The following is a 54,390-nucleotide window of genomic DNA, read 5'->3' on the forward strand; positions in this document are numbered from 1 at the left end:
TCCCGCACGACGAACTCCTCGACGCCGACCCCGCCGGGCACGCGATGGCCGTCGTCTGCACGCCCAACAATCCGACCGGTGAGGCGGCCGACCCCGACGCGCTGCGGGAGTTCGCGGCACGCTGCCGCGCGGCCGACGCCGAACTGCTCGTCGACGAGGCGTTCCTCGGCTTCACCGACGTCGACTCGCTGGCCGGCGCCGACGGCGTCGTCGTCGTGCGGTCGCTCACCAAGCTGTTCGGGCTCCCCGGGCTCCGCGCCGGATTCCTCGTCGCCGCCGGCGACCGACTCGCAGACCTCCAGACCGCGCGGCGCGCCTGGAACCTCGGCGCCCCGGCCGCCGCGGTCGGCGCGCACGCGATGCGGCAGACCGAGTTCGTCGCGGAGACCCGGCGCCGCGTCGCCGCCGAACGCCGCCGCCTCCGAACCGCGCTCACCGAGCGGCACGGCTTCGACGTGGCGCCGTCGGACGCCCCGTTCCTCCTCGTCGACGTCGGCGACCGCGACGTCGACGCGCTCACCGCCGCCGTCAGCGCCCGCGGCGTCGCCGTCCGCGACGCCACGACGTTCCGCGGCCTCGACTCGCACGTCCGCGTCGCCGTCCGGACGCCAGACGACAACGACCGGCTTCTGGAGGTGCTCGCCGATGTCGACGCCGATGTTTGAGGCGACGACGCGCGACGGCGTCCTCCGGCTGCGGCGGCCCGGCACGCGGTGGCTGTCGACCGGCTGGGACGGCGGCTTCGCCGACGCCGACGCGGCGTACAACGTCACGGTCCCGGACGGCTGGCACCGCGACGACCTCGCGGCGTACGTCGACGAACGCCTCGCCGCCGCCGGATTCGACGCCGCGCCCGCGTCCGGGCCGGTGCTGCTCACCGGCGTCGACCAGCGACACGCCCGCGGCGCCCGCTGCGGCCCGGTCGAAGCGGTCGTCACCGCCGGCGTCTCCAACCCCGCCGCGCTCCCGATGACGCCCGCCGGCGGCGACCTCCCGGCCGACCCCGCTGCCGACGCCGACGCCGACGCCGACGACGTCGATGCCGATTCCGATGCTGACGCCGACGCCGGCACCGTCAACGTCGTCGTCGGCACGACCCGGGCGCTCGGCGACGCCGCGCTCGCGAACCTCGTCGCGGTCGCCGCCGAAGCCAAGACCGCGACGCTGCTTCACGAAACCGGCTTCCCGGGGACGACGACCGACGCCGTCGTCGCCGCCACCGACCCCGACGGCGAGCCGTCGCGGTACTCCGGAAGCGCCACGCGAGTCGGCGCCGCCGCACGCGCCTGCGTCCGCGACGCGCTGCAGGCCACTCTCGACTCGCGATACCGGGACGCGGAGCCGCCCCGGTCGGTCGAGGACGCGGAGTACGGCGTCGAAACAGCCGTTCGGAGCGACGTGTTCGTCCCCGGGGAGTGAGGTCGGCTCCTACTCGACGAGGCTCGGAGAGGAATCAGCAGTCGGCGGTACTCGTCACTCTGTGACTGCCGTGTAGACGCCGGGGAGCTCCGTTTCCTCGACTGGCACCGCGATCTGGTCGCCTTCCGCTGCCGGCTCGTCGGTGACGATCGTCGTCGCTTCGATCGGGTCGCGACGAATGGTTGCCCAAAGGAGGCCGAGCCAGGACGGTTGCCCACCCGCCCGGCAGACCAGTACGTACCGGGATTCGGCGAGCGCTTGCAGCTCTGCGGTTCGGTCGTGCTCGCCGAGTTCGCCCGGTGGAATCACGTGCAGTACGTCGCCGCTGAACGTCTCCGACACACTCGGAGCTGACTCCGCGCCGGCAAGCCGGTGTCGATGCCGAGCCGTCCGGATTTGCCTCCAACCGGCGGTACTGCTGTCCGTTGTTTGGCCGGAGTTCGCTGCGAGAAGACAGCGGTCGCGGACGCGGAAGAACGAATCCGTCTGTCTGCCGGGAGTCTGTTCTACAGTAGTTCGAGGTCCGACGCAGCGAGGTCCGCGATCTGTTCGCGGAACGCCGGGTCCACCTCGGCATGCTCCTCGCCGTCGTGAACCCGATCGTTGTGGGTGGCGATGGCGTCGGCGATGTCGTCGACCGGCAGTCGTGACTCCGTTCCGCACCTCGAACAGATAATCGGAACCGTCGGGTCGCCGTCGCGCTCTTCGGACATATCGAGTACTGCCTTTGCACCGGCTAAAACCTCGTTGGTGCCGCACCGGCTGTGGGAGGTGTCCTTCGAGGCGACGGCGACGGGCAGCGTGAATCCGAACGCCCATCGGGGTTGCTCACCGCTGCTCGTCGGGGCGATACAGGGCCTCTTCGAGTGGCTTCCCATCTCCAGTGTGGGGAACGTCATGCCCGCGCCGTCGCTGCTGGGGCGCTGGTCGTCGTGCAGATTGAGGTGGGGGTGTGCAGGAGCACACCTGCGTGACTCACCGTGCACACGAACGTTAGTCGCCGCAAAAGCTGCTGGATTAGCTCCCCATCAGTTGGTTTCGAACTCCGCTTCTCCGGCCGCCTCGTCGACGGGCTCTTCCTCGAAGTCGAAGCCGTAGCCGTCCGCGGACTCCCCACCTGACCCGTCTGTTCGGGCGGCGAGTGCCCGCTGCTGAAGGTCGTCGATCCGTGGGACATCGGTGACGTTCGCCAGCAGCACGGTCGCCGTGATTGTCGACGCGTCAGGTCTTGGCTCGTCTCCGGCCAGCACTTCGACGGTGTCTGTCTCCTGTTCGAGGAGGTAGCGGCCGGTTTCGAATCCTTTTCGGGAGATCTTCTCGGGCGGCCCGGACAGCAGCAGCAGGACGCGGTCGGCCGAGGCGATCTCGCACGGAAGCGTGAGCCTGGATTCGAGCGCCTGGCGGACGAGCCGTTTAATCGTGGCTGCGTCAGTCGGCCCATCAGACGGTGTGCCGGCCGCCAGCCCGAGTTGCCGAAGCAGTCGGGTCAGCCACCCCGTTGTGTCGACGTCGATTTCGATCGTGGCCTGGCCGATGGTGGCGAGGCCGCCGACGTCGAGGGTCCGCTGGACGTCCGCCGGGTCGATCCGGATCTCCGAGGCCGTGGCGGGGCCGGACTCGCCGATGGCGAACAGCGACACGATTCGGGTCGCGATTTCGTCGTTAATCTCGCGGTACCGATCTGAAACGTCGTCGGCGCCTGCCCGCCAGGCTTCGTTGTCGACCGGAAACACGGTGTCTGCGAGCGGCACCATCGTTCGGACTGCGCGGGCGGCAGTGAGCGCGCGGCGGTCCGGCTCCGTTTCGGCCGGAAGCGCCCCGAGGACGTACACCGGGCACTCGTACACGGCCTGCATCTCCTCGAGCAGGACGCTTCCGACGCCGCTCCCGGTGCCGCCGCCGAGCCCGGCGACCAGCATCGCCGCGTCCACCTCCGTCTCGTCGACCAGGTCCAGCGCTCGCCGAATCTCCGGGAGTTCGTCGGTCGCGACGGCGGCGCCGGCGTCCGGGTCGCCACCGACACCTGCATCAGTAACTGCTCCACCGGCGGCACCGTCAGCGTCGCCGTCTGCCGCCGGTTCTGCGTCGTCGCGCTCAGCGTCGTCGTCGGCTGCGGGCTGCGTTACTGCTGGATGGGTGTCGCCGAGCAGGATCTGGCGCTCGTCGGGCAGCGCCGTCGCCTCGGCGAACGCCGCCGTCGTCGTGTCGAACGCGAGGACGTTGCCGGCGGTGAAATCGACGCCGGTGTCGGCTTCGGCCGTCACGAGCCGGTCGACGATGCGGGTGCCCGCGTTGCCGGCGCCGAGCAGCGCGAGCTTCATCCGCTCGCCTCAGCCGCTCCGCGGAGCGGCTCAAACGATCGGGTCCAGGTCATTGTCATCGTCGGTGATCAGCGACTCGATCTCCTCGTCGCGGACGGCGTCCTGCTCTTGGATCTTGTTCTGCGCGTCGACAGCCTGGTTCTGAATCTCCTTGATCCGCGGCGTTTCCGTGACGTTCGACAGCAGCACCACGGCGGCGAGCGTCGCCGACTCCGGCCGCGGGTCGTCGCCGGCAAGCACGTCGACGGTGTCGGCTTCGTTCTCCAGCCACTCCCGGGCGGACTCGACGCCTTTCCGCGAGATTGCCGCCGGCGGCCCGGCGAAAACGATGAGGGCGCGGTCGGCGCTCGACACTTCACAGGGGAGCGTGAGCCGAGAGTTCACGGCGCGCCGGACGAGCCCCTTGATTTTGGCGGCGTCCGTCGACTCCATCTCCGCCTCCTCGGCGCCGTCGAACCGGGAGAGCAGCCCCTCTTCGGCGGTTTCGAGCGTCGTGGACGCGTAGCCGATGGAGGAGACGCCGCCGGTGTCGAGCGTCCGCATGATGTCGCTGGAGTCCATCGCGTTCTCCCCGACGTCGGACTCGTCGACCTCGCCGGCGGCCAGCAGCGTGACGATGCGCGCCGCGAGCTCCTCGTTCATCTCCTCGTACCCCTGCTCGATGGTCTGCCCGCGGGCGCGCCAGGCGTCGTTGTCGAACGCGATGAAGTTGTCCACCTTGTTGACGAACGACTGCAGCGACCGCGCGGCGTTGAGCGCCGGCCGACCGCCCTCGTACTTCCCGGGGAGGACGCCGAGCCCGTACACCGGCTCGTCGTACATCTTCTGCAGCTCGTCGATGACGACCGGCGCGGCGCCGCTCCCGGTGCCGCCGCCGAGCCCGGCGGCCACCAGAATCGCGTCGACCTCGTGGATTTCGACGTCGTCGAACACGCGCCGAATCTCGTCGATGTCGGTCTTCGCGACCTCCGCGCCGACTTCCGCGTCGCCGCCGACGCCGTGGCCACGTGCCTTCTTGTGGGTTTCGCCGATCAGGACGCGGCGGCTCTCCGGGATGTGTTCCGGCTTCGCCAGGTCGGTGCGAGCCGTGTTGATGACCAGCGCGTGCCGGCAGAGGTTCCGGCCGGTGTCCTGTTCGAACTCGATCATCCGGTCGATGAGTTTGCTGCCGGCGTTTCCGACGCCGATGGTTGCCAGTTTCATCGGTGTTCCAGGTCGGCGGCCCGAATCTGGGACTGTCGGACGCGGCTCGGTTCCGTCGTTCGGCGGGGGATCACTGAGACCATGTAGTGCCGACCTTTCGGTACGGACGCTTATTAACGTGTGTCAGACAGGGCTCGACGAGGCGCTACACCTGTCAGCGCGCGTGCCCGCTGGACAACGCGGAGCCGAACTCGGAACGGGCCGTTCGGCGGCCGCTCCATCTGGAAACGCCCCGCTGGGTCGACCAGCACGGTTCTCGGCGCTTCTCCGCCCGAGACGTCCGCACACGCGAGAACGATTACACGTGTTCGCGGCTGTGTCCGTCTCCGACGCACCCGGGGCGGGCGTCGTGCTCCGAGCACCGCCGTTCCGGCCGGAGCGACCGGCGCCGGCGTCGGCTCCACAAAGTATTTACCGCGGATTCGACGAGTAGCCGTCTACCCCCGGATTTCGGGTGTGTCAAGCGTTGACGCGACACGGCGCTCACCACAAGACATTTATAACGAGCGGTGTTTCGTTCGCCCGTACCCCTACCCATGGTGACAGCAACTAGTATCCCTCGCCAAGTCCGCTCCGCGGGCGGTCTGGAGCAGGCGTGGGCGAACGGTGATGTCGCCGATGCAGTGCAGATCCGATCCAAACTATGACAGACTATAACGACAAAATCCGCGCGCTGTTCCTGACGGCGCTCATGGTATTCAGCGTCTTCGCTGGTACTGTGGCGTTCTCGGGTGCGGCTGCCGCGAATGCGTCCACATGGACTGCCGTGACGTCGGAAGACGTCGAAATCGGCCAGTCCTCGTATAGCCAGGACCTTGTGGTCAAAGCAGGGTTCAATAGTAACGGCACAGAGAACGTGACTCTCGACCTTAGCGGGTTCCAGAGCGCGATCAGCGTCACTGGCGCTAGTGCTTCCTCTGCGGATCCGGCTAACCTCACGGTGTCTAACGAGAACCTGGATACCGCGAATAGTGAGTTCACGTTCGACCTCAACAGCACCAACACGAACGGTGTCACCGCTAACGTCACGGTCACGCTGACGCTCGACACCACTGGTGCATCTACCAACCAGGGCACGTCGCTGACGATCTCTGCGACCGACGCAGGGACCGACGCACAGTTCCAGTTCGACGTCGTTGACCCGACGGGTGGCGACGACACGAACTTCGACCCGAATGGTCTAGTCTACAAGGGCCAGGAGCTGAAGTGGGACTACATCGCGCAGGATAACGACAACACTGGCTCCGGGAAGTACTACCTGTACAAGGGTGGCGAGACCCCGACGCAGCTGCGGCCGCTGGTGAAGAACCAGACGGCTGGCTACGTCACGGTCAGTACGGCGAACCTCGCTGACGACACGCAGTACTTCATCTCGAACGACGGCGCGAGCAGTCCTGACGTGAACTTCACGGTCACGACGCAGGACCTCACCGCCGAGTTCGCTGAGGACACCGTCGGGAACGCGGCTCCCGGGACGGTCGACCTCGAAGTGACGTCCAACCAGCGCCCCGGCGCGTACGACATGTACGTGACCTCCGCGGGTCTCGAGGACGACGAGCTGTTCAGCGTCTTCGCTCGGAACAACGCCAGCCAGCCCGGTACGTACACCGTCAAGGACGTCGACGTTGACGACGACGGCGACGTCGCTGACGACGACGGTATCCTCATCGGGACCGACAAGGTCGCGACGACGAAGACGTTCACCGCGAACTTCACCGACATCGACGCCGGCACGTACAACTTCACGTTCGACGTGACGGACACGACGGCCGAGGACAACGCGTCCATCACCGTCGAGAACGTCGGCGAAGGCACGTCCGGCTTCGTCTCGAACACGGTGACCGCAAACCAGGGCGACGTTGCGAAGTTCAACGTCTCGGTCTCCGGTGCGTCCGACTACGCGTCGGTCAGCATTGGTGACTACACCTCGATCGGTTACGAGGCGAACTTCACGGTCTACGACGAGAACAACGACGGTCGCGTGACCGTCTACTTCAACACGTACGCCGCTGGCAACCCGAATGCGACTGACCAGGAGACGGTTTACCTGGCCAGCGACAGTGACGACTCGATCACGAACATCTCCCAGCACCCGAGCAACGGACTGACCGAGGTTCTTGCGACGGGTAACTACGAGCTCGCAACGGCTGCGGGCCAGCAGGTCTACTCGACGCTCGACGAGTCGCCCGACGACGTCGGGACGCTGGTGCTGAACCAGCGGTCGACCACGTCCGCGCAGATCTGGACGGCGCCCGGCTCGCTGTCGGACCTCGACACGAAGGACGACGGTTCGAGCGTGACGGCGTCGGACATCACGACGCACGTCGAGAACAACGTCGTGACGCAGGACAACCAGATCGCGAACGGTGACTACGTCATCGTGCAGGTCTCGGCGTCCGGTCTCGGCGGGATGTCCGAGGTCTTCGGTGCGCACTTCTACAACAGCTCCGACGTCGGTGGTCAGCTGACCGTCAACCAGTCGGGCAGCACTGGGAACTTCGCGCCGAAGGTCATCGACATCGCGAACTCCAGCATCTCTGTCGTCGCCGACCGGGACACCGATAACTACTACTTCGTTATCGACACCGGCTCGGCGGACTTCGACCGTACGACCGGTGAGGCCTCCGTGTCGCCGTCTGACGGCGAGACGTACAAGGCCACCTACACGGTCTCGGACGACTTCCTGCTGAAGAGCACGGACTCCGACGACCACCAGGCGGTCAACGGCACGTACGAGGCCGCTGAGCGGTCGCTCTCGATCAGCAGTGACCCGGTTCAGGTGAACGCTGCGATGAACCAGACCATCTCTGGTGACACCAGCCTGGCGCCTGGCACTGAGGTCACGGTCCGTGCGCAGTCCGACCAGGGCGTCCAGCCGGCGTTCTTCAAGTCGAAGACGGTCAAGGTCAAGCCGGACGGGACCTGGTCCGCTGACTTCGACTTCACGACGCCGGACGGCATCAACGCCGGTGACACCTTCGGTGTGACCGCCACCGCGAACAACGGCCAGTCCGTCAAGGACACCGCGGACGGTGAAGTCATCGAGGGTACGCCGAAGCCGACGACGTCGGCCGGCACGACCTCGACGACGTCGACGACGGAGCCGCCGACGACGACGTCGACGACGTCGACGACGGAGCCGCCGCAGACCTCGACGACGACTGAGCCGCCGGCGACGACGACGACGACCACGACGCCCGGCTTCACGGCCGTGCTCGGGATCGTCGCGCTGCTCGGCGCCGCGCTGCTCGCGATCCGTCGCGACTAACGTGAACCACGACTGACCGGCGTTACCGGTCACTCAACTCCGCTTCACGCGGACCTTTTCTTTCGGACGCTCCCGCCCGACAGCCGCAGCACTCTCCGACCAGAATACTGCTCGGGACAACGCCGCCGAGGTCGGGTGAGACGACAAGGGCTTTACTGTGCGGACGCCTGGTTTCAGGACATGCCGAGCGTACTCACCGACCTGTTCGCGTGGCTCGTCATCGCCGCGTTCCTCGTCGGTGCGTCGTTCGAGTGGCTGCAGCGTCGGTCCGCCGCGGGGCTCCGGCAGTCCGGGCGGGGCTGGCTGGCCGCGCTCTCAGACCGGCTCAGTTCCGCCGGCGTCGACCCGGCGCGGGCGACGACGGCCGCGGCGTGGGCGCTGTTCGCCGCGTTCTGGCTGGTGCTGTTCCCGCACTTCGCGTTCACGCAGAAGAGCTACGTCGAGGGCGTCCTGGCGCTGGCGGCCGTACCGGCGTGTCTGTACGCCGGCTGGCTGCTGTGGAACGGCCGCGACTCGCTGTTCGTGCTGTCGCGCGCCGTCGCCGCGATGGGGCTGGTGTACCTGCCGTTCGAGACGATTCCGTCGTTCACGGTCGCCGGCGTCCACGTCCCGGCGCCGAAGCGCGTCCTGATTCTGACGGTGACCGAGCAGACCGGGTTCGTGATTCGGCTGCTCGGCTACCACCCCGAGCGCGTCGAGGGGCCGGTGCTCGGCTACATGAACGCCTACCAGTTCACGACCGCCGGCGGCCACAAGCTCCTGTTCGAAATCCTGCTTGCCTGCACCGGGCTCGGCAGCATGGCGATCTTCGTCGGGCTCATCGCCGCGGTCCGCGCGCCGCTCGCCCGGAAGCTCCGCGCGCTCGCCGTGTCGATTCCGGTCATCTGGGCGCTCAACCTCGTCCGCACCACGTTCATCGGCGTCACGTTCGGCAACCAGTACCTCCAGGTGTTCGTCGACGAGGTGCTGTTCCTGTTCGGCTCGGACAACGTCTACAAGGTGTCGTACTTCGTCGCCGACCGCATCCTCAGTCAGGTGCTCGCGGTCGTCGCGCTCGTCGGCATCACCTACCTCGTCGTCCGCGAACTCCCCGAACTGCTCACGGTCGTCGAGGACGTGCTGTACCTCCTCACGAACGAGGAGTATGACCTCCGGAGCCAGGTCGACCCGGCGCACGACGCGGCGGCCGACTCCGGCTCACAGCGCCTCTGACGGTCCGGCTGACCCAGCCTCGCCCTCGCGCCCCACCGGACGCCGTTTTTTCGCCGTCGACTCAGAACTCCGGGAGCGCCTCGGCCGGGCAGCCGGCGAGCGTTTCGAGCGCTTCGGCTTCGAGGTGGTGGAGGTCGCCGGGGACGACGAGCATGTGCAGCGGGTCGCCGAAGTCGCGGTCGGCGAGCGCGCCGAGCCGGTCCGCGGCGACGACCGGGTCGGGGCTGCCGGCGCGGCCGACGACGACGCCGAGCGCGGAAGCGTCCCAGTCGTCCGCGAGCATCTCGGCTGCCGTCGACGCCGACATGTACTCGTCCGGTTCGCCTGGCTGCGGGCCGGCCGGCGACGACCCGGCGACCTTGATGTCGAGGTAGACGAGCGTGTGCAGCCCGCGGTCGCGGTTCGCGTCGATGCCGTCGCGGACGCTCTGCGGGACGCCGTCGGCGCCGTGCGCGTACGGGAACGGCAGCGTCACCGCCTTCCCGAACCGGTAGTTCTGCAGCCCGGTCAGCGACGACGCGGCGGACTGGGCGGTGACGCCGTGAATCACGCGGGTGTCGACGCCGCGCTCTGCGGCGCGCACCCGGAGGTCGACGTGCGTCGTCGAAATCATGGTGTCGCCGGCGGTGAGAAACGCGACGTCGCCGTCTTCGGCGGCGTCGAGAATCGGCTCCGGGCGCTGCTCGACGCCCTCGCGGTCGCGGACCTCGACGTCGACGCCGTGGTGCGCCGCGAGGTCGTCGACCGTGGTGCCGACGAGCCGGCTCGTGTAGAACTCCGCGAACACGCGGTCGGCGGCGCGGAGCGCCTCCCGGCCCTCGACGGTGACGGAGCGTTCGTCGTACAGGCCGAGGCCGATGAACGTGAGCATAGCCGCAGGTGCGGCGCCGCGACGCTTCCCGGTTTCGCTTGCCGTACAGGCGCTCGCGGCCGCCCCCGGATTCGCGGCGTCCCGCCCGACCTATTCGTCGTCGTCGCCGCGGAGCGACGCCGGAAGGAACCGCCGCCAGCCGTCGTCGTCCGGCGAGTGCCGCGGCGTCGGCGCAATCCACTGGCCGCGTGCGTCGATTTCCTCCTCCTGGTTGTCGCCGACGAGCGGCGGCACGACCGGAATCGCGGCGGCGAGCGCCAGCATCCCGAGCAGCAGCACCGGAATCGGCGAGACGCTCGTCGCACCGCCGCCCGGCGTCGTCGTCGCCGGCGGCTTCCCGCCCTGCTTCGTCGCCGTCGCGGTGTCACCGCCGACCCCGGCTCCCGCTGCCGTCGTCGTCACCGCGGTCACCGTCGGAGTCGCCGTCAGCGTCGCTGACCGCGTCGCGGTCGCAGTCGGCGTCGGCGTGGCCGTCGGCGTCGCAGTCGGTGTGGGCGTCGCGGTGGAGACCGCACCGCCACCGCCGCCACTGAGTCCGCCGCCGCTGCCTCCGCCACCCGACGAAGGCGTCGGTGTTGCGGTCGCGGTCTGGGTGTCGGTCGGTGTTGCGGTCGCGGTGTCGGTCGGCGTCGCGGTCGACGCGGATTCGACCGTCACGGTCGCGGTGTCGGACGCGGTGTTCCCGGCGGCGTCGGCGACCGTGAGCCGGACCGTGTACGTCCCGGTCGCGTCGAACGTGTACGAGACGGTCCGCCCGGTTTTCATCGTGTCATCGGGGAACCGCCACGTGTACGAGACGATGCGGGTGGTGGCGTCCGAGTCCTGACTCGGCGCGTACGTCGCGGATTCGTCGACGGTCACGGTGCGGTTCGCGACGGCGACCTGCGGCGCGGTCGTGTCGAGCACCACCTCGTCGGTCGTCGCCTGGTCGGTGTTCCCCTGGCCGTCGTCCGCGGTGACGGTGACGGCGTGTGCGCCGTCGCTGCCGCCGTCGACGTCGACGGTCGCCCGGTACGCGCCGTCCTGCCGGGTCAACACGACGGTGCCGGCGCCGAACGCTGAGAGGTCGGCAGTCACCTCGTCGACGTCGCCGGAGACGTTCGCGGTGACGGTGAGCCGGTCGGTCTCGTTGACGACGCCGTTCCCGTCGGTCGCGTCCGTCAGGTTCGCCGAGACGACCGTCGGCACGGCCACGTCGCGCGTCTCGTTCACCGTCAGCGTCTCGGTGACCGTCTGGCCGTCGTCGTCGGTCGCGCCACCGAGCGTCAGCGTGTAGTTCCCGTCGGTCGTGGCGTTCAGGCTCGCCCGGTACCGGTAGTCGTCGCCGGCGCTGACCTCGTCGAAGTCGCCGAACGACACCGCGGGAGCGTCCGGGCCGTCGAGCGTCAGGTCGGCGTCGGAGACGTCGTCGGTGGCGTTGAAGCCGGCGGTCAGATTCCCGTCGGCCGCGGTTTCGAGCGTGAGGTTGTACACCGAAAAGTCCGGTACTGAGACGTCGTCGGTGAGGTTCTCGTCGTCGACCTGGCCGTCCTGCGACTCCGCCCGGTCCACCGTCACGGTGTAGTTCCCGCTGGCGGCGTCCTCGTAGACGCCGGTGTAGCGGTACGGCGCCGCCGCGTCGTCGGTCGAGAAGTTCGACAGGTCGAGCATCGCGTCCTCCGGCCCGGTCACGGCGACGTCGACGCCGCCCAGCGGTTCGGAGGCGTTGAAGCCGATGGCGATGTCGGTCCCGCTCTGCGTCGTCGCGTCCAGGTCGGAGACGTTGAATCTGGCGTCCACGACGCCGGAGTCGGTGAGCCCCGGCGACGCAGCGTCGCCGTCAGTCGACGCTGCGGATTCGAGCGTCCCGTCGTAGGTGCCGTCGGCGTCCGGCGTGTACGTCGCGTTGTAGACGTAGTCGCCGCCGTCGCTGGTCTCGGTGAAGTTCGACAGGTGGAGCGTCGTCCCGTCCGGCCCGGCGACGTCGACGGTGACGGCGCTCAGCGGCTCGGTCGCCGTGAACGAGACGTTCAGCGTCCCGGGCTCGCCGACCTCCGAGCGGTTCGAGACCGTGAAGTTCGACAGCGAGAGCGGCTCGTCCTGCCCGTTCACCAGCGCGATACCGGCGCTGGTCGCCGCGCTGACGCCGTCGACGGTCCCGGTGGTGCCGGAGTAGGTGACGTAGCCGACGTTGCTCGGCGGCGACGAGGTGAGATACAGCACCTCCGGGGTGCCGTCGCCGGTCCAGTTGACGGCGGCGACCGGAACTTTCTGGGCGCCGCTGGTCAGGGTTTTGACTCCGTCAACACCGACAAGCTCCACGTTACCCGACCCGTCAACGACCGGGACACGAGCGATGCCGTCGCCGTCGAAGTCACGTGGATCACCGACCGTGCCGCTACCGGACGGCGCCTGGTCCAGTTCTCTCTCCTGTCTGGCGCTCCTGTTGTAGTAGTACAGTGTACCCTGAGCATTGTAGACGACTTCTCGGGCGCCGTCTCCGGTGACGTCGCCGACGCCCGCGACGCCAGACAACGAGGATCCGGCCTCAACGACGGTCTGTGCGGTCCCGTTGTACCACACCTGCTTCACCTGTTTCTCTCCATCTTCCACGAAGAAGACGCTCTTGTTGCCTGTGCCATCGAGGTCGCCGACGGCAATCTTGCTTTTTGAGCTCGGGGCACCCGACGCGAGGAACTTCTTCTCACCCGTCCGGTCGACCACGTACAGCTCGCCGTTGCTGTTGACGTACGGTATCTCGGCGTACCAGTCGCCGTCCATATCTGCGCCCTTCCCGATGATTTCGGCTGAGACGCCCGTCCCGATGCGGTCGCCGTCGGTGGTGACCAGCGTCAGTTCGCTGGTGCTGCTGTTGACGTACGCGAACTGTACGGTCCCGCCGGAAACGCTGTTCTCCGTCGCCGCGAGCGGCGCGCTGAGCGCCGCCGCGCCGTCGCTCGCCCGGTCGCCCGTCAGGTGTGCCGCGGCGCCGCTGACCGTCTGCCCTGCCGTGGGCGCCGCCCCCGCGGCGACCACAGCGACGACCAGCGTGCCGACCACCGCGGCCCGCGCGACGACCCGGTATCGCCCGGTGTCTGACACGTGTTCGAGAAAATACACTGGAAACACGGAAAACGCTTGTCGCCGTCGCAGGCGCGCTGACTCGGTGCATCCGGCGAATACTCTCCCGACGCGACGATTCTCACCGCAGATGTATGAGTTAATCCATCAACACATAGAAGCAGAAATTTGTGCTGCCGAGGCCGGTGCGGCGTGATTCGTCAGCGGCCGCGGGACGATGACTCAGAAGCATCCGCGGGCGGTGCGGCGGCCCGCCCCGTCTCCGGTGCGACCAGCGCCGCGGCCCGGTAGCACGCGACGTCGACGACGCCGAACGCGGTGCCGACGACGCTGCCGACGACGGCGCCGCCGGCGGTGCCGAGCAGCAACAGGTACGCCAGCACGACGACGTCGCCGGTCCCCTCCAGCAGTTCGAGGCCGGCGAGGACGACGGCGCCGGCGACGGCGAACCCCATGCCGACGACGGCGCCGCCGACCGCGCCGCGGCCGAGGAGGTGCAGCGTCTCGCCGTCGGTGCTCCGCCGGAGCCCGCCGAGCGCGAACACCCACCGCGTCGTCGCGACGACGAGCAGCCACAGGTAGCCGAACGCCGCGAACCCGGGGAGCGTCCCGAGCCCCGAGAGCGCCCCGGTGAGCGCGCCGGCCGCGTGCCCGGCGAGCACCGCGAGCAGCGCGAAGCCGACGACGTTGAACGTCGCCACCGACCACGTCTCCGCGTCCGGCAACTCAGCCATGTGCGAGCACCTCCGCGAGCACGACGACCACGAGCAGCGCACCCGTCGTCGCACCGTAGGACGCGGTGATGCGCCGGCACACGGCGTCGTCCGGGTCGTCGACGTCGCGGAGGCGGAACACGGCCAGCGACCGGACGCCCGAGCCGGCGACGAACAGCGCGACCACGGCGAGTTTCAGGGTGAACACGGCGCCCCAGCGCGTCCCGGGGCCGGGCGCGCCGAGCGCCCCGAGGTTCCCGACGCCGGTGACGACCATCACGCCCATCGCCGCCCAGAACACGCACTCGAACTGCCTGAGCAGCGGGCCGGCCGCGCGGTCGCCGACCCGGAGCCCCGCCCACACCGCCGCGGAGCCGGCGAGCAGCACGACCATGCCGAGCACGTGGACTGTCCGGACTGCGAGGTGGAGGGCACCTGCCATACGCCCGCGATTCCTCTGTCAACACAAAAACACCGGGGAGTCTACAGGTACTCGGGCGCTACTCCCCCGCTCGCGGTCCAGCCTGCCCCTTCCCGATAGCGTTCACACCTGAAGAGGCGTCCTTGGCACACCCAAACATGACCTTGTAGTCTCTGTGTGCAATTAACAGATAATATCGCTATATAGGTGAATACAGAGAAGACTTATTCGAGATTAGTGTATGAGTAGTCACTGAAGGCGCAGAACGATGAAGGGAACACAAATCCTTTGCCGAGTGGTCGGCCACGACTGGGAAGCCACCGACCTCAGAGTCACGCACGGCCGGGTCGAGTGCGGCCGCTGCGGCGACGCCGAGTGGCGGCAGAACTGAGCCGGCGCTGCGCGCTGCCACAATTCGGCGCTTCGAAAACGGCTCGTCGGCGACGGTACGGTCGTCAGAAGGCAAGCCGGTGGAGGGATTTGAACCCTCGGCCTATTCCTTACGAAGGAATCGCTCTGCCAGCTGAGCTACACCGGCGCGTGTATCAGTTCGTCGGGGGGAGACGGAAATAAGGATTCCGGAACCGCGGCGCCGTGTCCCGCTCTCACATCCGGCGGAGGCGGGCGTCGACGCAGACGTTCAGTTCGTGCGGCGCGTACGACCGGACGTCGTGTTCCGTGAGGACGTCGACGCGGTAGTCGTCGCCGGCGGCGTCGCGGATGGCGCGCTCTGCGGGGCCGTACGGGTCGGATTCGTGCTGGATGTCGTAGACGTGGAGGACGCAGTCGTCGCCGGCGAACGCGACGGCGGTGTCGAGGAACTCGGTGGCGGTGTGCGGGAGGTTCATGACGACGCGGTCGGCCCAGTCGGGGTAGTCGGCGGCGACGTCGCGGACGTCGCCCTCGACGGCGGTGACGCGGTCGGTGACGTCGTTGCGGCGGGCGTTCTCGCGGAGGTACTCGACGGCGCGCGGATTCAGGTCGCAGGCGACGACGTCGGCGCCGCGGGCGGCCATCGGCACCGCGAACGGCCCGACGCCGGCGAACATGTCGACGACCTGCTCGTCGGCGTCGACCTGCGTGACGACGCGGTGGCGCTCGGTGGCGAGCCGCGGCGAGAAGTAGACGTCGGCGATGTCGAGGAGGAACTCGTGGCCGTACTCGCGGTGGACGGTCTCGGTGCCGTCGCCGGCGAGCACCTCCCAGTCGCGGACGCGGTACTCGCCGCGGACCTTCGACGCCCGGTTCACGACGGTTTTGCAGGGGACGTCGGAGGCCATGACGGCGTCGGCGACCGCCTGCGCCGTCTCCGGGTCGTCCTCGTCGACGATGACGACGTCGCCGAGCCGCTCGTACGTCGGCTCGTACCCCAGAATCTCGGCGGGCGTCCGCGGCCGGTCGCGCTCGGCGGCGTCGCGCGCCACGACGTCGTAGTCGTCGGCGACGGCGTCGGCGTCGGTGACCGGGATGTAGATGTCGCCGTCCTCCACCTCGATTTCGCGGTCGCCGTCGAGGACGCCGCGCTCGGCGAGCCGCTCGCGGGTGGCTTCGCCGTCCTCGACGGGGACGCGGACGCACGGCACGCTCATGCCGCGAAATCGGCCGGCGGCGGCGAAAGGGCTACCGGTTCGAATCGTCGCCGGCGTCGTCGCCGTCGCCGTCGTCGTGGCCGGCGTGGTCGACGTCACCGTCGGCGTCCCGGCTGCCGGCGTCGGGCCGCTGTTCGCCGAGCGCGGTGAGCAGCGGCGTGTCGACGGCGGGGTCGCGGTTGAGCGCGGTGTCGACGCCGAACGACTCCGCGAGCGCGTCGTCCGCGAGGACGGCTTCGGGGTCGCCGGCGGCGCGGATTCGGCCGCCGGCGAGCAGGACGAGCCGGTCGCAGAACCGCGCCGCGAGGTTCAGGTCGTGGATGGCGGCGAGGGCGGCCTTCCCGTCGGCGACGGCGTCGGCGACGAGCCGGAACGTCCGGAGCTGGTGGTTGATGTCGAGGCTCGCCGTCGGCTCGTCGAGCAGCAGCGCCGGCGTGTCCTGCGCGAGCGCCCGTGCGAGCAGGAGCCGCTGACGTTCGCCGCCCGACAGCGTCGTGACGGCCCGGTCGGCGAACGCGGCGACTTCGGCGCGCTCCATCGCCCGCTCGACCGCGGCGTCGTCGTCGTCGCCGGCCTGCCCGAACCGGGAGACGTACGGCGTCCGGCCCATCTCGACGGCCTCCCGAACCGTGAACTCGAAGCTGAACGTCGCGTCCTGCGGCACCGTCGCGACGCGGCGCGCCGTCGCCCGGCGGCTCAGCCCCGCGACGTCGTCGCCGGCGAGCGCCACGCGGCCGGCGTCGGGCGTCAGCGTCCCGTTGAGCACCCGGATGAGCGTCGTCTTCCCGGCGCCGTTCGGGCCGACGAGCCCCACCAGTTCGCCCGCGTCGACGTCGAGTGACACGCCGTCGAGCACCGTGTCGCCGCCGAGCGCGACGGAGACGTCGGTGGCGCGGATGCGCGGCTGCTCCGCGTCGCCGGCGCCGTCGTCAGCGCCGCCGGCAGCGTCGCCGGCGCGGCTCGTCGCGGGGGTATCGCGACTCGCGTCGGCGTCGCCGCGGCTCACAGTTCGTACACCTCGCGCTTGCGGAGCAGGTAGAGGAAGAAGGGGGCGCCGGCGGCGGCGGTGACGATGCCGACGGGGAGTTCGGCGGCGCCCGAGCGGGCGACGGTGTCGGCGGCGACGAGGAAGGCGCCGCCGGCGAGCGCGCTGGTCGGCAGCAGGACGCGGTGGTCCGGGCCGACGACGAGCCGGAGCGCGTGCGGGACGATGAGGCCGACGAAGCCGATGACGCCGGAGACGGCGACGGCGGCCGCCGTGAGAACCGAGGAGACGGCGAGCAGCGCGCGTTTGCTGCGCTCGACGTTCACGCCGAGCGCGCCGGCGTCGGACTCGCCGAGCAGCAGCACGTTCAGGTCGCGGCTGTACGCGAACAGCACCGCGACGAGCGGCGGGACGACGAGCGCGACGGCGCCGACGTCGCCCCACGAGGCGTTGTCGAGGTGGCCCATCAGCCAGTAGACGACGCGGCGCATCGACTCGCCGCTGCGGAGCAGCAGGTACGACGTGACGGCGCCGAGGAACGTCTGGACCGCGACGCCGGCGAGCAGCAGCGTCGCGACCGGGGTGCGGCCGTCGCGGGTGGCGACGAGGTAGACGCCGAAGCCGGCGAGGAGCGCGCCGACGAACGCGGCGCCGCCGAGGCCGACGAACGGCAGACTCCCCAGCGGGCCGAGCGCGGCGACGATGGCGCTCGGCGCGACGATCCAGGCGACCGCGCCGACCGCGGCGCCGGAGGACACGCCGACGATTGACGGGTCCGCCATCGGGTTCCGGAAGAACCCCTGCATGACGGCGCCGGCGGACGCGAGCGCGACGCCGACGAACGCGCCGAGCAGGATGCGCGGCAGCCGGACCTGCATGACGATGGTGCTGTTCACGTCGGAGACGGGGAAGGAGAACGGGTGGGCGTACCGGAGCCGGACCGGGAGGCCGGCGGCGTCCGCGCCGACGCCGCCCGCGAGGTCGACGCCCACCGGGACGGCGACGCTGTTCGCGAGCACGGCGAGGACCGTGCGCGCCGGGATGGACACCGGGCCGACGCCGGCGCTCACCGTCACGACGGCGGCGAGCACGCCGGCGAGCACCGCGGAGTAGGCCGCGGCGCGGCTCCAGGGACGCATCGATAACTCAACCAGAGTTGGTTTAGGTACATATTTATTGCTTTCTCCGTAGAAACGAGTATGCGACAGTTCACAGCGATTCTCGTCACCGCCGCCGTCCTGCTCGCCGGCGTCGCGCCAGCGGCCGGCGCAGCGGGCGCAGCGGGCACAGCGGCCGGCGCAGCACCGGCCGGCACGGACGCCCCGCTCCAGCAGAGCGGCGGCGCGGCGCAGTGTTCGTTCCCGTTCACGGCGACCGACGCCACCGGGACCGAAGTGACCGTCGAGGAGAAGCCCGAGCGCGTGACGACGCTCGCGCCCAGCGCCGCCCAGACGATGTGGGAGATCGGCGGGAAATCGCAGGTCGTCGGCGTCTCCAGGCACGCGACCTACCTCGACGGCGCCGAGTCGCGGACGAACGTCTCGGCGGGCTTCTCCGTCAGCGTCGAGGCGGTCGTCGGCACGAACCCGGACCTCGTGCTGGCGCCGAACGTCATCCCGACTGACACGGTGACCGCGCTGCGGAACGCCGGGCTGAAGGTGTTCTACATGTCCGCCGCCACCAGCGTCGCGGACGTCCGGAACAAGACGACGCTCATCGGCCGCCTCACCGGGAACTGCCGGGGCGCCGCCGAGGCGAACGCCTGGATGACCGCGAACGTCGACGCGGCGGCGCAGGCGACAGCCGACGTCGAGCCGGTGCGGGCGCTCTACCCGCTCGGCGGCGGCTACGTCGCCAACACCGGGACGTTCATCTCCGCGATGATGCGGGCGTCCGGCGCCGAGAACGTCGTCGCGGAGGCGAACGTCTCCAAGCTGTATCCGCAGCTCAGCAGCGAAGTGATTCTGCAACTGCAGCCCGACTGGCTCGTGTTGAGCAGCGGCTCGTCGTACCTGCTCTCGCAGGAGCCGTACGCGAGCACCCCCGCGGTGCAGAACAACAACACGGTGACCGTGAACGCCAACTACCTGAACCAGCCGGCGCCGCGGTCGGTCGTCATGGCGGTCCGGACGATGACGAAGGCGTTCCACCCCGAGGCGGCCGCATCCGCCGAGTTCGAGACGCGCGCCGAAGTCGAAGCGTCGATGTCGACGCCGACGCCCGAGCCGACCACCGCCGCCTCGACCACGGCGACGACCGACTCGCCGGCCGAGTCGACCGCGACCACCGGCGCCGGCTTCGGCTTCGCCGTCGCCGCGCTCTCCGTCGCCGTCGCGGCGCTGCTCGCACGCCGCCGATAGCACCCTTTTTCCGCGCGGGCCACGGCGTCCCGGTATGGTCGAAAACGTCCTGTGGCCTGCGTACTTCGACGCGGCGCTCACCCGCTCTGCGGGGCGGCGCGTCCCGGCGGACCTCGCGGTCGCGGAGCCGACGGTGGACGAGATCGCGAAGGCGGTCCAGCAGGTCGGCTACGACGCGAAAATCGAGCGGGACGCGACGTACAGCCGCGAGTACGAACAGCGCGGCCGCGTCCTCGTCACCGGCACCGAAGAGACCGCGAAGAACGACCTGGTGCAGGCGGTCGGCGCCTACCTCGGCGTCATCCGAGGCGACTGAGGTGCCCCGATGAGACGCGTCGGCGAAGTCGTCCGGACGGCGCAGGGGCTCGCCGTCGTCCGCGTCCCGCCCGACACCGACCCGGTCGACGTCGGCGCGGAAGTCGTCGACGAGTCGCTGACCAGAGTCGGCTGGGTCGTCGACGTGTTCGGACCGGTCGACCGGCCGTACGTCGCGGTCACCCCGACCGACGAATCGCGGCTCGCCGGGCTGCTCGGCGAGAAACTGTACTCGCGGTAGGGTCACGTCACGACAGTCGTCCATCCACGGCGCTCGCCGTATTCTTCCGGGCGTTCAGCCAAACACTCAAGAATCGCGTGCGCTTACCGATTCAACTGCTCCAGCTTCAGTACCATTCTGAGTGACATCCTCTCCGCCGTAAACGGCGAGGTTTTAGCGCCTATTCCACCCAGATAAATGGCTTGAACGTCCTTCTATCCGCGTGCAATGGGCCTTCCCGGATTGATTCTCGGTATACTGACGTTTGGTACAGGCGCTGTTGGGCCGATGCGTACGGAGCGCCCGAGTGGTTCACTGACTACTCCTGACCCAAGGGCTAAGCCGTGTCAACGCTAACGTTGACGTGACGATGGCGACCGCTGATGAGCAGATCCGGGTGAGCGACCGTGTGAAGCGGGAACTCAACCGCCTCCGGCGTGAGGGAGAGAGCTACAACGACGTCCTGGAGCGCGTCCTCGACGAGGACCGCGTCGGCGACTTCTACGACGGGTTCGGCCGCTGGTCCGACGAGGAGGCCGAGCGCGTCCGTGAAGGGCGTCGGAAGTCGAAGGAGAAGCGGAAGCAGCGGATGCGAGAGCGGACTGAGGACGCTACATGAAGGTCCTCGACGCGACGTTTCTCATCGACTACCTGGACGGCGTCGAAGCGACGAAGGAGTTCTACGAGGCGGCTGGAGCCCAGAACGAGCGTTGGGTGATGCCCGTCCCGGCGTACGCCGAGGCACTTGTCGGTGAGGGGAACCTCCCGAACGGCGACGTCGCCGGCGTTCGTGCTGACTTCTCGTGGGGAGAGAAGTACGAGGTGGACGAGAGGACGGCAGTGACAGCGGGGGAGATCGCGGACGAGGTCGCCCCGGGCGGGCCGTACCTAGACGGTCTCGACGCACTGATCGCAGCGGTCGGGCGTGAACTGGACGCGCCGGTTGTTTCTGCCGACGGTGACCTCACCCACGAGGAGACGAAGAAGGTCGTTGACGTCGAAGAATACTGACCGGGCAGACTGACAGCACGGCCCCTCGACTGACAGCACGACCGTATTGTCGGCCACCAGTTTTGATGACCGTAAACTGGTAGGCGTGTGAGCGGTACGTTCGCACACCTACTTGCCGATTTAGCCGTTTCAGTTTCAGGCACCGATAGTGTTCAGATACGGATGAAGGGTGAGGCTGAACGATTTATGAGTGTTCTATGCTCGAAACCGACCGTATCGACGGTAGTGCCGACTGCTTCGAGTTAGCGTTTCTGGAGCGTTGACTACCCGGCCAAACGCTTATTCGACGCCTACCGCTATTCGTAGCTAAGATGGCCAGTTCGACCAGAGACGGCGGGGACCACACCGACGAGATTCGCCTCTGGCGTGAAGACGACTGGTGGGTGGCTGAAGACGTCGAAACCGGCGTCACGACACAGGGACAGTCTCGGGCGGTCGCGCTGGAGAACCTCGACGAGGCAGTTGCGCTGAACGAAGGCGATGTCGGCACCGAGCCGAGCGACGAGGAACTCCGTGAACTCGGCATCGACCCGGCGGACAACACGACGGGAGAAGACGAACCGCCGGACGTACTCGACTGATGGGGGGCGGGCGTTCTCGGGGCGGGAGGTCGTGAAGGCGCTGGTCAACGCAGGCGGCTTCGAGTGGCGACGGACCGCTGGCGACCACGCACAGCTCTCCTACGAACATCCGTCGAACGACAGTGACCAGCGGCGCGTCACGGTTCCGTTGCACGACGAACTCCGGACGGGGACGCTGCGCAGTATCGCGAAGCAAGCCGGAGCGAACGACTTCGACGCGTTCTGCGACTGGATCGACCGGAACGGGTGACCCGTTCGGTCGACGGTCCGCAACCCCCAACACTGACCGGTCCTCGCCGCCCGGTCTCTGCGGCGGATTCGGGCGCGTCATCTCGTCAGGCTTTACCTGCGTGGGCGCAAACGCCGCCGTAATGGCACAAGCAGCCGAGCAGGGCGAACTCGTCCCCGTCATCGGGCTGGAGGTCCACGTCCAGCTCGAGACGGAGACGAAGGTGTTCTGCGGGTGTTCGACGGAGCCCGCCGAGGACGAGGCGCCCAACACGCGCGTCTGCCCGGTCTGTCTCGGGCTCCCCGGGGCGCTCCCCGTGCTGAACGAGGCGGCGGTGGAGGCCGCCGTGAAAGTCGGGAAGGCGCTGGACGCCGACATCCCCGAGCAGACCCGGTTCCACCGGAAGAACTACTACTACCCCGACCTGCCGAAGAACTTCCAGATTACGCAGTACGACGCGCCGCTGTGCGCCGACGGCACGCTGTCGTTCAGCCACGAGGGCGACCGGCACGAGGTGTCGGTTCGGCGCGCCCACCTCGAAGAGGACCCGGGCAGCATCCGGCACGTCCGCGACGGGACGCAGGACCTCGACGTCCGGACGACGTCGGTGGACCGCGCGGACTACACGCTCGTCGACTACAACCGCGCCGGGACGCCGCTGATGGAGGTCGTCACGGAGCCGGACTTCCGCGACCCCGCCGAGGTCCGCGCGTTCCTCGAGAAACTGGAGGAGGTGCTGGAGTACCTCGGCGTGTTCGACGCGTCCCGCGACGGCAGCCTCCGCATCGACGCGAACCTCTCGATGATTCCGGAGTCGGAGATCCGCGACGACGGCACCATCCCGGAGGAGACGCTCGAATCCGCGAACCGGACCGAGGTGAAGAACATCTCCAGCCACAAGGGCGCCCAGACCGCGCTGAGCTACGAGGAGAGCCGGCAGGAGAACCTGCTGCGCCGCGGCAAGGCGGTCGAACAGGAGACGCGGCACTTCAACGAGACGCACGGCAACACCATCTCGATGCGGTCGAAAGAGGAGGAGAAGGACTACCGGTACTTCCGGGAGGCCGACCTGCCGCCGCTGCAGGTCGCCCACTGGAAGGAGGAAATCGCGATTCCGGAGCTGCCCGACGCCCGCCGCGCCCGGTTCCGCGACGAGTACGGCCTCGACGAGGAGGCCGCCGCGAAACTCACGTCCCGGAAGCAGGTCGCGGACTTCTTCGAGGCGGTCGCCGCCGAGTTCGACCCGTCGGTCGCCGCGACCTGGGTCGCCGACAACCTCCTCGGCGAACTCCACTACCGCGACATGACAATCGACGACGTCGACGACCGGCTCGACGAGTTCATGCGGCTCATCGAGCTGGTCGACCAGGACGAACTCACCGTGAAGAACGCGGAGGAGACCGTGCTGCGCGCGATGCTCGACGAGGGCGTCGCCCCGGACGAGGTCATCGAACGCGAAGGGCTCGGGAAGGCCGGCGAGAGCGAAGTCGTCGACGCCGTCCGCGACGCCATCGAGGAGAACCCGGACGCCGTCGAGGACTACCACGAGGGCGAAGGCGGCGCGCTCAACTACCTCGTCGGCCAGGTGATGCAGCGCACCGGCGGCTCGGCCGACCCCGGCACCGTCAACGAACTGCTCCGCGACGAACTCGAATCGTAGCGCGGCGACCCGGGCCGTCCCGCGGTGTCGATTCGCCCCGTGGCGACTCGATTTCTCCTGCGGCGCGTCGCGGCGCTTCTCTCGGCTGTTCTGCGGCGTCGCGGACGGGTCGCCGGTTCCCGGAGGGTTTTGGGTGCTGGGGGAGCCGGGACCGGTATGCCCGAAACCGCGGACGACCTGCACACGATGACGTGGGAGGACGCCGGCGAGTCGCTGCTGTCGGCCGACTGCGTGATTCAGCCGACCGGCAGCACCGAGCAGCACTCCACGCACCTCCCGGTGTCCGTCGACACGCTGCGCGCGGACCACCTGTCGGCGGAGCTGGTGGACGCCGCCGCCGACCACGACCTGGAGTTCGTCCGGCTGCCGACGCTGCCGTACGGCGACTCCGAACACCACATGCGGTTCCCCGGCACCGTGACGCTGAGCCAGGACACCTACAAGTCCGTCCTCGTCGACGTCGGCGAGTCGCTCGCCGCCCACGGCGTCGACCGCGTCCTGTTCTTGAACTGCCACGGCGGCAACAAGCAGGCGCTCGACCTCGCCACCGACCGGCTGAACCGCGACACCGACCTCGCGGCGCACTTCGTCCACTGGACCGACTTCGCCCGCGACGAACTCGAAGCCGAGTTCGGCGACGACTGGGGGCACGCCGGCGACCACGAGACATCGTTCGTGGAACTGTTCCGCCCCGACCTCGTCAAACAGGAGAAGAAGCAGCCGCAAGACGCAGCCGAGATGCCGAAGACCCGGTCGTGGACGTACTTCGACGACGTCACCGAACTCGGCGGCCTCGGCGACCCGACGAACTCCGACCCGGAGTTCATGGAGGACGTCGTCGCCGACACCACTGACAGCATCCTCTCGGCGCTGCGCGACGACATCGACGACGGCTGGTGAACCGCGAACGGGAACTCACGGCCGGCGACCGACGCGCGGAGCGGTCCGTAGCGGTGCGTGGCGGTGCGTGAGGAAGCGAAACGCGGCGAGTCCGGAAATTAGTTCTGCGGGTGTTCAGGCGGCGACGTCGTCGCCTTCGGGGTTCGAGGGTCGGCCGGCGGGGCCGGTGCCGGTGTCGCCGTCGCGGCCGTCGTAGCGGGCGCGGACGACGGTGACGACGGCGCCGACGCCGACGAGCGTCAGGGCGAGTCGGAGCAGGCCGCCGCCGGGGACGAACTGTGTGAGTGCGACGACGAGCAGCCCGACGGCGAGCGCCCGCCACGCCGAGTCGCTGTCGGCGTCGGCGTCGGCGTCGGCGTCGGCGGCGCGGAGCGCCCAGGCGCCGAACGTGTACGCGCCGAGCACCAGGCCGGCCCACAGCAGCAGCGCGTACGCCGCGCCGCCGAGCAGCGCCAGCGGGATGCCGATGACGGTGACTGCGACCAGCACCAGCGCCAGCGGGACGCCGACGAGCGCGAGCAGCCCGATGCCGCCGCTGCGCGCCGCGTCGGTCAAGCCGGCGTCGCGGACGTCGGCGGCGAACTTCGGGGCGACGAGGACGAACAGCGCGCCGAGCGCGAGGTGGGCGAGCGTCCGGTAGGCGACGCCGACCCACGACGGGACGGCGAACAGGCCGCCGGGGCCGCCGTCGAAGCCGACGACGCTGCCGCCGTAGCCGAGGTCGGCGCGGCTGACCGTGCCGGCGACGCCGCTGCCGGCGTACGCGAAGTCGTCGGAGTCGTACGTGACGCTGCCGCCGACGGCCGCGGTCGGGCCGATGCGGACGCGGTCGGCACCGATTCGGACGTCGCCCGCGACGGCGCCGTCGATGACGACGTCGCCCGCGCCGACGTCGAGGGCGCCGCCGACGACGCCGGACTCGCGGAGCGCGAACGCGCCGGCGCCGACGTCGACGTCGCCGTCGACGCGGCCTTCGATGGTGACGGCGCCGCCCGACCCGAGGAGGTCGCCGGTGACGACGCCGGAGGGCGCAATCTGGACGGTGCCGCCGACGGCGTTGACGTCGCCGTCGACAGTCCCGTAGACGACGACGGTGCCGCCGACCGCGTCGAGGGTCCCGTCGACGGTTTCGCCGGCGGCGACGACGACGGCCCCGCCGACCCGCTCGTCGGCCGCCGCCGGCGCGACGGCGACGAGGAGGACGACGAACAGCACCGCGAACAGCCGCGAAACGGAGAGGTTCATGTTCGGCTGTCCCGACGCCGCTGGAGACGATAAACTAGCGTCGGATGCGTGCTATCTCGGCGCAGCCCGCTGCTGCGCGGCGAATCCGGGCGGGTCGTCGCTGCGGTCGCGGCGCCGTCAGACGTGCTCGTCGAGGAACGACGCGATGGCTTCGAACTCCTCGATGCGGTTCTCGCGGGACGTGGTGTGGTGGCCCTCGTCGTCGAACACGAGGTGCTCGACGGGGACGCCCTGCTCGCGGACCGCGTCGACGACCTGCTCGGTCTCCTCGACCGGGACGCGCGGGTCGTTGGCGCCGTGCTGGACGAACAGCGGGCAGGCGACGTTGTCGATGTGGGTGAGCGGCGACACCGACTTGAGGAAGTCGTAGTCGTCGTCGAGGCTGCCGTACTCGGCTTCGCGGTGGCTGCGCCGCCACTCGCCGGTGTTCTCGAGGAACGTCGTGAAGTCCGCGATGCCGACGAAGTCGACGGCGGCCGCCCACAGGTCGGGGTACTCGGTGATGGCGGCGAGCACCATGAAGCCGCCGTACGACCGGCCGTAGGCGACGACGCGGTCGGTGTCGGCCGCCGGCCGGTCGGCGAGCCAGTCGACGGCGGCGGCGACGTCCGCGACCGAGTCCATCCGTTTTTCCACGTCGTCGAGGTGGCTGTACGCCTTCCCGTAGCCGGCGGAGCCGCGGACGTTCGGTTCGAGGACGGCGTAGCCGCGGTTCACGAAGAACTGCTTCACCGGGTAGAACCACGGGCGGCGCTGGTGCTCCGGGCCGCCGTGGATGTCGACGATGACCGGCGCCGGGTCGTCGGCGTCGGCCGCCGGCGGCGCCGTCCAGTACGCCGGAATCTCGCGGCCGTCGAACGTCTCGTAGTGCACCGTCTCGGCGTCGTGGAACGCCGCGGACGGCAGGCCGTTCGTGCCGACCGGCGTCCAGTCCGTGCCGTCCGCGTCGTCGAACGCGGCGACGTGGACGCCGTACGGCTCCGTCGGCGCCGTGTGGGTGTACGCGTAGCGCGCGGCGTCGCCGTCGAACGCGACTCCCTGCACGACGCCGTCGACCGTCGGCGCCGCGGCCGCGGTGAACTCGTCGCCGTCGAGGACGCCGGCGCGGACCGCCGAGTAGCCGCCTTCGTTCACCGTGAACGCGCAGCGGCCCGTCTCGCGGTCGTACGCGAACGAGTCGACGTCCCAGGCGTCGGTGCCGGGTTCGCCGAGCGCGTCGTCGTGGCCGGCGACCGGCGTGATGGCGGTGGCGCCGTCGGCGCTCTCCGCCGGGTCGACGCGGGCGACGTAGGCGGTGTCGGCGCCGTGGTTCGTGACGCAGTAGAGCCCGCCGTCGTCGCCGAAGTGGACGTGGCTGTACGTCGCCTCCGAGCCGTCCGACAGCGTCGTCGACGCCCCGATGTCGAGGTCGAGCACGGCGAGTTCGTCGTCGTAGCTGCTGTGCGGCTTCGTCACGGCGAGCAGTTCGCCGTCCGGGCCGAACGCCTCGACGGAGAGCCAGCCGCCCGGCCCCTCGTACACCAGTTCGGGGTCGCCGTCGAGCCGCTGGACGTACACGTCGAACCGGCCGTCCGCGTCGCGGTTCGCGGTGTAGGCGACGCGGTCGCCGTCCGGCCCCCAGGCGCCCCAGTCGTGTTTCGACTCGGGGTCGTCGGTGAGCGCCGAGTCCGCGCCGGTGTCGAGGTCGTAGTGGCGGAGCTGGTCGCGCTCGTCGCTCCCGCGGTCCATCGCGTACACGAACGCCTCGTCGGTCGGCGACGCCGCGACCGCCGAGACGCGCTCCTCGTGCGGCGTGAGCCGCGTCGGCCACGTCCCGGCGGCTTCGGTCGTCCACACCTGCGGCGTCCCGGACGTGTCCGCGAGGAACAGCAGCCGGCCGGCCGGCGTGAACGTCGGCGAGTCCACGTGTTCGATGGCGAGGAAGCGCGCGACGCCGTAGTCGGGGGCGGCGCCGCCGCCAGCGTCGTCGGTGTCGGAGTCGCTCATGGCTGTACCGCCGACGGGCCGCGGGTAAAGGATTGGGCCACCGGCGAACCGGGCTGGCGGGGAACCGGACCGCCGACGAATCGGGCTGGCGGGAACCGAACCGCCGGCGAACCAGGTCGCCGACGAACTCGCGTGACCCTTCAGTGGCCGTTCCGTGGTCGTTCCGGGGCGGGAGTTCCGAGCGCGAAACCTTTAGAAGGTGAATCGGCCTATCTTCCCGCAACGAATGGAGCTCATCATCACGGAGAAGGACAACGCCTCGCGGCGGATCTCCGAAATCCTCTCCGGCGGGTCGTACGACTCCGAGCGGCAGGCCGGGGTGAACGTCTACCGGTGGGGCGGGACGCGCTGCATCGGGCTGTCCGGCCACGTCGTCGGCGTGGACTTCCCGCCGGAGTACGACGACTGGCGGGACGTCGAGCCGGTCGAACTCATCGACGCGCCGGTGCAGAAGCGGCCGACTCAGGAGAACATCGTCCGGGCGCTGCGGCTGCTCGCCCGGAACGCCGACCGGGTCGTCATCGCGACCGACTACGACCGCGAAGGCGAACTCATCGGGAAGGAGGCGTACGAACTCGTCCGCGAAGTGAACGAGGACGTCCCGGTTGACCGCGTCCGGTTCTCCTCCATCACGGAGCGGGAGGTGACGGAGGCGTTCGAGAACCCCGACGACATCGACTTCGACCTCGCGGCCGCCGGCGAGGCACGGCAGGTCATCGACCTCGTGTGGGGCGCCGCGCTCACCCGGTTCCTGTCGCTGTCGGCGCGGCAGCTCGGCGAGGACTTCATCTCCGTCGGCCGGGTGCAGGGGCCGACGCTGAAACTCATCGTCGACCGCGAACGCGAAATCCAGGCGTTCGACCCCGACGACTACTGGGAGCTGTTCGCCGACCTGCTGAAACGCGACGGCAACGTCGCGGACGACGCAGACGACGCCGCGGACCAGGCGTTCGAGGCGCAGTACTTCTACGAGGACGACGACGGCACGGAGGCCGAACGCGTCTGGGACCAGGTCGTCGCCGAGCAGGTGTACGAGGCGCTGTCGGCCGCCGACTCCGCGACCGTCGACTCCGTTCGGCGCCGCACCCGGACGGACGAGCCGCCCGCGCCGTTCAACACGACGCAGTTTATCCGCGCCGCCTCCTCCATCGGCTACTCCGCTCAGCGCGCGATGAGCATCGCCGAGGACCTCTACACCGCCGGCTACATCACGTACCCGCGGACCGACAACACGGTGTACCCGGACGACCTCGACGAGCGCGACCTGCTCGACGACCTCAGCGGCGCCCGGCAGTTCGGCGACGACGCCGAGTCGCTGCTCGACCAGGAGGACATCACGCCGACCGAGGGCGACGAGGAGACCACCGACCACCCGCCGATTCACCCGACCGGCGAACTCCCGTCGGCGTCCGAGCTCTCCGAGGACGAATGGGAGGTGTACGAGCTGGTGGTGCGGCGCTTCTTCGCGACGGTCGCCGCGGACGCGACGTGGGAGCACCTCCGCGTCGTCACGCAGGTCCCGGCGGCCGACGCCGGCGTCAACGACGACGACACGCTGTCGCTGAAGAGCAACGGGAAGCGGCTCGTCGAGGCCGGCTACCACGACGTCTACCCGTACTTCTCCACGAACGAGAGCTACGTCCCCGGCGTCGAAGAGGGCGAGACGCTCTCCGTGTCGGACACCCGGCTGGAGGAGAAGCAGACGCAGCCGCCGCGCCGGTACGGCCAGTCACGGCTCATCGAAACCATGGAGGACCTCGGCGTCGGCACCAAGTCCACCCGCCACAACGTCATCCAGAAACTGTACGACCGCGGCTACATCGAGGGCGACCCGCCGCGGCCCACGAAGCTCGCCGAGGCGGTCGTCGAGGCGTCAGAGCAGTTCGCCGACCGCATCGTCAGCGACGAGATGACGGCACAGCTCGAACAGGACATGCAGGCCATCGCGCGCGGCGAGAAGACGTACGACGAGGTCGCCGACGAGTCGCGCGAGATGCTCGACGCCGTCTTCGACGGCCTCACCGACTCCCGCGAGGAGGTCGGCGACCTGCTCCAGACGTCGCTGAAAGCCGACAAGCAGCTCGGCCCGTGCCCGGACTGCGGCGAGGAGCTGCTCGTCAGGAAGAGCCGTCACGGCTCCTATTTCGTCGGCTGTGACGGCTACCCGGACTGCGAGTACACGCTGCCGCTCCCCTCCACCGGGAAGCCGCTCATCCTCGACGAGGAGTGCGACGAACACGGCCTCCACCACGTCAAGATGCTCGCCGGCCGCAAGACGTTCGTCCACGGCTGCCCGCAGTGCAAGGCCGACGAGGCCGACGAGGAGGAGGACATCGTCATCGGCGACTGCCCCGAGTGCGGCGACGAGCACGCCGGCGAACTCGCCATCAAGCGGCTCCGCAGCGGCGCCCGCCTCGTCGGCTGCACCCGCTACCCTGACTGCGAGTACTCGCTGCCGCTGCCGCGCCGCGGCGACATCGAAGTCACCGACGAGGAGTGCGACGAACACGGCCTCCCGCACCTCGTCGTCCACTCCGGCGACGAACCCTGGGAGCTCGGCTGCCCAATCTGCAACTACCGCGAGTACCAGTCCCGGCAGGCCGGCTCCGAACTCGAAACAATCGACGGCATCGGCGCCAAGACCGCAGAGAAACTGAAAGACGCCGGCGTCGAAGACGTCTCCTCGCTCAAAGACGTCGAACCCGACGAACTCGCCGCCGACGTCGACGGCATCGGCCCCGACACCGTCCGCGACTGGCAGGCGAAAGCGGACTGACCCGCTCCGCGCCTCGTCGACACCTGCGCCGGCCGTCGCCGGACGACCGGGAATCGTCGTCCGCGACGCCCGCCGGACACCCGCAATCCGCGCCCTTTTTAGCCCTCCTCAGACCATGCCTCGCCACGAATGAGTACGCCGTGGGACGACTGGGACCACGTTCTGAAAGTGGATCCCGACAAGGAGCTTTACGGGGACGACACGTTCGCGGACGTCTGCGAGACCGGCACCGACGCCATCGAGATCGGCGGCACCCTCGACATCACGGAGGAGAAGATGAACCGGGTGGTGGCGGCCTGCGCCGAACACGACGTGCCGCTGTTTCAGGAGCCGTCGAATCCGGGCGTCGTCACCGGCGCGGACGCGCTCGACGGCTACCTGATTCCGACGGTGTTCAACGCCGGCGAGCCGTTCTGGATTACCGGCGCGCACAAGGAGTGGGTCCGCATCGCCGACGAGATGGACTGGGACCGGACGCACACGGAGGCGTACATCGTGATGAACCCGGACGCGTCGGTCGCAGAGCTCACAGGCGCGGACTGCGACCTCGACGCCGAGGAGGTGGCGGCGTACGCCCGCGTCGCCGAGCGGATGTTCGGCCAGGACATCGTCTACGTCGAGTACTCCGGCACGTTCGGCGACACCGACGTCGTCGGCGCGGCGCAGGACGCGCTCGACGACGCCACGCTGTTTTACGGCGGCGGCATCCACGACTACGACTCCGCGAACGAGATGGGCCGCTACGCCGACACCGTCGTCGTCGGCGACCTGCTGCACGACGAAGGCGTCGACGCCGTCCGCGAAACCGTCGACGGCGTCAAGGACGCATACGAATAGGCGTCGTCGCGGCCGTCGCTGATTCACATCGTCGTTCGGGAGGGTCGGTGTCGGGAATCGACCGACTTTAAGCCCCGCACGCCGGAACAGCCTCGTATGGAAGGTCGAACCTACACGGCCGACGCCGAGCCGGGCGACGAGGTCACCGTCGCCGGCTGGGTGCACGAAAAGCGGGACCTCGGCGGCATCGCGTTCCTCATTCTGCGCGACACCTCCGGGAAGATCCAGGTGAAATTCGAGAAGGACGAGATGGACGACGACCTCGTCGAAACCGGGCTGGACGCCCACCGCGAGTCGGTGCTGTCCGTCTCCGGCACCGTCAAGGAGGAGCCGCGGGCGCCGACCGGCGTCGAGGTCGTCCCGGAGTCCATCGACGTGCTGGCCGCCGCGGACCCCGAACTGCCGCTCGACCCGTCCGGGAAGGTGGACGCGGAGCTTCCGACGCGGCTCGACAACCGCACGCTCGACCTCCGGAAGGACGAAGTGAAAGCCATCTTCGAGATTCGCGCCGAGATTCTGCGCGCCGCCCGCGACACGTTCCGCGCGCTCGGCTGCACAGAGATCAACACGCCGAAAATCGTCGCGACCGGGACCGAGGGCGGCACGGAGCTGTTCCCCATCACGTACTTCGGCGAGGAGGCGTTCATGAACCAGAGCCCGCAGCTGTTCAAGCAGCTGATGGCCGGCTCCGGGCTGGAGCGCGTCTTCGAAATCGGCCCGATTTTCCGGGCGGAAGAGCACAACACGCCGCGGCACCTCAACGAGGCGCACAGCATCGACTTCGAGGGCGCGTTCTGCGACCACCACGAGGCGATGGACGCCGCGGAGGCCGTCACGACCGCCGCCTACGACGCCGTCGCGGAGAACTGCGAGGAGCAGCTCGAAGCGCTCGGCATGGCCGAGGAGTTCGACGTGCCGGACGGCGACTTCCCGCGGCTGAGCTACGAGGAGGCGCTCGAACGCATCAACGCGACCGGCGAACTCGACGAGCACCTCGTCTGGGGCGACGACCTGTCGACTGAGGCCGAACACGTCCTCGGGCAGGAGGTCGGCGAGCACTACTTCATCACCGACTGGCCCAGCGAGGTCAAGCCGTTCTACATCAAGGACCACGACGACGACGAGGAGCTGTCGACCGGCTTCGACATGATGCATCCGCGGATGGAGCTCGTCTCCGGCGGCGCCCGCGAACACCGCCACGAGAAGCTCATCGAGGGCTTCGAACAGCAGGGGCTCGACCCCGAGGAGTTCGAGTACTACACGAAGATGTTCCGGTACGGCATGCCGCCGCACGCCGGCTGGGGGATGGGCGCAGAGCGGCTCGTCATGACCGTCCTCGAGCTGGAGAACATCCGCGAAGCCGTCCTGTTCCCGCGCGACCGCCAGCGGCTCAGCCCGTAGCGCCGCCCGCCACGCCCCGGTTTTCCGGCGGCGGCTCGGCTCGCCGAACCGACTTTCGACGCCGACTCAGACCCCTGATTTCGGTTCCGGGTCGGCCGTCGCGTTCCACAACCGATACTTACCCGCCGCGTCAGGTACGGACGATGACCGACGAGGCGACCGCGTTCGCGCCGGGACACGTCACGGCCTTCTTCGCACCGTACCCCGACGACTCGCCGGCCCGCGCCGGGTCGCGCGGCGCCGGCCTCGCACTCGCCGACGGCGTCGAGGTGACGGTGCGCCGCGGCGACGACGCGGCCGACGAGACCGGGAGCGGCGCTGGCGGCGCCGCCGGCGACCGCGACAGCGACGTGGTCCTCGACGGCGTTCCGGCGGAGATGGAGGCCGTGTCGCTGACGCTGGACGCGCTCGGCGTCGGCACCGACACGGCGCCCGCCGAGGTGGAGGTGACGACGGACCTCCCGGTCGGCGCCGGGTTCGGCGTCTCCGGCGCGGCGGCGCTCGCGACGGCGCTCGCGGCGAACGACCTGTTCGACCTGCAGCGCTCCGAGAACGGGCTGGTGAACGCTGCGCACGTCGCGGAGGTGGAGGCCGGAACCGGGCTCGGCGACGTCGTCGCGCAGTTCCGCGGCGGCCTCCCGATTCGGCTGGAGCCGGGCGCGCCGACGTACGGCCACTTCGACGGGCTGCCGGCGCGGCCCACCGTCGAGTACGTCACGTTCGGCGAACTGTCGACCGCGGAGGTGCTGGACGGCGACCTCGACCCGGTCCGGGAGGCCGGCGAGGCGGCGCTGACGCGGCTGATGCGTCGGCCGTCAGTCGAGGAGCTGTTCGCGGCGTCCCGGGAGTTCGCGGGCGACGCGGGGCTGCTCGTCCCGGAGGTCGCGGAGGCGGTCGACGCCGTCGAGGCGGAGGGCGGCCTGGCGTCGATGGCGATGCTCGGCCGCACCGCGTTCGCGCTCGGCACGGGGCTGTCGGACGCCGGCTACGACGCCGAACGGTGCGGGACGCACCCGACCGGCGCCACGGTCCTCGACGGCCGATAGGCCTGCCGCGCGGCGGCGACCCGGTCGCGCTGCGGGCGGCGCCGGAACCGACCGGCGTCGCCGATAGCCGGCTTTTTCGCGGCGCGTCTCCGAGACCGAGCCATGAGCGACGACACCTCCGGCGGCGACGACTCCGACGCCGAGGATGCCGACGTCCCGGACGCCCCCGGCGAGGTCGACCACGAGTCCGAAATCCCCGAAGACCACCCGCGGTACGAGTCGCTGCTGACGCGCCACCGCATCGAGGCCGGCGTCGAGAAGGGCATCACGTCGACGCAGGGGCTCATCGCGGAGGGCCGCGGCGAGGCGTTCGACTACCTGCTCGGCGAGCGCACCATCGACAGCGCCGACCGCGCCGAGCGCGCCGCCGCCGCCCACCTGCTGCTCGCCGACCACCCGGTGGTGTCCGTGAACGGCAACGTCGCGGCGCTCGTCCCGGCGGAGGTCGTCGAACTCGCGGACGTCGTCGGCGCCGACGTCGAAGTGAACCTGTTCAACCGGACGGAGGAGCGCGTCGAAGCCATCGCCGACCACCTCCGCGAGCACGGCGCCGACGAGGTGAAGGGGCTGACCGCGGACGGCCGCATCCCGGGGCTGTCACACGAGCGCGCCAAGGTCGACGCCGACGGCATCGGCGACGCCGACGTCGTCGTCGTCCCGCTGGAGGACGGCGACCGCGCCGCGGCGCTCGGCGAGATGGGGAAGACCGAAATCGTCATCGACCTGAACCCGATGAGCCGGTCCGCGCAGGTCGCCGCCGTCCCCGTCATCGACAACATCATCCGCGCGGTGCCGAACATCGCGGCGCACGCCCGCGACCTCGCCGACGCGGACGACGAGACGCTGCGGCGCATCGTCGACGAGTTCGACCGGGAGGCGGCGCTCCGCGACGCCGAGCGCGCCATCCGCGACGGCGACCTGGAGTAGTTCTGCGGGCCGTTCGGGCACTCGCACGGCCGCCGGCGCGGCGGCTCAGTCGAACCCAGAAATCAGCGTGACGAGCCACTGCGCCGGGTCGCCGCGCCGCCGCACCTCGATGCGCTCGACCCACTTCACCCACTGGAAGCCGCGGCGCCCCGGCGCCACCAGGCGAGCGGGCGCGCCGTGGCCGTGACTGAGTTCGTCGCCGCCGACGCGCGTCGCCAGCAGCGCCTCGCGCGCCTCCGCGACCGGGAGCGACCACCGGTAGCCCGTCACGGAGACGAACCGGACGAACCGGGCGTCGTCGGCGACGCCGGCCCGGTCGAGGAGGTCGCCGACGCGGACGCCGCCCCAGCGCTGCACCGTGTACCAGCCGCTCGTGCAGTCCAGCGTCGCGTCGAGCGTCGCGGCGCCGCCGACGGCGGGTTCATCGTCGGCGGGTTCGTCGCTGTCGGCGCTCGCGTCCGCGCCGGCTGCTTCGTCGCCGCCGCGGGCCGCGTTGCCCGCGCGGTCGACGTCGTCGACGCCGAGGTCGAGTTCGGCGTCGACCGCGCCGGCGACCGTCAGCGTCCAGGCGTCGCGGTCGACGGGATCGGGGTCGTCGGCGACCCACGACGTCACCGGGAAGTCGCCGCCGCGGGTGTCGGCCGCGGAGAGGTCGCCGACGGGCTTCGAGCCGGTGAAGCGGCGGTCGGCGCCGCCGAGGAGTCGGTCCGCCGTCTCGGAGGCGCGCCACGCGACCGCGCCGCCGACGAGGACCGCCCCGGTTTTCAGCGCCGCGCGCCGGTCGGCGTCGACGCGGCGCGGCGAGTGGTACCGCGCCCGGAGGTGGACGACGACGAGCGGCACCAGCAGCAGTCCGAGGCCGACGTGGAGGTTCAGCGTCGTCCAGCCCCACAGCGGCACGTTCCCGCCGAGCACCCAGAACAGCCCGGTGGCGACCGCCGCGACGGCGACGGCGGCCTGCAGCACCGACAGCGGCGTCGCGGCGTCCCAGCCGGCGCGGTCGACGACGCGGCGCCGCACCCGCCACAGCTTCGCGGCGAGCAGCGCGGCGAGCGAGAGCCCGACGGCCGCGTGCAGCCAGAACAGCCACGCGCCGCTCCGCGTCCCCGCGGTGAACGACGCGAGCCCGGAGCCGACCGCGACGGCGACGCCGACGGCCAGCGCCCAGTCGACGACGCGCGGCGGCGGCGTCAGCGCGGCCAGGACGGACCGAAGCACGGTCGCCGTTCGGGCGCTACCGGCATAGTTCTCCGGTGTGCAGCCGGGTCACGCCGCGTCGCCGGTCAGTTCCTCGGGCGGGCCGCCGGGGAGGCTGTCGCGGCGGTGCGGCGCGGAGAAGTCGATGTCGGGGCCGGTCGGCACCAGCCGCTTCGGGTTCAGGTCGGCGTGGCTCTTGTAGTAGTGCCGCGTGATGTGGTCCACGTTCACCGTCTTGGCGACCCCCGGCGTCTGGTAGACGTCCTTCGTGTACTCCCAGAGGTTCGGGTACTCGTGGACCGCGCGGCGGTTACACCGGAAGTGGGTGTGGTAGACGTGGTCGAACCGGACGAGCGTCGCGAACATCGCGAGGTCGGCCTCGGTGAGGCGGTCGCCGGCGAGGTAGCGCTGCTCGCCGAGCAGGTCCTCGTAGCGGTCGAGCGCGTCGAACAGGTCGTCGACGGCGTCGTCGTACGCCTCCTGCGTCCCGGCGAAGCCGGCGCGGTAGACGCCGTTGTTGATGGTCGGATAGATGTCGTCGATGCGGGCGTCGACCTCCTCGCGGTACCCCTCCGGGTAGAGGTCGACGCCGTTCCCGAGGTCGTCGAACGCGGTGTCGAGCATCCGCATGATCTCCTCGGACTCGTTGTTCACCACGGTCTCCTGCTGTTTGTCCCACAGCACCGGGACGGTGACGCGGCCCGTGTACTCCGGGTCGGCTTTCGTGTAGACGTCTCGGAGGTAGTGCGCGCTGTTCAGCGGGTCCGGGTGCGCCTCGCTGAACTCCCAGCCGTCGTCGTACCGCTCCGGCTGGACGAGCGACAGCGATATCTCGTCTTCGAGCCCCTTCAGCGACCGGGTGAGCGCGACGCGGTGCGCCCACGGGCAGGCGCGGCAGATGTAGACGTGGTACCGCCCCGGTTCGGCCGGGAACTCCGGGTTGTCCACGCGCTCTCCGCCCGCCTCCCGGACGGCGCCGTCGACCCAGTCGCGGAACGACGTCTCGGTGCGCTCGAACTCCCCGCCGCCGCCCGTGTCCCGACGGACGTCGGTTCGCCACTCGCCGTCCACCAGCATGTTTGTCGCGTCGCTCATCGCGTGGACCTTCGGCGCCTCGCGGCAAAAATTGGTCGGCGCCGCGGCCGCCCCGAGACGCCCGCGACGACTGCACCCGACGGAGTTTCAAACCGTTTTCACTGAAATTTATGGCGGCTCACCGCGACGACAGTCGTGATGCACGAGTGCCAGAACTGCGGGGCCGAGGTCACCGAACGGTACGCGCGGGTGTTCGCGCCGGACGAAACCGCCGGGCCGCGGGTGTGTCCGCGCTGTGACGACATGGTTCGCGACGGCGCCGACGTCAGGGAGGCGCGAGCGAACCGCGGCTAACCGCCGCGGCGACCCAGCGCCGTCGCATCCCGTCGCCGTCGACGCCTCGCCGCCGTCGGAAGCGGCGACTCGCGTCCCCCGGTCAGAGCAGGTGGTCGCGGACGGCGCGCGCGACGGTCGGGGCGTCCGGGCCGACCACGTAGACGATGGGTTCGATGCCGAAGCCGCCGGACTGGTACACCGCGAACGGTTCGTCGGCGTCGACGGCGGCGTCGCGGAGCGCCGACGCGATAGGGTTCGTCTCCGAGCCGGGTTCGACGTCGGCGCCGTCGCCGCCGCGCGCGTCGAACTCGACGGTCGGCACGTCGGCGTCGCGGAGCGCCGACACGACGTCCTCGTCGTACCGGACGTTCACGGCGGCGCGGGCGTCGACGCCGGCGGCGCGCACCGACAGCAGGACGCCGGCGACGTGCTCGCTGACGCCGAACTCCGGGTCGCCCGGCACCGACGCCCGGCCCTTCACGTCGAAGATGCGGCCCGGGACGGCGGCGACGTCCTCGATGTCGTCGGCGTCGGCGGTGCACTCGACGAGGTTCGACCCGACGTTCGGCACCAGGCCGGCGAACCCGGAGGCGTTCGTCAGCGTCCGGAGGCCGCGGCGCAGCGACGCCAGCACCCGCTCGCGTTCGCGCAGCCCGCTCTCGGGGTCGTGCACCGAGAAGTCGTACTCGGCGTCCGCCAGCTCCGGCATCGCCTCCTCGTGGAGGTCGGCGAGCAGGTCGCCGTCCTCCAGCCGCCGGATGAACACCTCCAGTTCGACGAGCGCGCCGACGCGGCTCAGTTCGCCGGACGCCAGCCCCTCGCCCACCCGCTCGACGACGTCGCCGACGCGGTCGTCCGCCAGCACCTCCCGGCGCCGACTCACCTCGCCGTGGGCGTACTTCGACACCGCCGACTGACTGATTCCGAGCAGGTCGGCGACCTCGCGCTGGGTCAGCCCGCGGCCGCGGAGGTCCTCCGCGAGCATCGACCGGAGCGTCGGCAGGAACTCGTCGACGACGACCTCCTCGACGAACTTCATCCGTCGGCCCCCGCCGAGTCGCCGTCAGCGGCACCGCCGGCACCGCCGCCAGCACCGACAGCGTCGTCGCCGTCGCCGTCGACGTGGAACTCGGGGTCGTCGCCGATGCGGGAGGCCTGCGGGCCGCCCTGCCCCTGGTACTTCGAGCCGCGCTCGACGCCGTAGGGCCGTTCGGCGGGCGACTTCAGTTCGGTGAAGGTGAGCTGTGAGACGCGCATCCCGGGCGAGAGCGCGACCGGCGCGTTCCCGAGGTTCGACAGTTCGAGCGTGATGCGGCCCTCGAACCCGGGGTCGCAGAGGCCGGCGGTGGCGTGGACGACGATGGCGAGCCGGCCGAGCGACGACCGGCCCTCGACGTGCGCGACGAGGTCCGGCGGAATCTCGACGCGCTCTTTCGTGGTGCCGAGCACGAAGTCGCCGGGGTGGAGGATGAAGTCGTCGCCCTCCGGGACGTGCGTCTCCGTGACGTACTCGTCCACCTCGCGCTCGTCGTTCGGGTGGATGCACGGGATGTTGGTGCGGCGGAACTCTAGGAACTCCGAGCCGAGACGGAGGTCGACGCTCGCGGGCTGCACCTGCATGTCGACGTCGTCGAGCGGGTCGACGACGAGGTCCCCGTCGCGGAGCCGCGCGAGGATGTCGGTGTCCGCCAGTATCATGGTTCCACGACCGGCCCACGGGGACGTAAACCAACCGTTCCGCGGCGCTTCCGCCGCTCGGACGCCGCCGGTCAGACCAGTTCGAACAGCAGCCCGACGACGGTCGTGACGACGACCAGCGCCGCGGCGTCCGAGACGGAGATGTCCCGGAGTTCGGCCAGCCCGTACGTCCGAATCACGCCGGCCCACACCGCGACCACGACCGCGCCGCCCATCGACGCCGGGCCGACGGTCGCGACGACCGCTTCGAGCGCCTGCACCGCGCTCTCGGGGGTCCCGCCGATGGACGCGGTCCGGAGTTTGTACACGAGGAATCCGCCGACCGCGAACAGCCGGGCCAGGCTCGGCGCCATCCCCCAGCCCGCGACCGCGAGCGACCGCCCGAACTCGCCTTCCGCGTCGAACATCGCGCTGCCGACGTGGAGCACTACGCCCTGCACCAGCCACAGCAGCGGCACCACGACGAGCGTCGCCCACGGCAGCCACGAGTACTCCTCGAGGAGGAGCGCGCCGAGCGGCCGCTCGATGGTCTCCGGCACCGACGGGTCACAGCCGGTGCGCGTCGTGTTCAGCGGATTCGGCCCCTCACACACCCACTCCGGGGTGTGCGCCGGGTTCTGCACCTCGACCATGACGTCGAGCGTCGCCGCGAACTCGTGGAGCAGCACGCTGGCGCCGGCCGCTGACAAGACCGCGACGGCGCCGACGACGATTGTCGCGTCGCGCAGCGGCGCCGACGACTGTTCGGCGAAGTATTCCTGCGGGTGGAGGAGGGGCGTCCGGGGACCTGCCATGGTCGCACCGATGTTCCCGACCCGCCAAATGTGTTTGGAGTTCTCGGGCGGACGGCCGCCGAACCGCCGCCGGCGACGCGGACCGGTGACCGCGTCGATGACAGGAGCTATACCGTCTCCGTCGCCACGTCCGGTATGAAGCAGGCCATCGTCGCGCGGACCGACATCGGCATGGGGAAGGGGAAGCTGGCCGCGCAGGTCGCTCACGCCGCGCTGTCGGCGTACGAGGACACCGACGAGCGGACGCGCCGCGAGTGGAAAGGCTCCGGGCAGAAGAAGGTCGTCCTGAAGGGGGAAAGCGAGTCGCAGCTGTTCGAACTCGCGGACGTCGCCGAACGCGAAGGGCTGCCGTACGCCGTCGTCCGCGACGCCGGCCACACCCAGCTCGAACCGGGGACCGTGACGGCGCTCGCCGTCGGCCCCGGCCCGGACAGCCTCGTCGACAAGGTCACCGGCGACCTCCCGCTGTACTGAACTCCGCCGTCGCTCGGCGGTTGCTCCGGAACCCTGTGCCGTTTTCTCGGGCCCCTAACGTTTTGAGTGAATGGGGCGTCCGTCCGGTACGGAGATGCCATCAGACGACCGTCCGTCCGTGCTCGTCGTCGACGACGAGGAGGACGTGACGCAGGCGTACGCGCTCTGGCTCGGCGACGACTACGACGTGACGACGGCGCACGACGGCGACGAGGCGCTCGACGCCATCGACGACGACACGGACGTCGTCCTCCTCGACCGGCGGATGCCGCGGCTGTCGGGCGACGAGGCGCTCGACCGCATCCGCGAGGCCGGCTACGACGCCCGGGTCGCGATGGTGACGGCGGTCGACCCGGACTTCGACGTCCTGGAGATGCCGTTCGACACGTACCTGACGAAGCCGGTGAGCCGCGAGGAGCTGCTGGACACGGTCGACGAGCTGGTGGCGCTGTCGAACTACGACGACGCGGTGCGCGAGCAGTTCTCGCTCGCGGAGAAGCGCGCGACCCTCGAACAGTCGAAGCCGCAGAGCGAACTGGCCGACAGCGAGGCGTTCGAGCGGCTGGAAGCCGAACTGGAGGCGGCCGCCGAGGCGGCCGACGACACGCTCGGCGACGTCGACCACGAGTCGATGAAGGCGGCGCTCTCCGGCCTCCCGGACGAGGAGGAAGGCACGTTCGCCGGCGCCGAAGACGACACCAACGGCGGGGCTCCGGGGGACGCCGCCGAGAACGGCGCCGACGGCTTCGGCTCGACGTAGCGGGCGACGTGCGGTGATGCGCGGTGGCGCCGGCGGCGGGGTGGGAGAGCGACCTCCGCCACGAGACGCGGACCGTCCGCGGCCGCGACAGGCAAGGCACTTCTCGGCGCGCCGTGAACGGCCGGTAATGCGCGAGGCGCACCCCCGCGAGCAGGCGACCGGCGTCGACTTCTACGTCAGCGACGCCGACGGCATCGGCGGCCGACTCCGCGCCGCCCCGGAGGACTTCCGGGTCCGCGAGCGCGAACGGATGGAGCCCGAGCCCGTCGACGCCGACCCCGGGTCGTACCCGCACCTCCTGCTCCGCGTGACGCTGCGGGGCTGGGACACGAACGACTTCGCCGGCCGGCTGAGCGACGCGCTCGGCGCCAGCCGCGAACGGGTGTCGTGGGCCGGCACGAAGGACAAACACGCCGTCACGACCCAGCTGTTCACGGTCCGGGGCGCCGACCCGGACGACCTCCCGGACGTCAGCGGCGCCGACGTCGACGTGCTCGGCCGCGTCGGCCGCGCCCTGTCGTTCGGCGACCTCGCCGGCAACGAGTTCGAGATTCGGGTCCGCGACGCCGACGGCGATCCGGCGCCCGTCACGGCGGCGCTCCGCGAGTTCGGCGACGGCGACGTCGCGGTCCCGAACGTCTTCGGCCACCAGCGGTTCGGGAGCCGCCGACCCATCACGCACGAGGTCGGCCTCGCCGCCGTCCGCGGCGACTGGCGCGGCGCCGTCCTCGCCTACTGCGGGTCGCCGCACGACGCCGAGCCGGAGGCGTCCCAGCGCGCCCGCCGCGTCGTCGAGGCCGAGGCGGCGTCCGACGACCCGGACTGGGCGGCCGCGCTCGACGCCATGCCGAGCCGGCTGCGGTACGAGCGGTCGATGCTCCACCGGCTCGACGAGGGCGCCGGCTGGCGCGAGGCGCTGGAGGCGGTGCCGTCGAACCTCCAGCGGCTGTTCGTCAACGCCGCCCAGTCGTACATCTTCAACCGCATCCTCAGCGAGCGGCTCCGGCGCGGCCTCCCGTTCACGGAGCCCGTCGCCGGCGACGTCTGCTGTTTCGCCGAACGCGACGTCGCGTTCCCGAAGCCCGACATGGACCGGATACAGCACGCCACCGACGACCGCGTCGACGTGCTCGCCCGGCACTGCGGCCGCGGCCGCGCGTTCGTCACGGCGCCGCTCGTCGGCACCGACACCGAACTCGCGGACGGCGAACCCGGCGACATCGAACGCGAAGTGCTCGACGACCTCGGCGTCTCCCCCGGCGACTTCGCGCTCCCCGACGCCTTCGAGTCCAGCGGCACCCGCCGCGCCGTCCTCGTCACCACCGACCTGACCGTCGGCGACCGCGACGGCGACCCGGTGTTCTCGTTCGCGCTCCCCTCCGGGTCGTACGCGACGGCGCTCCTGCGCGAGTACCTGAAGTGCGACCCCGAGCGGCTGTAGCGCCCCCGCGACCCGCAGGGCGTCGCGCGGTGCCGGCGAAGGGCCCGCCAATCCCACAGTATTTGTCCGCGGCGACACCACGGTACGGTAATGAGCGTCTACCGGACCGCGGCCGACCTCGCCGACGCCGGCGAGACCGTCGCGCTCGCGACCGTCACGGCCGTCGAGGGGAGCACGCCGCGAGACCCCGGCGCGACGATGCTGGTCCGCGAAGACGGCTCTACGGACGGCACCATCGGCGGCGGCACCGTCGAGGAGTTGACGCGGACGGCCGCCGTCGAAGCCATCGAGGAGCGCGAGCCGCGAACCGAACACTGGGAGCTCCGCCGCGACGGCAACACCGGGATGGTGTGCGGCGGCGAGATGACCGTGTTCATCGACGTCGTCGTCGGCGCGCCGCGGCTCGTCGTCGCCGGCGGCGGCCACATCGCGGTGCCGCTCGCGCGCATGGCGGACGAGATGGGCTACGAGGTGTGCGTCGTCGACGACCGCGAGGAGTTCGCCGACCCCGAGCGGTTCCCGGACGCCGAGGTGTTCTGCGGCGACTACGACGACGGCATCGCCGAGTTCGGCGTCACCTCCAACACCGCCGTCGCCATCGCCAGCCGCAGCGGCACCTTCGACCGCATCGCGGCCCAGGAGGCGCTCGAACGCGACGCCTACTACGTCGGCCTCGTCGCCTCCGACGACAAGGCCGACCACGTCCGCGACGGCCTGCTCGACGACGGCGTCGACGAGGACGCGCTGGAGCGGCTGCACGCCCCGGTCGGACTCGACGTCGGCGGCGGCGACCCGGCGGACGTCGCGCTCTCCATCCTCGCGGAACTCAACCGAGTCCGCCACGGGAAGCCGGCGTCCGTCGACGCGGAATCCTGACGCCTCACGCGGATTCCCTCCACGAACTTCTGGCTACCCAACTTTAAAGCCGACGCTCCCGTAGTAATTAACATGGCAGCTGATGGCAAGGCCTCGGGTGATGGGCCGCCGGCGGGTGGTGAGGACGGAGGGATGGACGACCCCTCCCGACGACAGATAATCAAGGGGGTAATCGGCGGAACGCTGGTCGCCGCCAACGCCTACCTGTTCAACAACATCCGGCAGGCGTCCGCGGAGACGGACGGCGAGGCGCCGGGCGTCCGCGAGCGGGTGTCGAACCAGCTCAAACTGAACGTCAACGGGAAGACCCGGTTCGTGAAGGTGGAGGACCAAGAGCGGCTCGCGGAGACGCTCCGCTACAAGCTCGGACTCACCGGGACGAAGTTCGGCTGCGACCGCGCGATGTGCGGCGCCTGCACGGTCGAGGTCGACGGCGACCCGATTTACGGCTGCACGTACTTCACGCGCGACGCCGTCGGGAAGGACGTCACGACCATCGAGGGGCTGGAGTCCGACGGCCAACTCCACCCGCTTCAGGAGTCGTTCATCGAGGAGCTCGGCGGGCAGTGCGCCTACTGCACGCCCGGCATGATCATGTCCGGGAAGAACCTCCTCGAGGAGAACTCGGACCCGACCCGCGAGGAGGTCAAAGAGGCGCTCTCCGGGAACCTCTGCCGGTGCGGGAACTACGAGAACGAGATTCAGAGCGTGCTGAACGCAGCGGAGAAGATGTAACTCATGGCGGACAACCAGTACGTCGGCCAGGACTTCGAGATTCCGGACGGCCGCGCGAAAGTCACCGGCGAGGCGAAGTACGCCGACGACTACCTGTTCGACAACGCGCTCGACGCCAAGACGGTCAAGTCGCCGTACGCGCACGCGAAGGTGCAGGACATCGACACGACGGCCGCCGAGCAGATGGCGGGCGTCGAGGCCGTCATCACGTACAAGGACGTGCCCGGCACAGACATCGGCCAGCCGATTCTGGCCGAGGAGCCGCTCGTGTACGGCTACCCGGTCGCCGCGGTCGCGGCGAAAGACGAGTACACGGCCGCGGCGGCGGTCGAGGAGATCGACGTCGAGTACGAGGTGCTCGACCACGTCGTCGACCCGGTGGAGACGCTGAAGCCGGGGTCGCCGAACGCCCGCCCGGAGGGGAACGCGCCGACCGGCGAAGCCGGCGGCGAGAGCGCCGAGGGGCAGGGCGGCGCCACCAACGCCGTCGGCACCATCAAGTGGAAGAACGCCGACTTCAGCGAGCGCTTCCCGAAGAACCCGGGGAAGTACCCGCTGAAGTGGTCGTGGGGCGACGTCGAGAAAGGCTTCGAGAAAGCCGACCACGTCGTCGAGGACACCGTCGAGTCCCAGCCGTTCGCGACGAACCCGCTCGAACCGCGGTCCACCGTCGCGCACTGGCAGTCGAACGGCTCCGTGAAGGTGTGGGGGTCCAGCCAGAGCATGAGCATGACTCACACGGGCCTGGCGTCGATGATCGGCGTCAGCCCGGCGAACCTCACCTTCATCAACAACTTCACCGGCGGCGGCTTCGGGTCGAAAGGGACGAGCTACCCGCAGATGGGCGTCCCGGCGCTGCTGTCGAAGGAGCTGAACCGCCCCGTCAAGATTCGCGGCACCCGGAAAGAGGAGTTCCACTGGGGGAACGGCCGGTCGACGCTCATCGCGAAAATCAAGGTCGGCATCACCGACGACGGCACGATCACCGCCCTCGACATCCAGGGCATCGCGGACTCCGGGGCGTACTCCGCCGACGCGCTCTCGACGCTCAGTTCGGCGTACAACTCCATCTCGCAGTGCTGGCAGCCCGAGACGCTCCGCGTCCGCGGCATCGGCGTCTTCACGAACACGCCGAAGCGCTGGCCACAGCGCGGCCCCGGACAGAACCAGGGCGGACTCGTGATGTCGCAGGTCATCGACGAACTCGCCGAGGTCGCCAGCATCGACCCGCTGGAGCTCCGCATGCAGAACACGCCGTCGCAGGGCGACCCGGCCGGGCCGACGCGGGCACCCATCACGAGCGCCAACCTGAAGGAGGCGTACGAGATGGCGGCCGAGGACATCAACTACGAGGAGAAACGCCGGCGCTCCGGGACCGTGGAGGGCTCGAAGATCTACGGCGTCGGCGCCGGCACCGCCTCCCACCACTCCGGCTACATCGGCTTCGACGGCCTCGTCGCCGTCCACACCGACGGCACCGTCGAGGTCCGGCAGGGCGCCGGGAACCTCGGGACGGAGTCGTTCGCCGCCGTCGCCCGGATGGTCGCCGAAACCATGGACGTCCCGTGGGACCAGGTGAAGGTGCAGTGGGGCCGCAGCGACCAGGCGTCGTTCACGCTCGGCCAGTTCTCCTCGAACACGACGTTCACGACGGGGCTGGCGAACGTGAAGGCCGCAGAGACCGCGATGGAGTACCTCCGCGAAATCGCGTCGCAGACGCTCGGCGGCGCGCCGGACGACTACGAGGTCACCGGCGGCGAAGTCGTCAACACCCAGACCGGCGACAGCATGACGCTGGCGCAGGCGGCGCAGGCCGCAGTCGAGATGGGCGGGAAGTACACCGCGGAGACGGTGCCGACGAAGTACCAGGAGAGCCTGGTGCCGCTCACCATCGCGGCCGCACAGGACATCAAAGGCGAGAGCCTCGTCGCGTTCGGGAAGTCCACGTCCGAGGACCTCGACGGCTTCGTGACGTCGTTCGCGGGCTGTATCGCGGAGGTGTCCGTCGACCTGCAGACCGGCGAAGTCGCGGTCGAGGAGATCGCGAACTACGCCGACTCCGGCCGCATCATCCACCCGGAGGGGCACAAAGCGCAGGTGGAGGGCGCGACCGTCCAGGCCATCGGCTACGTCCTGATGGAGCACTACCTCCACGACGACGACACCGGGATTCCGCTGAACACTGACTTCTACAAGAACAAGCCGCCGGCGATTCAGGACTACTCGGAGACGGAGTTGAAGACCGGCGGCGTCGACAACCCCGACCCGTACGGGCCGCACGGCGCGAAAGGCGTCGGTGAGCCGCCGTACGGCGCAGCGGCCGCCGCGGTCGCCAGCGCCACGCGTGACGCGCTCGGCGTGACGTTCGACACGTTCCCGCTGAGTCCGAGCGAGGTGCTCGAGAAGATTCAAAGCGAGGAGGTCGACATCTGACCATGCAACAGGACATGATTCCGCCGCTGAAGCACGTCGACGCGACCAGCGTCGACGAGGCGGTACGACTGCTGAGGAAACACGGCGACGACGCCGCGACCATCGCCGGCAACACCGACGAGATCAACTGGATGAAAAACCGGATGCGGATGCCGGAGGTACTCGTCGACCTGAAGCCAATCGACGAACTCGCCGGTATCGAAGAGACCAGCGACGGCGGCCTCAAGATCGGCGCGCTCACGACGCTGTCCGACGTGGAGTCTCACGGCGCCGTCAGCGGCCACTTCTCGGTGCTCGCCGACGCCGTCGGCGAGGTCGCGACGCCGCAGATTCGGAACCAGGGCACCATCGGCGGGAACCTCTCGCAGGACTCGCGCTGCTGGTACTACCGGAGCGGCTTCGACTGCTACCGCGCCGGCGGCAACACCTGCTACGCCATCACCGGCGAGTCCCGCGACCACGCCGTCACCGACTACTCGCGGTGCATCACGGCGCACCCGTCGGACGGCGCGGTGGCGCTGATGGCGCTCGACGCGAAGGTCGTCGTGAAGGGCGCCCGCGGCGAGCGCCGCGAACCGCTCTCGGAGTTCTTCGTCGGCCCCGAGGAGAACATCACGGTGATGAACGACCTCGCACACGACGAGATCCTGACGCACATCGAGGTGCCGAGCGACTGGCGCGACGCCAAGTTCTACTTCGAGAAGGTCACCGACCGCGAGTCGTGGGACTTCCCCATCGTCAACATCGCGGCCGCCGTCAAAACGTCCGGCGGGTCCGTCTCGGACGCCCGGCTGGTCAGCAACGGGCTGGCGCCGACGCCGAAGCGCCTCCGGAACGCCGAGCGGTCCATCACCGGGAAGCCGCTCACCGAGGGCGCCGCCGACAAGGCGTCCGACACGGTGCTGCCGAACGCCGCGCCCCAGCCCGACAACGAGTTCAAGGTGCAGCTCGCGGACAACCTCGTCAAGCGCGCCCTGACCGGCGTCCAGTAGCCCGCCGACTCACGCCGCGTCCGCGCTGCGTCCCGCGTCGTCCCGCCTCACGCCTCCCGCGCTCCGTTTTTCGCTGCCGCCGCTTCCGGTTCTTCGAGTCCCGGGGAGTCACGCGTCCGTCCGGTTCGCGACCGCCGCGAGGTCGAAGTCGTCGAACCGGCGGGCGTAACTCGGCACGTCGCCGAGCGTCCGGAACCGGACGCTGACCGTCACGGACTCGCCGGGCCGGAGCGTCCGCGTCGGCCGGGACTGCCGGGCGCCGATGACCGACCGGTTCGCGTCGTAGAACGTCGCGACGACCCGGGAGAGTTCCCGCGGCCGGTCGCCGATGTTGACGACGGTGCCGCCGACGACGACGCGGTCCTGGCCGCGGCTCTCGACGTGCTGGTTCCGGACGACGAGCGCCGAGTCGACGTCGCCGCCCTCGCGGAACGACACGGAGACGTCGTAGTCGTCGACCGCGGACTCGGTCGGCAGGTGGACGTCGAACGGCGCGGTGGCGCCGGCGGGAATCGTCGTTCGGAGCGTCCGCTGTGTCGCCGACGCCACCCGGTCGCCGTTCCGGTAGCCCGTCACGGTGACCGTGACGTTCGTTATCGGTCCGTTCCGGCCGTTCGCGACCTCGCCGACGACGGTCGGCCGGCCGGTCCGGTCGAGGTGAACCGTCGACCCCTGCACCGACACCTCGCCGGCCGTCGGCGCGGCCGGAACCGTCCCGTTGACGGCCGCCTCGATGCCGACGAAGCCGCCGTAGACGAGCAGCCCCGAGGCGACCGCGGCCGCGAGCACGACCCGGTAGTTCGTCATGGAGCCGGGTACGTGCCGGAGCGCCGTGGGGCTGCCGGTCCCGGAACCGCGACCCGGCCGGACGGCCGGCGGTTCGGACGACCGACCGCCGCCGCCGCGACGTTCCGGGGACGGTGGATTCTTTGGTGCGTCGGCCGGGTGTACGGGTGTGCAGACGGAGATTCACGTCTACGGCGACCCGCTCGACCCTCGCGGCTGGGTGACGGAGCCGGCGCTCCGCGCGCTGGACGCGGCGCTCGGCGACGCCGACTGGCGGTTCCACCCGACCGTGCTCGTCCCCGACTGGGCGGCGTACGACGGCCCGGAGTTCCCGGGCGGGAAGGGGTCGGTCGCCGCGGTGTGTTCGCGGGTCAGCGAGGAGAGCGGGATGCCCATCGACGAGTTCCTGTGGTTCGACGACCCGCCGGCGACGTCCGCGCCCGCGTGCCGCGGCGTCGTCGCCGCCGCCGAGCAGGGCGCCGAGGCGGAGCGGCGGTTCCTGCGCGCCGCGCGGGAGGCGACGTTCCTGCGGCGCACCAACCTCGACACCGAGTCCGCCGTGGTCGACCTCGCCGCGTCGGTTCCGGGCGTCGACGCCGACGGCTTCGCGGACGACGTCGCCGACGCGGCCGTCCCCGACCCCGACGCGTCGGTGCTGGACGTCACCGGCGTCGACGCGGCCGGCGACCGCCCCGCGCTGCCGACCGTCGTGGTTCGCGGCGACGAGGGTGAACGCGGCGTCTCCGGGTGGGCCGACTTCGACGAACTCGCGCACGTCGTGCAGGCGGCCACCGGGTCGGCGCCGCCGTCCCCGTCGCTGACCGTCGCGGAGGCGCTCGACCGGTACTCCGCGGCCGGCTGGCTCGCGCCCGCCGAACTCACGGCGCTCACCGGCGAGTCGTACGACGACGCCGCCGACGAGGCCCGCGCGGACGACGACGTCGTCGAGCGGTCGTTCGCGTCGGAGCCGTTCTTCCGGGCCGCCGACTACGTCGCCGACGAGGAGCCCGACGCGACCGACGAGCCGGCCGGTGACGGAGCGGAGGGGACGCCGGGCGCCGAGGCGTCCGGGCAGCGGGACGCCCCGGTCGAATGACGGTCCGCGTCTTCGAGCTGCGCGGCGTCTACGTGTTCCGGTTCGACGGCGACGTGCCGCCGTCGCTGGCGCGCCACTACAACGACCGCGAGGACCGCTACGAACTGCCGACGGCGGACGCGCTCGACGACCTGCCCGTCGCGTACGACCGCGTCGACGACCCGGACCGCTTCCGCGTGTCGTTCCGCGGCGACCCGCCCGAGGACGTCGCCGACGCGGCGCTGCTCGTCGACGAGGGCCCCGTCTCGTCGACGGTGCTGTGCCCGGACGAGGACGCCGTTGAGGCCGCGGTCGCTGCGGGCGGCGAGCGCGTCGAACCCGACGGGTAGCGGACGAGACGGACGGAGAAAACGGACGCTTCAGTTTCGCGGTTCGCGGCGAGACGGGCCGCGTCCGTCAGGAGAGCCGTTCTGCGAGGTGGCTGCCGACGTAGCTGAACACGGTCCACGACAGCAGCAGCATCAGCAGCACCGCGAACGTCACCGGCCACACCGACACGCCGATGTTCGCGGTGATGAACGTCGGCCAGACGCCGGCGAGGCCGGTGAGCAGGACGACTAGTGCGACCGTCAGCGCGCCGAAGGCGCCGGAGAGGGCGCCGCGGAGGTGCCCGGTCTCTTCGTCGGTCGACAGCCGGTCGGCGACGCTGCCGCCGACGAGCGGCCACCCGACGAGCAACACGGCGAACCCGACGACGTCGCCGACCTGCAGCACGAAGACGTGGAGCAGGCCGAGGAGTGCCACGACCCCGCCGCCGATGACGTCCGGCGGCGCGGGAAGCGCGTCGGGACGCGAACGGCTGGTGTCTGTTGCCATGCGTCTAGGTTCCCCCGGAAGCAGTATAAACGTACCGCCCCCGAACGTCGCCGCCGTCTCCCGAATCGAGGGTTTCGCGGCGGTCGCGTCGACGGCTCAGTCCGCGCGCTCGGAGCGGGGCTCGTACCGCTTCACGGCGTCCCAGTACTCCGACGGCGTGTCGATGTCCACGAAGATTCGCTCGTCGCCGACCGGGACGTCGCGGGTGTCGGTGTCGTCGGCGTACACGACGGCGCGTGCGCCCTCGTCGGCCGGCGCGTCCAGCAGGGCGTCGAACGTGCTCGCGGCGAACAGCGGCGGATGCCCGCGGCCGCCGTCGACGGTCGGATGCACCACGTCGGCGTCGGCGTGCTCGCCCGCGAACGCCTCGCGGAGCCGCTCGACGACGCCGACCGGAATCAGCGGGTAGTCGACCGGCGACAGGAACAGCCCGTCCGCGTCTGCGGCCCGCGCGGCGCGGACGCCGGCGGTCACCGACGACAGCATCCCGGACTCGTAGTCGTCGTTGCGGACGACGGTCGCCGCCGACAGGTCCGCGCGGGCGACGACCTCCTCCGCCTCGTGGCCGACGACCACGACGACGTCGTCGACGCCGGCGGCCCGGTACGTCTCGACCAGCCGCTCGACGAATCGCTGGCCGTCGACCGTCAACAGCGGCTTCGGGAAGCCGCCCATCCGCGTCGACTCCCCGGCGGCCGTGACGAGGCCGACCAGGCGGTCAGGCATCCGAGCCGTCCGCCGCGACCCCGTCGGCGTCCGCGTCGGCGTCCTCGGCGTCCCCGTCCGGGCGTTCGAGGTGGTTCGTGAGCTCGTCGAGGAAGAAGAACTTCATCAGCACCGACTGGAACACGGACATCCCGTTGAGGTTGTCCGCCTGCCGGGACGTGATCTTGTCCTGCTCGCCGAGCAGCGACAGCACGGTCCGCGCCTCCTCGACCTCGTCGGCCATCGTCGCCGTGAACCGCTCGTACGTCTCCGTGTCGAACTGGTCGTGCTCGTCGGGGACGGCGGTCGCGGCGTCGAAGCCGGCGCCGAGCGCCTCCTCGAACTGCGAGACGAACTTCCGGACCTGGTCGTTCGGCGACTGGACGGCCTCCCGGCCGACGCCCTGGCCGGCGAAGGAGATGAGGAACTCGTAGGCGGTCTCGATTCGTTCGATTTCGTCGCGGAGATCTGAAACTGGTGTGTCGGTCATGGGTGTGGATTCGGTCGCTGCGGTGTTCAGTCTGACTCTTCGGTGCGGAGCCGCCACGCCCCCGTCTCGGTCCGGGCGACGTCGCCGTCGGCGTCGAGTTCGCGGAGCGACAGCCGGCAGGTGTCCGCCGACAGGTTCGCCGCCGCGGCGACGTCGGCGAGGTACGCCTCGCCGAACGTCGACAGCACCTCCCGGACCTGCGGCGCGTAGTCCTCGTTGCTCCACTGCTCGGCGGCGCGCTGTTCGACGCCGTACGACTCCATCGCCGACCGGCCGTGAATCTGCGCGCGCCAGTTCAGGTCGCCGAGGTCCGGGTCGATTCGGCGCAGCACGTCGACGAACTCGTCGAACCCGGTCGCCGGGTCGACGACGTCGACGTACTCGCCCGACCGGATACAGACGAGCGGCGGCGCCGGCACCGTCGCCTGCGGCCCGCGTCCGGCCTCGTCGCCGTTGCTGTCGCGGTCGTCGTTGCTGCTGCGGTCGTCGTCGCTGTCGCGGTCGTCGTCGCGGCTCGCTCGTGCGGTCGGGTCGCCGTCGCTGTAGAGCCGCGGTGCCAGCGGGAGCGTCGCCGGGTCGCCGCGGACGCCGACGTCGTCGTCCGCGAGCAGGCCGCGTGCGACCTCGGCGTCGCGGCCGACCGCGGCGGCCGCACGGCGGCTTCCGACGGCGTCGCGGACCGCGTCCGGGTCCACGCCGTCGACGTCGGCGGCGACGTCGGCGAGCGCCTCCGCCGACGCCGGGGGTCGACCGGCGGCGAACGCCTCGCCGGCGAGCCGGTGGAGGTACGCGAGCGCCCGGTCCGCCGCGGCGTCGCGGACGCCGACCAGCGCCTCGCAGGCCGCCCACGACGACGGAACCCCGTCGCGGAGCGCGTCGGCGTCGACCGGCAGCCCCGCCGCGGTGGCGGCCCGCTCGGCGTCCGTCGCGGCCGCGTCGGCGTCCGGGCCGTCGAGCGGTTCGGGGTGCGCGACGACGGGCCGGACGGTCCACGCGACCTCCGGGAACGCGTACTCGACGTGCCGAATCACGGGCTGGTGGCGCCACTGCGCCGCCGCGAACGGGTCGCAGAACAGGTCCGCGTCGACCCGCGTCATCTGCGCTGGCCCGGCGCAGCCGGCCCGGAGCGCGAACGGCGCCCCGGCCGCTTACTCATCCTCGGTCCGCGGGTCAGGGTCGCCGCCGTCGGGCGCCTTCTGCGCGCCGACCTGCCAGCTACTCGGGGAGTACTTCTCGGCGTACTCCTGCACCGACACCGTGCCGGTGATCATGCTGGCCGTGATCTCCCACTCGTTCGGCCGCAGCGCGAAGTAGACGTGGCCCATCACGAGCGCGACGAGGCCGATGGCGAAGAAGTCGTGGAACACGAAGCTCCACGACACCAGCCCCGGGGCGTCGGCGGTGCCGAGGCCGAACTGGACGCCGAGGAACGAGAACTCGCGGGTCGCCTCCCACAGCGGCTTCAGGTTCACGCGCCGCAGCAGCACGAACCCGGTGAGGATGACGCCGAACGTCGCGCCGGTGACGCCGAGGTGCAGGAACTTCTGCGCGCTCGGGTACTCGAACTGCCGCGGGTACTTCTCGGTGACGCCGATGAGGTTCTTGAACCGCACCCAGAGGTCTTTCAGCTCCTTCGTCCCGATGAACATCTTGTTCCAGGTGCCCTTTGAGGCGACGTGAGCGACGTGGAAGATGACGTAGCCGATGAGGACGACGGCGGCGACGATGTGGACGGTCAGCCACGACAGCCCCGGCACGATCTTCACGGTCACCTCGGTGTTCATGATGATGAACCCCGAGAGCATCAGCGCGAAGATTGACAGCGCCATAATCCAGTGGGAGGCGCGCTGTGCGACGGTGAACCGCTGAATCTCGTCTATCCCCTGCGACCGGAGCGACTCGACGACTTCGTCCTTCGACGGCTCGTCCCCCGTCGCCGACGGCGTCGTCGGGTTCCAGAGCTCCCGAAGGATGTAGTGACCCAGGAAGGTGAGCGTCGCGACGAACGCCAGGACGAGCAGGACGTCCCAGGACAGCCCGACGATCACTTCCTGTCCGGCTCGGCGCGCGAACCGGAAGAGGTCGATTCCGAATGGCATGTGTCATAAGTTGCCACGTCGAAACTTAAATGTACGCCCACCGGAAGCGGGCGACGACCGCCGGAATCGCTTGCCGGAGCCGGTGTCGGCCGCCCCGACCGCCGCGGCGAACGACGCCCCGACGACTTCACCTCGCAGTTGACAGAACGGCTCTGCGGCGCCGCCGCTGGGTCGAACGAACGGGCTTATCTGCCGCGGCGGCGTCGCGCCGATATGAACTGTCGGCGGTGTGGCTCGGCGCTCGAGAAGCCGGGCGACTACTGCTTGCGCTGTGACACCGCCAACTGCGACGCCGTCGTCGCGGCGTTCGACTCGGACCGCGCCACGCTGACGATGCTCGACGGCGACGACGTCGTCGGCGAAACCACGGTGACGACCGTCCCCGACGACGGGGCGCGCACCCGGCCCGCCCAGCTCCGCAACTTCGCCGGCCGCGTCGCCGACGAGATTCGGCGCAAGCGCCCCGACACCGTCTACGCCGCCGGCGAACGCGCCCCGATTCGGGAGACGCGCGCACAGCTCCACTACGAGTTCTTCCGCGTCCCCGACGACGACCCGGTCGAGGCGACCATCGAGAGCCGCGGGGAGCCGTCGCTCGCCGTCGTCGAGAAGGCGCCCGCCGAGAAACTCGGCGGCTCGCACTCCACGCTCATCGGCGGCCGCACCGGCCGGAACGCCATCCGAACGGTCGCGGAACACCCGCACGTCAAGAAAATCATCCCCGGCCCCATCGACGCCGGCGGGCAGGGGTCGCGGACCGGGCTGCGCGCGAAAGTCACGCGCGCCGACCAGCACGGCAACGTCCGGCTGCTGCTCCGGGACGGGTCGAGCGTCCAGGAGAACCGCGTCGTCACGACCGCGAGCGAACGCGACGTCGGCGAACGCGTCCGCGACGACCTCAACGTCGCGCTCGAAGAGGCCGGGTTCGCGTAGCCGGCGGTCGACGGTCGGCGTGGCGGTGTCGCGGCGGCGCGGACGCGCGTCGACTTCGCGGGGTTTTTAGGCTCGTCCGGCGAATCGGCGTGTACTATGGCCGAGAACAAGGCGCGAACCGTCGGGAGCGCCGGGCGC

At 70.3% G+C, this 54,390-nt stretch carries 55 protein-coding genes, 1 tRNA gene and 1 pseudogene (2 of these 57 cut by a window edge); 32 read left to right on the top strand and 25 right to left on the bottom strand.

Features of this window, described 5'->3' with window-relative positions:
- Together cobD and ACQUST_RS07170 are read left to right on the top strand one after the other, a co-directional pair.
- Positions 1-665: the 3' portion of a threonine-phosphate decarboxylase CobD gene (gene cobD, locus ACQUST_RS07165; RefSeq protein ID WP_435126814.1), read on the top strand. The gene continues 364 nt to the left of window position 1, outside the view; only the last 665 of its 1,029 coding nucleotides appear in the window; the start codon falls outside the window, past its left edge; its stop codon occupies positions 663-665.
- Positions 646-1,419, top strand: coding sequence for an adenosylcobinamide amidohydrolase (locus tag ACQUST_RS07170; RefSeq protein WP_435126815.1), 774 nt, complete (start codon positions 646-648; stop codon positions 1,417-1,419). The genes cobD and ACQUST_RS07170 overlap by 20 nt, the downstream gene beginning before the upstream one ends.
- A 54-nt stretch (positions 1,420-1,473) precedes the next feature.
- On the opposite strand, the gene ACQUST_RS07175 is transcribed toward ACQUST_RS07170, so the two are convergent.
- From ACQUST_RS07175 to ACQUST_RS07190, 4 genes are all read right to left on the bottom strand, one after another.
- Complete coding sequence (locus ACQUST_RS07175; protein WP_435126817.1) at positions 1,474-1,761, bottom strand: DUF7526 family protein; 288 nt, start codon at positions 1,759-1,761, stop codon at positions 1,474-1,476.
- Between the two features lie 164 nt (positions 1,762-1,925).
- Complete coding sequence (locus tag ACQUST_RS07180; RefSeq protein ID WP_435126819.1) at positions 1,926-2,318, bottom strand: hypothetical protein; 393 nt, start codon at positions 2,316-2,318, stop codon at positions 1,926-1,928.
- A 129-nt stretch (positions 2,319-2,447) separates the two neighbouring features.
- On the bottom strand, positions 2,448-3,740 hold the full coding sequence (locus tag ACQUST_RS07185) for a tubulin/FtsZ family protein (protein ID WP_435126821.1): 1,293 nt from the start codon (positions 3,738-3,740) through the stop codon (positions 2,448-2,450).
- A 30-nt stretch (positions 3,741-3,770) separates the two neighbouring features.
- A complete protein-coding gene (locus ACQUST_RS07190) occupies positions 3,771-4,943 on the bottom strand; it encodes a tubulin/FtsZ family protein (RefSeq protein ID WP_435126822.1) in 1,173 nt (390 codons plus the stop codon).
- 643 nt (positions 4,944-5,586) lie between these two features.
- Here ACQUST_RS07190 and ACQUST_RS07195 point away from each other — a divergent pair.
- From ACQUST_RS07195 to artA, 3 genes and pseudogenes are all read left to right on the top strand, one after another.
- Positions 5,587-5,679 (top strand): annotated as a pseudogene (locus tag ACQUST_RS07195) (surface glycoprotein); the annotation flags it as partial.
- Between the two features lie 204 nt (positions 5,680-5,883).
- Positions 5,884-8,211 carry a BGTF surface domain-containing protein gene (locus ACQUST_RS07200; RefSeq protein ID WP_435128149.1) on the top strand — a complete coding sequence of 776 codons (2,328 nt, stop codon included), beginning with the start codon at positions 5,884-5,886 and terminating at the stop codon, positions 8,209-8,211.
- A 180-nt stretch (positions 8,212-8,391) separates the two neighbouring features.
- Entirely contained in the window at positions 8,392-9,423 is a 1,032-nt protein-coding gene (gene artA / locus ACQUST_RS07205; RefSeq protein ID WP_435126824.1) for an archaeosortase A, read from the top strand.
- Between the two features lie 61 nt (positions 9,424-9,484).
- On the opposite strand, the gene dph5 is transcribed toward artA, so the two are convergent.
- From dph5 to ACQUST_RS07225, 4 genes are all read right to left on the bottom strand, one after another.
- Positions 9,485-10,294 (bottom strand): diphthine synthase, encoded by an 810-nt coding sequence (gene dph5, locus ACQUST_RS07210; RefSeq protein ID WP_435126826.1) that lies wholly within the window; start codon positions 10,292-10,294, stop codon positions 9,485-9,487.
- A gap of 90 nt (positions 10,295-10,384) precedes the next feature.
- Positions 10,385-13,375, bottom strand: a complete 2,991-nt coding sequence (locus ACQUST_RS07215) for a PKD domain-containing protein (protein ID WP_435126828.1) — start codon at positions 13,373-13,375, stop codon at positions 10,385-10,387.
- 179 nt (positions 13,376-13,554) lie between these two features.
- The gene (locus ACQUST_RS07220) at positions 13,555-14,088 is read right to left on the bottom strand and encodes a hypothetical protein (RefSeq protein ID WP_435126830.1); all 534 of its coding nucleotides are present in this window, start codon (positions 14,086-14,088) and stop codon (positions 13,555-13,557) included.
- Positions 14,081-14,509 carry a CopD family protein gene (locus ACQUST_RS07225; RefSeq protein WP_435126832.1) on the bottom strand — a complete coding sequence of 143 codons (429 nt, stop codon included), beginning with the start codon at positions 14,507-14,509 and terminating at the stop codon, positions 14,081-14,083. The genes ACQUST_RS07220 and ACQUST_RS07225 overlap by 8 nt, the downstream gene beginning before the upstream one ends.
- A 247-nt stretch (positions 14,510-14,756) precedes the next feature.
- On the opposite strand from ACQUST_RS07225, the gene ACQUST_RS07230 reads away from it, so the two are divergent.
- On the top strand, positions 14,757-14,879 hold the full coding sequence (locus ACQUST_RS07230) for a hypothetical protein (RefSeq protein ID WP_435126834.1): 123 nt from the start codon (positions 14,757-14,759) through the stop codon (positions 14,877-14,879).
- A gap of 74 nt (positions 14,880-14,953) precedes the next feature.
- Here the strand turns inward: ACQUST_RS07230 and ACQUST_RS07235 are convergent.
- The 4 genes from ACQUST_RS07235 to btuC all read right to left on the bottom strand — a co-directional run bounded on the left by ACQUST_RS07235 (position 14,954) and on the right by btuC (position 18,201).
- Positions 14,954-15,026, bottom strand: a tRNA-Thr gene (locus tag ACQUST_RS07235).
- A 67-nt stretch (positions 15,027-15,093) separates the two neighbouring features.
- On the bottom strand, positions 15,094-16,077 hold the full coding sequence (locus tag ACQUST_RS07240) for a class I SAM-dependent methyltransferase (protein ID WP_435126836.1): 984 nt from the start codon (positions 16,075-16,077) through the stop codon (positions 15,094-15,096).
- A 31-nt stretch (positions 16,078-16,108) separates the two neighbouring features.
- Positions 16,109-17,083, bottom strand: a complete 975-nt coding sequence (locus ACQUST_RS07245; protein WP_435126838.1) for a heme ABC transporter ATP-binding protein — start codon at positions 17,081-17,083, stop codon at positions 16,109-16,111.
- Positions 17,080-18,201, bottom strand: coding sequence for a vitamin B12 ABC transporter permease BtuC (gene btuC / locus ACQUST_RS07250; protein WP_435126840.1), 1,122 nt, complete (start codon positions 18,199-18,201; stop codon positions 17,080-17,082). The genes ACQUST_RS07245 and btuC overlap by 4 nt, the downstream gene beginning before the upstream one ends.
- A 60-nt stretch (positions 18,202-18,261) precedes the next feature.
- On the opposite strand from btuC, the gene ACQUST_RS07255 reads away from it, so the two are divergent.
- From ACQUST_RS07255 to ACQUST_RS07295, 9 genes are all read left to right on the top strand, one after another.
- Positions 18,262-19,422 (top strand): PGF-CTERM-anchored ABC transporter substrate-binding protein, encoded by a 1,161-nt coding sequence (locus ACQUST_RS07255; RefSeq protein WP_435126842.1) that lies wholly within the window; start codon positions 18,262-18,264, stop codon positions 19,420-19,422.
- A gap of 34 nt (positions 19,423-19,456) precedes the next feature.
- A complete protein-coding gene (gene srp19, locus ACQUST_RS07260; RefSeq protein WP_435126843.1) occupies positions 19,457-19,738 on the top strand; it encodes a signal recognition particle subunit SRP19 in 282 nt (93 codons plus the stop codon).
- Between the two features lie 9 nt (positions 19,739-19,747).
- Entirely contained in the window at positions 19,748-19,978 is a 231-nt protein-coding gene (locus tag ACQUST_RS07265) for an H/ACA ribonucleoprotein complex subunit GAR1 (RefSeq protein ID WP_435126845.1), read from the top strand.
- Between the two features lie 349 nt (positions 19,979-20,327).
- Positions 20,328-20,576 carry an antitoxin VapB family protein gene (locus tag ACQUST_RS07270; RefSeq protein WP_435126847.1) on the top strand — a complete coding sequence of 83 codons (249 nt, stop codon included), beginning with the start codon at positions 20,328-20,330 and terminating at the stop codon, positions 20,574-20,576.
- The gene (locus ACQUST_RS07275) at positions 20,573-20,968 is read left to right on the top strand and encodes a PIN domain-containing protein (RefSeq protein ID WP_435126849.1); all 396 of its coding nucleotides are present in this window, start codon (positions 20,573-20,575) and stop codon (positions 20,966-20,968) included. The genes ACQUST_RS07270 and ACQUST_RS07275 overlap by 4 nt, the downstream gene beginning before the upstream one ends.
- A 311-nt stretch (positions 20,969-21,279) precedes the next feature.
- Positions 21,280-21,549, top strand: coding sequence for a type II toxin-antitoxin system HicB family antitoxin (locus ACQUST_RS07280; protein WP_435126851.1), 270 nt, complete (start codon positions 21,280-21,282; stop codon positions 21,547-21,549).
- Between the two features lie 31 nt (positions 21,550-21,580).
- Positions 21,581-21,799 carry a type II toxin-antitoxin system HicA family toxin gene (locus tag ACQUST_RS07285; RefSeq protein ID WP_435126853.1) on the top strand — a complete coding sequence of 73 codons (219 nt, stop codon included), beginning with the start codon at positions 21,581-21,583 and terminating at the stop codon, positions 21,797-21,799.
- A 121-nt stretch (positions 21,800-21,920) separates the two neighbouring features.
- Entirely contained in the window at positions 21,921-23,438 is a 1,518-nt protein-coding gene (gatB, locus tag ACQUST_RS07290) for an Asp-tRNA(Asn)/Glu-tRNA(Gln) amidotransferase subunit GatB (protein ID WP_435126855.1), read from the top strand.
- 156 nt (positions 23,439-23,594) lie between these two features.
- Positions 23,595-24,338 carry a creatininase family protein gene (locus ACQUST_RS07295; RefSeq protein WP_435126857.1) on the top strand — a complete coding sequence of 248 codons (744 nt, stop codon included), beginning with the start codon at positions 23,595-23,597 and terminating at the stop codon, positions 24,336-24,338.
- 114 nt (positions 24,339-24,452) lie between these two features.
- Here the strand turns inward: ACQUST_RS07295 and ACQUST_RS07300 are convergent, their stop codons facing one another.
- Entirely contained in the window at positions 24,453-25,583 is a 1,131-nt protein-coding gene (locus tag ACQUST_RS07300; RefSeq protein WP_435126859.1) for a bactofilin family protein, read from the bottom strand.
- A 117-nt stretch (positions 25,584-25,700) separates the two neighbouring features.
- Positions 25,701-27,569 (bottom strand): S9 family peptidase, encoded by a 1,869-nt coding sequence (locus tag ACQUST_RS07305; RefSeq protein WP_435126861.1) that lies wholly within the window; start codon positions 27,567-27,569, stop codon positions 25,701-25,703.
- A gap of 226 nt (positions 27,570-27,795) precedes the next feature.
- Between ACQUST_RS07305 and ACQUST_RS07310 the strand changes: the two genes are divergently transcribed.
- From ACQUST_RS07310 to ACQUST_RS07330, 5 genes are all read left to right on the top strand, one after another.
- On the top strand, positions 27,796-30,345 hold the full coding sequence (locus ACQUST_RS07310) for a DNA topoisomerase I (protein WP_435126863.1): 2,550 nt from the start codon (positions 27,796-27,798) through the stop codon (positions 30,343-30,345).
- Between the two features lie 129 nt (positions 30,346-30,474).
- Complete coding sequence (locus ACQUST_RS07315) at positions 30,475-31,182, top strand: phosphoglycerol geranylgeranyltransferase (RefSeq protein ID WP_435126865.1); 708 nt, start codon at positions 30,475-30,477, stop codon at positions 31,180-31,182.
- Positions 31,183-31,278: 96 nt separating this feature from the next.
- Positions 31,279-32,583, top strand: coding sequence for an aspartate--tRNA(Asn) ligase (gene aspS / locus ACQUST_RS07320; RefSeq protein ID WP_435126866.1), 1,305 nt, complete (start codon positions 31,279-31,281; stop codon positions 32,581-32,583).
- Positions 32,584-32,726: 143 nt separating this feature from the next.
- Positions 32,727-33,629: a pantoate kinase gene (locus tag ACQUST_RS07325; RefSeq protein ID WP_435126868.1), complete on the top strand. Its 903-nt coding sequence runs from the start codon at positions 32,727-32,729 to the stop codon at positions 33,627-33,629.
- Positions 33,630-33,731: 102 nt separating this feature from the next.
- A complete protein-coding gene (locus ACQUST_RS07330; RefSeq protein WP_435126870.1) occupies positions 33,732-34,556 on the top strand; it encodes a 4-phosphopantoate--beta-alanine ligase in 825 nt (274 codons plus the stop codon).
- A gap of 45 nt (positions 34,557-34,601) precedes the next feature.
- Here ACQUST_RS07330 and ACQUST_RS07335 read toward each other — a convergent pair whose 3' ends face one another.
- Complete coding sequence (locus ACQUST_RS07335; RefSeq protein ID WP_435126871.1) at positions 34,602-35,774, bottom strand: molybdopterin-dependent oxidoreductase; 1,173 nt, start codon at positions 35,772-35,774, stop codon at positions 34,602-34,604.
- A gap of 48 nt (positions 35,775-35,822) precedes the next feature.
- Positions 35,823-36,848, bottom strand: coding sequence for a glutathione S-transferase family protein (locus tag ACQUST_RS07340; protein WP_435126873.1), 1,026 nt, complete (start codon positions 36,846-36,848; stop codon positions 35,823-35,825).
- Between the two features lie 138 nt (positions 36,849-36,986).
- Here ACQUST_RS07340 and ACQUST_RS07345 point away from each other — a divergent pair, with 138 nt between their 5' ends.
- Positions 36,987-37,142, top strand: a complete 156-nt coding sequence (locus tag ACQUST_RS07345) for a DUF7563 family protein (RefSeq protein ID WP_435126875.1) — start codon at positions 36,987-36,989, stop codon at positions 37,140-37,142.
- Positions 37,143-37,224: 82 nt separating this feature from the next.
- Here the strand turns inward: ACQUST_RS07345 and ACQUST_RS07350 are convergent, their stop codons facing one another.
- The 3 genes from ACQUST_RS07350 to ACQUST_RS07360 form a co-directional block, all read right to left on the bottom strand.
- Positions 37,225-38,163, bottom strand: coding sequence for a thiamine-phosphate synthase family protein (locus tag ACQUST_RS07350; protein WP_435126876.1), 939 nt, complete (start codon positions 38,161-38,163; stop codon positions 37,225-37,227).
- Entirely contained in the window at positions 38,160-38,822 is a 663-nt protein-coding gene (gene dcd / locus ACQUST_RS07355; protein WP_435126878.1) for a dCTP deaminase, read from the bottom strand. Before dcd ends, ACQUST_RS07350 begins: the two co-directional genes overlap by 4 nt.
- 71 nt (positions 38,823-38,893) lie before the next feature.
- A complete protein-coding gene (locus tag ACQUST_RS07360; RefSeq protein WP_435126880.1) occupies positions 38,894-39,616 on the bottom strand; it encodes a YIP1 family protein in 723 nt (240 codons plus the stop codon).
- 135 nt (positions 39,617-39,751) lie between these two features.
- Here ACQUST_RS07360 and pth2 point away from each other — a divergent pair, with 135 nt between their 5' ends.
- The 7 genes from pth2 to ACQUST_RS07395 all read left to right on the top strand — a co-directional run bounded on the left by pth2 (position 39,752) and on the right by ACQUST_RS07395 (position 47,327).
- Complete coding sequence (gene pth2 / locus ACQUST_RS07365; RefSeq protein ID WP_435126881.1) at positions 39,752-40,090, top strand: peptidyl-tRNA hydrolase Pth2; 339 nt, start codon at positions 39,752-39,754, stop codon at positions 40,088-40,090.
- Between the two features lie 94 nt (positions 40,091-40,184).
- Positions 40,185-40,850 carry a response regulator gene (locus tag ACQUST_RS07370; RefSeq protein ID WP_435126883.1) on the top strand — a complete coding sequence of 222 codons (666 nt, stop codon included), beginning with the start codon at positions 40,185-40,187 and terminating at the stop codon, positions 40,848-40,850.
- Positions 40,851-40,977: 127 nt separating this feature from the next.
- Positions 40,978-42,291 (top strand): tRNA pseudouridine(13) synthase TruD, encoded by a 1,314-nt coding sequence (truD, locus tag ACQUST_RS07375; protein WP_435126885.1) that lies wholly within the window; start codon positions 40,978-40,980, stop codon positions 42,289-42,291.
- Positions 42,292-42,381: 90 nt separating this feature from the next.
- Positions 42,382-43,167, top strand: a complete 786-nt coding sequence (locus ACQUST_RS07380; protein WP_435126887.1) for an XdhC family protein — start codon at positions 42,382-42,384, stop codon at positions 43,165-43,167.
- Positions 43,168-43,239: 72 nt separating this feature from the next.
- Positions 43,240-43,902 (top strand): (2Fe-2S)-binding protein, encoded by a 663-nt coding sequence (locus ACQUST_RS07385; protein ID WP_435126889.1) that lies wholly within the window; start codon positions 43,240-43,242, stop codon positions 43,900-43,902.
- A 3-nt stretch (positions 43,903-43,905) separates the two neighbouring features.
- Positions 43,906-46,335 (top strand): xanthine dehydrogenase family protein molybdopterin-binding subunit, encoded by a 2,430-nt coding sequence (locus ACQUST_RS07390; RefSeq protein WP_435126891.1) that lies wholly within the window; start codon positions 43,906-43,908, stop codon positions 46,333-46,335.
- 2 nt (positions 46,336-46,337) lie between these two features.
- Complete coding sequence (locus tag ACQUST_RS07395) at positions 46,338-47,327, top strand: FAD binding domain-containing protein (protein WP_435126893.1); 990 nt, start codon at positions 46,338-46,340, stop codon at positions 47,325-47,327.
- Between the two features lie 108 nt (positions 47,328-47,435).
- On the opposite strand, the gene ACQUST_RS07400 is transcribed toward ACQUST_RS07395, so the two are convergent.
- Positions 47,436-48,134, bottom strand: a complete 699-nt coding sequence (locus tag ACQUST_RS07400) for an FxLYD domain-containing protein (RefSeq protein WP_435126894.1) — start codon at positions 48,132-48,134, stop codon at positions 47,436-47,438.
- 148 nt (positions 48,135-48,282) lie between these two features.
- Here ACQUST_RS07400 and ACQUST_RS07405 point away from each other — a divergent pair, with 148 nt between their 5' ends.
- Together ACQUST_RS07405 and ACQUST_RS07410 are read left to right on the top strand one after the other, a co-directional pair.
- Complete coding sequence (locus tag ACQUST_RS07405; protein ID WP_435126896.1) at positions 48,283-49,209, top strand: DsbA family oxidoreductase; 927 nt, start codon at positions 48,283-48,285, stop codon at positions 49,207-49,209.
- A complete protein-coding gene (locus tag ACQUST_RS07410) occupies positions 49,206-49,538 on the top strand; it encodes a hypothetical protein (RefSeq protein WP_435126898.1) in 333 nt (110 codons plus the stop codon). The genes ACQUST_RS07405 and ACQUST_RS07410 overlap by 4 nt, the downstream gene beginning before the upstream one ends.
- Positions 49,539-49,605: 67 nt before the next feature.
- Here the strand turns inward: ACQUST_RS07410 and ACQUST_RS07415 are convergent, their stop codons facing one another.
- The 5 genes from ACQUST_RS07415 to ACQUST_RS07435 form a co-directional block, all read right to left on the bottom strand.
- Positions 49,606-50,025, bottom strand: a complete 420-nt coding sequence (locus ACQUST_RS07415; protein ID WP_435126900.1) for a hypothetical protein — start codon at positions 50,023-50,025, stop codon at positions 49,606-49,608.
- Between the two features lie 96 nt (positions 50,026-50,121).
- The gene (locus tag ACQUST_RS07420) at positions 50,122-50,751 is read right to left on the bottom strand and encodes a nucleotidyltransferase family protein (RefSeq protein WP_435126901.1); all 630 of its coding nucleotides are present in this window, start codon (positions 50,749-50,751) and stop codon (positions 50,122-50,124) included.
- Entirely contained in the window at positions 50,744-51,220 is a 477-nt protein-coding gene (locus ACQUST_RS07425; protein WP_435126903.1) for a hypothetical protein, read from the bottom strand. Before ACQUST_RS07425 ends, ACQUST_RS07420 begins: the two co-directional genes overlap by 8 nt.
- 26 nt (positions 51,221-51,246) lie before the next feature.
- Complete coding sequence (locus ACQUST_RS07430) at positions 51,247-52,317, bottom strand: hypothetical protein (RefSeq protein WP_435126905.1); 1,071 nt, start codon at positions 52,315-52,317, stop codon at positions 51,247-51,249.
- 51 nt (positions 52,318-52,368) lie between these two features.
- Entirely contained in the window at positions 52,369-53,319 is a 951-nt protein-coding gene (locus ACQUST_RS07435; protein ID WP_435126906.1) for a cytochrome b/b6 domain-containing protein, read from the bottom strand.
- Positions 53,320-53,532: 213 nt separating this feature from the next.
- On the opposite strand from ACQUST_RS07435, the gene ACQUST_RS07440 reads away from it, so the two are divergent.
- Together ACQUST_RS07440 and ACQUST_RS07445 are read left to right on the top strand one after the other, a co-directional pair.
- Positions 53,533-54,252: a DUF2103 domain-containing protein gene (locus tag ACQUST_RS07440; RefSeq protein WP_435126908.1), complete on the top strand. Its 720-nt coding sequence runs from the start codon at positions 53,533-53,535 to the stop codon at positions 54,250-54,252.
- Between the two features lie 96 nt (positions 54,253-54,348).
- Positions 54,349-54,390: the start of a 50S ribosomal protein L37ae gene (locus tag ACQUST_RS07445; RefSeq protein WP_435126910.1), read on the top strand. 237 nt of this gene lie beyond the right edge of the window; only the first 42 of its 279 coding nucleotides appear in the window; its start codon is at positions 54,349-54,351; its stop codon lies off the right edge, out of view.

This window comes from Halobaculum sp. D14 (assembly GCF_051195135.1).
Classification (GTDB): domain Archaea; phylum Halobacteriota; class Halobacteria; order Halobacteriales; family Haloferacaceae; genus JBNTKA01.

Coding starts and splice junctions, on each gene's coding strand:
- ACQUST_RS07170 (WP_435126815.1), top strand. CDS start 646: ATGTCGACGCCGATGTTTGAGGCGACGACGCGCGACGGCGTCCTCCGG.
- ACQUST_RS07180 (WP_435126819.1), bottom strand. CDS start 2,318: ATGACGTTCCCCACACTGGAGATGGGAAGCCACTCGAAGAGGCCCTGT.
- ACQUST_RS07185 (WP_435126821.1), bottom strand. CDS start 3,740: ATGAAGCTCGCGCTGCTCGGCGCCGGCAACGCGGGCACCCGCATCGTC.
- ACQUST_RS07190 (WP_435126822.1), bottom strand. CDS start 4,943: ATGAAACTGGCAACCATCGGCGTCGGAAACGCCGGCAGCAAACTCATC.
- artA (WP_435126824.1), top strand. CDS start 8,392: ATGCCGAGCGTACTCACCGACCTGTTCGCGTGGCTCGTCATCGCCGCG.
- dph5 (WP_435126826.1), bottom strand. CDS start 10,294: ATGCTCACGTTCATCGGCCTCGGCCTGTACGACGAACGCTCCGTCACC.
- ACQUST_RS07220 (WP_435126830.1), bottom strand. CDS start 14,088: ATGGCTGAGTTGCCGGACGCGGAGACGTGGTCGGTGGCGACGTTCAAC.
- ACQUST_RS07225 (WP_435126832.1), bottom strand. CDS start 14,509: ATGGCAGGTGCCCTCCACCTCGCAGTCCGGACAGTCCACGTGCTCGGC.
- ACQUST_RS07230 (WP_435126834.1), top strand. CDS start 14,757: ATGAAGGGAACACAAATCCTTTGCCGAGTGGTCGGCCACGACTGGGAA.
- ACQUST_RS07240 (WP_435126836.1), bottom strand. CDS start 16,077: ATGAGCGTGCCGTGCGTCCGCGTCCCCGTCGAGGACGGCGAAGCCACC.
- btuC (WP_435126840.1), bottom strand. CDS start 18,201: ATGCGTCCCTGGAGCCGCGCCGCGGCCTACTCCGCGGTGCTCGCCGGC.
- ACQUST_RS07255 (WP_435126842.1), top strand. CDS start 18,262: ATGCGACAGTTCACAGCGATTCTCGTCACCGCCGCCGTCCTGCTCGCC.
- srp19 (WP_435126843.1), top strand. CDS start 19,457: ATGGTCGAAAACGTCCTGTGGCCTGCGTACTTCGACGCGGCGCTCACC.
- ACQUST_RS07265 (WP_435126845.1), top strand. CDS start 19,748: ATGAGACGCGTCGGCGAAGTCGTCCGGACGGCGCAGGGGCTCGCCGTC.
- ACQUST_RS07270 (WP_435126847.1), top strand. CDS start 20,328: ATGGCGACCGCTGATGAGCAGATCCGGGTGAGCGACCGTGTGAAGCGG.
- ACQUST_RS07275 (WP_435126849.1), top strand. CDS start 20,573: ATGAAGGTCCTCGACGCGACGTTTCTCATCGACTACCTGGACGGCGTC.
- ACQUST_RS07280 (WP_435126851.1), top strand. CDS start 21,280: ATGGCCAGTTCGACCAGAGACGGCGGGGACCACACCGACGAGATTCGC.
- gatB (WP_435126855.1), top strand. CDS start 21,921: ATGGCACAAGCAGCCGAGCAGGGCGAACTCGTCCCCGTCATCGGGCTG.
- ACQUST_RS07295 (WP_435126857.1), top strand. CDS start 23,595: ATGCCCGAAACCGCGGACGACCTGCACACGATGACGTGGGAGGACGCC.
- ACQUST_RS07300 (WP_435126859.1), bottom strand. CDS start 25,583: ATGAACCTCTCCGTTTCGCGGCTGTTCGCGGTGCTGTTCGTCGTCCTC.
- ACQUST_RS07305 (WP_435126861.1), bottom strand. CDS start 27,569: ATGAGCGACTCCGACACCGACGACGCTGGCGGCGGCGCCGCCCCCGAC.
- ACQUST_RS07310 (WP_435126863.1), top strand. CDS start 27,796: ATGGAGCTCATCATCACGGAGAAGGACAACGCCTCGCGGCGGATCTCC.
- ACQUST_RS07315 (WP_435126865.1), top strand. CDS start 30,475: ATGAGTACGCCGTGGGACGACTGGGACCACGTTCTGAAAGTGGATCCC.
- aspS (WP_435126866.1), top strand. CDS start 31,279: ATGGAAGGTCGAACCTACACGGCCGACGCCGAGCCGGGCGACGAGGTC.
- ACQUST_RS07325 (WP_435126868.1), top strand. CDS start 32,727: ATGACCGACGAGGCGACCGCGTTCGCGCCGGGACACGTCACGGCCTTC.
- ACQUST_RS07330 (WP_435126870.1), top strand. CDS start 33,732: ATGAGCGACGACACCTCCGGCGGCGACGACTCCGACGCCGAGGATGCC.
- ACQUST_RS07340 (WP_435126873.1), bottom strand. CDS start 36,848: ATGAGCGACGCGACAAACATGCTGGTGGACGGCGAGTGGCGAACCGAC.
- ACQUST_RS07345 (WP_435126875.1), top strand. CDS start 36,987: ATGCACGAGTGCCAGAACTGCGGGGCCGAGGTCACCGAACGGTACGCG.
- ACQUST_RS07350 (WP_435126876.1), bottom strand. CDS start 38,163: ATGAAGTTCGTCGAGGAGGTCGTCGTCGACGAGTTCCTGCCGACGCTC.
- dcd (WP_435126878.1), bottom strand. CDS start 38,822: ATGATACTGGCGGACACCGACATCCTCGCGCGGCTCCGCGACGGGGAC.
- ACQUST_RS07360 (WP_435126880.1), bottom strand. CDS start 39,616: ATGGCAGGTCCCCGGACGCCCCTCCTCCACCCGCAGGAATACTTCGCC.
- pth2 (WP_435126881.1), top strand. CDS start 39,752: ATGAAGCAGGCCATCGTCGCGCGGACCGACATCGGCATGGGGAAGGGG.
- ACQUST_RS07370 (WP_435126883.1), top strand. CDS start 40,185: ATGCCATCAGACGACCGTCCGTCCGTGCTCGTCGTCGACGACGAGGAG.
- truD (WP_435126885.1), top strand. CDS start 40,978: ATGCGCGAGGCGCACCCCCGCGAGCAGGCGACCGGCGTCGACTTCTAC.
- ACQUST_RS07380 (WP_435126887.1), top strand. CDS start 42,382: ATGAGCGTCTACCGGACCGCGGCCGACCTCGCCGACGCCGGCGAGACC.
- ACQUST_RS07385 (WP_435126889.1), top strand. CDS start 43,240: ATGGCAGCTGATGGCAAGGCCTCGGGTGATGGGCCGCCGGCGGGTGGT.
- ACQUST_RS07390 (WP_435126891.1), top strand. CDS start 43,906: ATGGCGGACAACCAGTACGTCGGCCAGGACTTCGAGATTCCGGACGGC.
- ACQUST_RS07395 (WP_435126893.1), top strand. CDS start 46,338: ATGCAACAGGACATGATTCCGCCGCTGAAGCACGTCGACGCGACCAGC.
- ACQUST_RS07400 (WP_435126894.1), bottom strand. CDS start 48,134: ATGACGAACTACCGGGTCGTGCTCGCGGCCGCGGTCGCCTCGGGGCTG.
- ACQUST_RS07410 (WP_435126898.1), top strand. CDS start 49,206: ATGACGGTCCGCGTCTTCGAGCTGCGCGGCGTCTACGTGTTCCGGTTC.
- ACQUST_RS07415 (WP_435126900.1), bottom strand. CDS start 50,025: ATGGCAACAGACACCAGCCGTTCGCGTCCCGACGCGCTTCCCGCGCCG.
- ACQUST_RS07420 (WP_435126901.1), bottom strand. CDS start 50,751: ATGCCTGACCGCCTGGTCGGCCTCGTCACGGCCGCCGGGGAGTCGACG.
- ACQUST_RS07425 (WP_435126903.1), bottom strand. CDS start 51,220: ATGACCGACACACCAGTTTCAGATCTCCGCGACGAAATCGAACGAATC.
- ACQUST_RS07430 (WP_435126905.1), bottom strand. CDS start 52,317: ATGACGCGGGTCGACGCGGACCTGTTCTGCGACCCGTTCGCGGCGGCG.
- ACQUST_RS07435 (WP_435126906.1), bottom strand. CDS start 53,319: ATGCCATTCGGAATCGACCTCTTCCGGTTCGCGCGCCGAGCCGGACAG.
- ACQUST_RS07440 (WP_435126908.1), top strand. CDS start 53,533: ATGAACTGTCGGCGGTGTGGCTCGGCGCTCGAGAAGCCGGGCGACTAC.